Source organism: Aeromonas sp. MR16 (assembly GCF_022549315.1).
Taxonomy (GTDB): Bacteria; Pseudomonadota; Gammaproteobacteria; order Enterobacterales; family Aeromonadaceae; genus Aeromonas; species Aeromonas aquatica.
The window spans coordinates 1-56,709 of the sequence record NZ_JAKZFK010000021.1 but is presented as its reverse complement, the minus strand read 5'-3'; the positions used below and the strand labels follow the sequence as shown (position 1 = coordinate 56,709).

General features: G+C 61.3%; 55 protein-coding genes (1 of these 55 only partly in view). 28 read left to right on the top strand and 27 right to left on the bottom strand.

All coding sequences use genetic code 11. From position 1 onward, the window contains the following. The 5 genes from pepN to MM194_RS15175 form a co-directional block, all read right to left on the bottom strand. A protein-coding gene (gene pepN / locus MM194_RS15195) for an aminopeptidase N (protein ID WP_241344023.1) crosses the window boundary here: on the bottom strand, window positions 1-814 show its beginning. Its footprint begins 1,817 nt before the window's first position; 814 of the gene's 2,631 nt are visible here — the first part of the coding sequence; the start codon lies at window positions 812-814; its stop codon lies off the left edge, out of view. Window positions 815-962: 148 nt separating this feature from the next. Beyond that, window positions 963-2,978, bottom strand: coding sequence for a carboxy terminal-processing peptidase (gene prc, locus MM194_RS15190; protein WP_241344022.1), 2,016 nt, complete (start codon window positions 2,976-2,978; stop codon window positions 963-965). 8 nt (window positions 2,979-2,986) lie between these two features. Further along, entirely contained in the window at window positions 2,987-3,625 is a 639-nt protein-coding gene (gene proQ, locus MM194_RS15185) for an RNA chaperone ProQ (RefSeq protein WP_033131817.1), read from the bottom strand. 102 nt (window positions 3,626-3,727) lie between these two features. Then, a complete protein-coding gene (locus MM194_RS15180) occupies window positions 3,728-4,186 on the bottom strand; it encodes a GAF domain-containing protein (RefSeq protein ID WP_241344021.1) in 459 nt (152 codons plus the stop codon). 110 nt (window positions 4,187-4,296) lie between these two features. Then, on the bottom strand, window positions 4,297-4,755 hold the full coding sequence (locus tag MM194_RS15175) for a hypothetical protein (protein ID WP_241344020.1): 459 nt from the start codon (window positions 4,753-4,755) through the stop codon (window positions 4,297-4,299). Window positions 4,756-5,036: 281 nt separating this feature from the next. On the opposite strand from MM194_RS15175, the gene ccoN reads away from it, so the two are divergent. From ccoN to ttcA, 11 genes are all read left to right on the top strand, one after another. After that, window positions 5,037-6,461, top strand: a complete 1,425-nt coding sequence (gene ccoN / locus MM194_RS15170) for a cytochrome-c oxidase, cbb3-type subunit I (protein ID WP_033131820.1) — start codon at window positions 5,037-5,039, stop codon at window positions 6,459-6,461. Window positions 6,462-6,477: 16 nt separating this feature from the next. Further along, a complete protein-coding gene (ccoO, locus tag MM194_RS15165) occupies window positions 6,478-7,092 on the top strand; it encodes a cytochrome-c oxidase, cbb3-type subunit II (RefSeq protein ID WP_033131821.1) in 615 nt (204 codons plus the stop codon). Window positions 7,093-7,103: 11 nt separating this feature from the next. Continuing rightward, window positions 7,104-7,283 (top strand): CcoQ/FixQ family Cbb3-type cytochrome c oxidase assembly chaperone, encoded by a 180-nt coding sequence (locus MM194_RS15160; RefSeq protein WP_033131822.1) that lies wholly within the window; start codon window positions 7,104-7,106, stop codon window positions 7,281-7,283. Continuing rightward, a complete protein-coding gene (gene ccoP / locus MM194_RS15155; RefSeq protein WP_033131823.1) occupies window positions 7,283-8,272 on the top strand; it encodes a cytochrome-c oxidase, cbb3-type subunit III in 990 nt (329 codons plus the stop codon). Before MM194_RS15160 ends, ccoP begins: the two co-directional genes overlap by 1 nt. 113 nt (window positions 8,273-8,385) lie before the next feature. Further along, window positions 8,386-8,874 (top strand): FixH family protein, encoded by a 489-nt coding sequence (locus tag MM194_RS15150; RefSeq protein ID WP_241344019.1) that lies wholly within the window; start codon window positions 8,386-8,388, stop codon window positions 8,872-8,874. Between the two features lie 99 nt (window positions 8,875-8,973). Beyond that, complete coding sequence (locus tag MM194_RS15145) at window positions 8,974-11,379, top strand: heavy metal translocating P-type ATPase (protein ID WP_241344018.1); 2,406 nt, start codon at window positions 8,974-8,976, stop codon at window positions 11,377-11,379. Window positions 11,380-11,509: 130 nt separating this feature from the next. After that, complete coding sequence (ccoS, locus tag MM194_RS15140) at window positions 11,510-11,698, top strand: cbb3-type cytochrome oxidase assembly protein CcoS (protein ID WP_033131826.1); 189 nt, start codon at window positions 11,510-11,512, stop codon at window positions 11,696-11,698. Further along, entirely contained in the window at window positions 11,682-12,368 is a 687-nt protein-coding gene (locus tag MM194_RS15135) for a sulfite exporter TauE/SafE family protein (RefSeq protein WP_241344017.1), read from the top strand. The genes ccoS and MM194_RS15135 overlap by 17 nt, the downstream gene beginning before the upstream one ends. A 68-nt stretch (window positions 12,369-12,436) precedes the next feature. Then, entirely contained in the window at window positions 12,437-13,192 is a 756-nt protein-coding gene (locus tag MM194_RS15130) for an FNR family transcription factor (RefSeq protein ID WP_033131828.1), read from the top strand. Between the two features lie 141 nt (window positions 13,193-13,333). Beyond that, window positions 13,334-14,281 (top strand): universal stress protein UspE, encoded by a 948-nt coding sequence (gene uspE / locus MM194_RS15125; RefSeq protein WP_241344016.1) that lies wholly within the window; start codon window positions 13,334-13,336, stop codon window positions 14,279-14,281. A 67-nt stretch (window positions 14,282-14,348) separates the two neighbouring features. Then, complete coding sequence (gene ttcA / locus MM194_RS15120) at window positions 14,349-15,257, top strand: tRNA 2-thiocytidine(32) synthetase TtcA (RefSeq protein ID WP_033131830.1); 909 nt, start codon at window positions 14,349-14,351, stop codon at window positions 15,255-15,257. A gap of 76 nt (window positions 15,258-15,333) precedes the next feature. On the opposite strand, the gene MM194_RS15115 is transcribed toward ttcA, so the two are convergent. Together MM194_RS15115 and MM194_RS15110 are read right to left on the bottom strand one after the other, a co-directional pair. Next, window positions 15,334-15,999 carry a DUF2987 domain-containing protein gene (locus MM194_RS15115; protein WP_241344015.1) on the bottom strand — a complete coding sequence of 222 codons (666 nt, stop codon included), beginning with the start codon at window positions 15,997-15,999 and terminating at the stop codon, window positions 15,334-15,336. 27 nt (window positions 16,000-16,026) lie between these two features. Beyond that, window positions 16,027-16,779 (bottom strand): hypothetical protein, encoded by a 753-nt coding sequence (locus tag MM194_RS15110; RefSeq protein ID WP_241344014.1) that lies wholly within the window; start codon window positions 16,777-16,779, stop codon window positions 16,027-16,029. Between the two features lie 302 nt (window positions 16,780-17,081). Between MM194_RS15110 and MM194_RS15105 the strand changes: the two genes are divergently transcribed. The 7 genes from MM194_RS15105 (at window position 17,082) to MM194_RS15075 (ending at window position 23,826) form a co-directional block, all read left to right on the top strand. Next, on the top strand, window positions 17,082-17,699 hold the full coding sequence (locus MM194_RS15105; protein ID WP_033131833.1) for a glutathione S-transferase family protein: 618 nt from the start codon (window positions 17,082-17,084) through the stop codon (window positions 17,697-17,699). 209 nt (window positions 17,700-17,908) lie between these two features. Beyond that, entirely contained in the window at window positions 17,909-18,328 is a 420-nt protein-coding gene (gene rbsD / locus MM194_RS15100; RefSeq protein WP_033131834.1) for a D-ribose pyranase, read from the top strand. A 21-nt stretch (window positions 18,329-18,349) separates the two neighbouring features. After that, the gene (gene rbsA / locus MM194_RS15095) at window positions 18,350-19,915 is read left to right on the top strand and encodes a ribose ABC transporter ATP-binding protein RbsA (RefSeq protein WP_052101157.1); all 1,566 of its coding nucleotides are present in this window, start codon (window positions 18,350-18,352) and stop codon (window positions 19,913-19,915) included. After that, window positions 19,912-20,877, top strand: coding sequence for a ribose ABC transporter permease (gene rbsC / locus MM194_RS15090; RefSeq protein ID WP_241344013.1), 966 nt, complete (start codon window positions 19,912-19,914; stop codon window positions 20,875-20,877). Before rbsA ends, rbsC begins: the two co-directional genes overlap by 4 nt. A gap of 22 nt (window positions 20,878-20,899) precedes the next feature. Further along, window positions 20,900-21,775 carry a ribose ABC transporter substrate-binding protein RbsB gene (gene rbsB / locus MM194_RS15085; RefSeq protein WP_033131835.1) on the top strand — a complete coding sequence of 292 codons (876 nt, stop codon included), beginning with the start codon at window positions 20,900-20,902 and terminating at the stop codon, window positions 21,773-21,775. Between the two features lie 102 nt (window positions 21,776-21,877). Next, window positions 21,878-22,810: a ribokinase gene (rbsK, locus tag MM194_RS15080; protein WP_241344012.1), complete on the top strand. Its 933-nt coding sequence runs from the start codon at window positions 21,878-21,880 to the stop codon at window positions 22,808-22,810. Then, window positions 22,810-23,826 carry a substrate-binding domain-containing protein gene (locus tag MM194_RS15075; protein WP_033131837.1) on the top strand — a complete coding sequence of 339 codons (1,017 nt, stop codon included), beginning with the start codon at window positions 22,810-22,812 and terminating at the stop codon, window positions 23,824-23,826. The genes rbsK and MM194_RS15075 overlap by 1 nt, the downstream gene beginning before the upstream one ends. 74 nt (window positions 23,827-23,900) lie before the next feature. Here MM194_RS15075 and MM194_RS15070 read toward each other — a convergent pair whose 3' ends face one another. The 9 genes from MM194_RS15070 to pheS form a co-directional block, all read right to left on the bottom strand. After that, complete coding sequence (locus MM194_RS15070) at window positions 23,901-25,541, bottom strand: GGDEF domain-containing protein (RefSeq protein WP_033131838.1); 1,641 nt, start codon at window positions 25,539-25,541, stop codon at window positions 23,901-23,903. Continuing rightward, the gene (locus tag MM194_RS15065; RefSeq protein WP_241344011.1) at window positions 25,538-26,014 is read right to left on the bottom strand and encodes a hypothetical protein; all 477 of its coding nucleotides are present in this window, start codon (window positions 26,012-26,014) and stop codon (window positions 25,538-25,540) included. The genes MM194_RS15070 and MM194_RS15065 overlap by 4 nt, the downstream gene beginning before the upstream one ends. Window positions 26,015-26,100: 86 nt before the next feature. Further along, window positions 26,101-26,874 (bottom strand): Sir2 family NAD+-dependent deacetylase, encoded by a 774-nt coding sequence (gene cobB / locus MM194_RS15060; protein ID WP_033131839.1) that lies wholly within the window; start codon window positions 26,872-26,874, stop codon window positions 26,101-26,103. Window positions 26,875-26,946: 72 nt separating this feature from the next. Next, entirely contained in the window at window positions 26,947-27,561 is a 615-nt protein-coding gene (locus tag MM194_RS15055) for a GNAT family N-acetyltransferase (RefSeq protein ID WP_033131840.1), read from the bottom strand. Next, window positions 27,558-28,808 carry a response regulator gene (locus MM194_RS15050; RefSeq protein WP_033131841.1) on the bottom strand — a complete coding sequence of 417 codons (1,251 nt, stop codon included), beginning with the start codon at window positions 28,806-28,808 and terminating at the stop codon, window positions 27,558-27,560. The genes MM194_RS15055 and MM194_RS15050 overlap by 4 nt, the downstream gene beginning before the upstream one ends. Window position 28,809: 1 nt before the next feature. After that, entirely contained in the window at window positions 28,810-32,763 is a 3,954-nt protein-coding gene (locus MM194_RS15045; RefSeq protein WP_241344010.1) for a transporter substrate-binding domain-containing protein, read from the bottom strand. A gap of 36 nt (window positions 32,764-32,799) precedes the next feature. After that, window positions 32,800-33,096 (bottom strand): integration host factor subunit alpha, encoded by a 297-nt coding sequence (ihfA, locus tag MM194_RS15040; RefSeq protein WP_005300715.1) that lies wholly within the window; start codon window positions 33,094-33,096, stop codon window positions 32,800-32,802. A 3-nt stretch (window positions 33,097-33,099) separates the two neighbouring features. Then, window positions 33,100-35,487 (bottom strand): phenylalanine--tRNA ligase subunit beta, encoded by a 2,388-nt coding sequence (gene pheT / locus MM194_RS15035; RefSeq protein ID WP_241344009.1) that lies wholly within the window; start codon window positions 35,485-35,487, stop codon window positions 33,100-33,102. A gap of 12 nt (window positions 35,488-35,499) precedes the next feature. Further along, complete coding sequence (pheS, locus tag MM194_RS15030; RefSeq protein ID WP_033131843.1) at window positions 35,500-36,483, bottom strand: phenylalanine--tRNA ligase subunit alpha; 984 nt, start codon at window positions 36,481-36,483, stop codon at window positions 35,500-35,502. 569 nt (window positions 36,484-37,052) lie between these two features. Between pheS and MM194_RS15025 the strand changes: the two genes are divergently transcribed. Beyond that, on the top strand, window positions 37,053-37,904 hold the full coding sequence (locus tag MM194_RS15025) for an aldo/keto reductase (protein WP_241344008.1): 852 nt from the start codon (window positions 37,053-37,055) through the stop codon (window positions 37,902-37,904). 47 nt (window positions 37,905-37,951) lie between these two features. Further along, window positions 37,952-38,941 (top strand): aldo/keto reductase, encoded by a 990-nt coding sequence (locus MM194_RS15020; RefSeq protein WP_241344007.1) that lies wholly within the window; start codon window positions 37,952-37,954, stop codon window positions 38,939-38,941. A 59-nt stretch (window positions 38,942-39,000) separates the two neighbouring features. On the opposite strand, the gene MM194_RS15015 is transcribed toward MM194_RS15020, so the two are convergent. Further along, window positions 39,001-39,894, bottom strand: a complete 894-nt coding sequence (locus tag MM194_RS15015) for a LysR family transcriptional regulator (RefSeq protein WP_241344006.1) — start codon at window positions 39,892-39,894, stop codon at window positions 39,001-39,003. 341 nt (window positions 39,895-40,235) lie between these two features. Here MM194_RS15015 and MM194_RS15010 point away from each other — a divergent pair, with 341 nt between their 5' ends. After that, window positions 40,236-40,928 (top strand): alpha/beta hydrolase, encoded by a 693-nt coding sequence (locus MM194_RS15010; protein ID WP_241344005.1) that lies wholly within the window; start codon window positions 40,236-40,238, stop codon window positions 40,926-40,928. A 107-nt stretch (window positions 40,929-41,035) separates the two neighbouring features. Here the strand turns inward: MM194_RS15010 and MM194_RS15005 are convergent, their stop codons facing one another. The 6 genes from MM194_RS15005 to thrS form a co-directional block, all read right to left on the bottom strand. Then, window positions 41,036-41,290 (bottom strand): alkyl sulfatase C-terminal domain-containing protein, encoded by a 255-nt coding sequence (locus MM194_RS15005; protein WP_241344004.1) that lies wholly within the window; start codon window positions 41,288-41,290, stop codon window positions 41,036-41,038. Between the two features lie 24 nt (window positions 41,291-41,314). Further along, window positions 41,315-41,467 carry a hypothetical protein gene (locus MM194_RS15000; RefSeq protein WP_202963158.1) on the bottom strand — a complete coding sequence of 51 codons (153 nt, stop codon included), beginning with the start codon at window positions 41,465-41,467 and terminating at the stop codon, window positions 41,315-41,317. A gap of 170 nt (window positions 41,468-41,637) precedes the next feature. Beyond that, window positions 41,638-41,994, bottom strand: coding sequence for a 50S ribosomal protein L20 (rplT, locus tag MM194_RS14995; protein ID WP_005300683.1), 357 nt, complete (start codon window positions 41,992-41,994; stop codon window positions 41,638-41,640). 14 nt (window positions 41,995-42,008) lie between these two features. Further along, window positions 42,009-42,206, bottom strand: a complete 198-nt coding sequence (gene rpmI, locus MM194_RS14990) for a 50S ribosomal protein L35 (RefSeq protein ID WP_005315535.1) — start codon at window positions 42,204-42,206, stop codon at window positions 42,009-42,011. 85 nt (window positions 42,207-42,291) lie between these two features. Further along, entirely contained in the window at window positions 42,292-42,822 is a 531-nt protein-coding gene (infC, locus tag MM194_RS14985) for a translation initiation factor IF-3 (RefSeq protein ID WP_274518497.1), read from the bottom strand. 21 nt (window positions 42,823-42,843) lie between these two features. Continuing rightward, the gene (thrS, locus tag MM194_RS14980) at window positions 42,844-44,772 is read right to left on the bottom strand and encodes a threonine--tRNA ligase (protein WP_241344003.1); all 1,929 of its coding nucleotides are present in this window, start codon (window positions 44,770-44,772) and stop codon (window positions 42,844-42,846) included. A 319-nt stretch (window positions 44,773-45,091) separates the two neighbouring features. On the opposite strand from thrS, the gene MM194_RS14975 reads away from it, so the two are divergent. Further along, window positions 45,092-45,304 carry a hypothetical protein gene (locus MM194_RS14975; RefSeq protein ID WP_033130044.1) on the top strand — a complete coding sequence of 71 codons (213 nt, stop codon included), beginning with the start codon at window positions 45,092-45,094 and terminating at the stop codon, window positions 45,302-45,304. A 43-nt stretch (window positions 45,305-45,347) separates the two neighbouring features. On the opposite strand, the gene MM194_RS14970 is transcribed toward MM194_RS14975, so the two are convergent. Next, on the bottom strand, window positions 45,348-45,938 hold the full coding sequence (locus tag MM194_RS14970) for a tetratricopeptide repeat protein (protein WP_033130043.1): 591 nt from the start codon (window positions 45,936-45,938) through the stop codon (window positions 45,348-45,350). Window positions 45,939-46,110: 172 nt separating this feature from the next. On the opposite strand from MM194_RS14970, the gene MM194_RS14965 reads away from it, so the two are divergent. Beyond that, a complete protein-coding gene (locus tag MM194_RS14965) occupies window positions 46,111-47,166 on the top strand; it encodes a PA0069 family radical SAM protein (protein WP_241344002.1) in 1,056 nt (351 codons plus the stop codon). A 24-nt stretch (window positions 47,167-47,190) separates the two neighbouring features. On the opposite strand, the gene MM194_RS14960 is transcribed toward MM194_RS14965, so the two are convergent. Continuing rightward, the gene (locus MM194_RS14960) at window positions 47,191-47,355 is read right to left on the bottom strand and encodes a hypothetical protein (RefSeq protein ID WP_241344001.1); all 165 of its coding nucleotides are present in this window, start codon (window positions 47,353-47,355) and stop codon (window positions 47,191-47,193) included. 338 nt (window positions 47,356-47,693) lie between these two features. Then, window positions 47,694-50,465, bottom strand: coding sequence for a DNA topoisomerase (ATP-hydrolyzing) subunit A (gene gyrA / locus MM194_RS14955; RefSeq protein ID WP_241344000.1), 2,772 nt, complete (start codon window positions 50,463-50,465; stop codon window positions 47,694-47,696). A 187-nt stretch (window positions 50,466-50,652) separates the two neighbouring features. Between gyrA and ubiG the strand changes: the two genes are divergently transcribed. The 5 genes from ubiG (at window position 50,653) to yfaE (ending at window position 56,472) form a co-directional block, all read left to right on the top strand. Beyond that, the gene (gene ubiG, locus MM194_RS14950; protein ID WP_241343999.1) at window positions 50,653-51,369 is read left to right on the top strand and encodes a bifunctional 2-polyprenyl-6-hydroxyphenol methylase/3-demethylubiquinol 3-O-methyltransferase UbiG; all 717 of its coding nucleotides are present in this window, start codon (window positions 50,653-50,655) and stop codon (window positions 51,367-51,369) included. Further along, complete coding sequence (locus tag MM194_RS14945; RefSeq protein ID WP_241343998.1) at window positions 51,369-52,055, top strand: HAD-IA family hydrolase; 687 nt, start codon at window positions 51,369-51,371, stop codon at window positions 52,053-52,055. The genes ubiG and MM194_RS14945 overlap by 1 nt, the downstream gene beginning before the upstream one ends. A 555-nt stretch (window positions 52,056-52,610) precedes the next feature. Next, window positions 52,611-54,878, top strand: coding sequence for a class 1a ribonucleoside-diphosphate reductase subunit alpha (gene nrdA, locus MM194_RS14940; RefSeq protein ID WP_241343997.1), 2,268 nt, complete (start codon window positions 52,611-52,613; stop codon window positions 54,876-54,878). A gap of 66 nt (window positions 54,879-54,944) precedes the next feature. Continuing rightward, complete coding sequence (gene nrdB, locus MM194_RS14935; protein WP_241343996.1) at window positions 54,945-56,078, top strand: class Ia ribonucleoside-diphosphate reductase subunit beta; 1,134 nt, start codon at window positions 54,945-54,947, stop codon at window positions 56,076-56,078. Window positions 56,079-56,151: 73 nt separating this feature from the next. Beyond that, window positions 56,152-56,472 carry a class I ribonucleotide reductase maintenance protein YfaE gene (gene yfaE / locus MM194_RS14930; protein WP_033130036.1) on the top strand — a complete coding sequence of 107 codons (321 nt, stop codon included), beginning with the start codon at window positions 56,152-56,154 and terminating at the stop codon, window positions 56,470-56,472. A gap of 94 nt (window positions 56,473-56,566) precedes the next feature. On the opposite strand, the gene MM194_RS14925 is transcribed toward yfaE, so the two are convergent. Then, window positions 56,567-56,709 (bottom strand): transposase (locus MM194_RS14925; RefSeq protein WP_241344029.1); only part of this gene is annotated, 143 nt, incomplete at its 5' end.

Here is a 56,709-nt window from a genome sequence, read left to right as displayed (position 1 = left end):
TCAGCCCCTTGTTCTCCATGGCACCCATGTTGAAGAAGTCCACCGCGACGATCATATAGATGTCGAGATCGTACTCGAGGCCGAAGCGCTGCTCATCCCAGCGCATGGCGTTGATCAGGCTCTCCATGGCGAAGCCGGCGCGATCCAGGTTGCCTCTATCCACGAAGATCTCGAGGGCCACCTCGCGGCCGCTCTTGGTGTGGTAGCTGCTGCGCTCCACATCAAAGTCACCGGCCACCAGAGCAAAAAGATAGCTCGGCTTGGGGAAGGGATCCTGCCACTGCACGAAGTGGCGGCCGCCGTCCAGATCGCCGCTCGCCACCTTGTTGCCATTGGAGAGCAGGAAGGGATACTTGGCCTTGTCGGCGCAGATGCGGGTGCTGTAACGGGCCAGGATGTCGGGCCTGTCCAGGTAATAGGTGATGCGACGGAATCCTTCGGCCTCGCACTGGGTGCAGTAGGCGTCGCCGGACTTGTAGAGCCCCTCGAGCGCCGTGTTGGCGGCGGGATCCAGCAGGGTGACGACGGTCAGCACGCACTCGGCCGGCAGGTTGAACAGGGTCAGGCTGCTCTCCCCCTGCTCGTACTGGGTGAAGGGCACCCCATCCACGCTGATGCTGTGCAGGGAGAGTCCCTCGCCATCGAGCACCAGCGGCTCCTTGTGCTCGCCGTTGCGACGCAGGCGGGAGATGGCGGTGACCTGGGTCAGCGGCTCCTGCAGCTGGAAGTCGAGATCGATGCTGTCGATCCAGTAGAGCGGCGCCCGGTAATCCTGGCGATATTTGGCCGTCATGGCCTGGGAGTGATCGGTCATTATTATCTGCTTCCACGCGTTGTTATAGACGTGTCAGAGGCTGTCACAACGCTCCGGCAGGGTCAAATAGTTTGCATTCAGTGCCCGGCGCAGACAAAAAGAAAGGGCGACCCAAGTCGCCCTTTTCAACACAGATATCTGTGATATGTCAGCTTTTCTTGCTCAGACTGGCGAGATCCGCCGTGATGTTGGCAGCTTCGATCTGATACTCGTCCGGTGCCTCAAAATCGGTCGGTAAGGCATCCAGGCTCTTCACCGTCGGTTTGCCAAGACGAGTCAGTCGCTCGTTGGCTCGCGCCAGCGCCTTCTCGTCCTGCTTGGCCTGTTCGGCCAGCCGCTCGGCTTCGTTCAGGGAGACGGACTTCTTGTCCTTGTCCGCCTGATACTCCTTGATGTCCTGCATCACGTAGGCAAATTCCGGATCCTTGTTGATCCGCGCCTCGTGATCGGCTTTCAGCTTGGGCAACAGGCTGCTGAAGTCCCCGAGTTTGCCGTAGCTGGCCGAGGCGATTTGATCCCAGGGCAGCGCGTTGAACTCCTGACTCTCCCCTGTCTCTTCCGACGAGGCGGCCGTGGGGAAACCGATGTCCGGTGCCACGCCCTTGTTCTGGGTGCTGCCACCGTTGATCCGGTAGAACTTGGCGATGGTGTACTGCACGCTACCCAGCGGCTGCTCGTAGAAGTCGTACACCTTGGCGAGGCTGCGATGCTGCTGCACCGTGCCCTTGCCGAACGAGTTCTCGCCAAGGATCAGGGCGCGGCCGTAGTCTTGCATGGCGGCGGCGAAGATCTCTGAGGCCGAGGCACTGTATCTGTCGATCATCACCGACATGGGGCCGCCGTAGTAGACGTTGCCGTCATCGTCGCCATTGACCGTGATCCGGCCCATGTGATCACGAATTTGAACCACGGGACCGCTGGCGAAGAACAAACCGCTCAGGGCCGAGGCTTCGGTCAGGGCGCCGCCGCCGTTGCCGCGCAGATCGACGATGAGGCCATCGATCTTCTGCTTGTTGAGGCTGGAGAGCTCCTTGATGGCATCGTCGTGCAGATTGACGTAGAAGCTCGGGATCTCGAGTACCCCTATCTTCTTGCCTTCCGCATTGATCACCTTGGACTTGGCGGCCCTGTCTTCCAGACGTACCTTGTCACGGGTCAGCTCGATCAGCTCGGTCTTGGCGCTGGCACCCTTGCCGCGCTGGATCTCCAGCTTCACCTTGCTGCCTTTGGGACCCTTGATGAGTTCGACCACGTCATCCAGACGCCAGCCGATCACATCGACAATCTTGCCGTCGTCCTGCCCGACCCCGGTGATCTTGTCATCGGGTTTGAGGTGATTGGACTTGGCGGCCGGGCCACCGGGCACCAGGGATCGAATGACGGTGAAGTCATCCTCCGCCTGCAACACGGCACCAATCCCTTCCAGCGAGAGGTTCATCTCGGTGTTGAAGCGATCGGCACTGCGCGGCGACAGATAGCTGGTGTGCGGTTCGATGGCACGGGCGAAGGAGTTCATGAAGAGCTGGAACACGTCCTCGCTTTCGGTCTGGGACATCCGCTTGATGGCGTTGTTGTAACGCTTGCCAAGCAGCTCCTTGATCTCGGGCCACTCCTTGCCGCTGAGCTTGAGGCTCAGGGCGTCGAATTTGACCCGCTGGCGCCACAGCTCGTTGAGCTCGCCCTCGTCCTTGGGCCAGGCAGCCCCTTCCCGATCGAAGATGTAGTTATCTTTCTGGGTGAAATCGAAGGGAGTGTCGAGCAGTTTAAGGGCGTATTCGAACCGCTCGTAACGCCGCTGCTGACTCAGGTTGAACATCTCGTAGGCCGGCGCCAGCCGCCCTCTTTCGAGGTCGGTGTCAAAACCGGTACGGTATTTTTCAAAACGGCTGATGTCAGAGGCCAAAAACAGGTTACGGCTGAAGTCCAGGTTTTCCAGATACTTGTCGAAGATCACGGAAGAAAAGGCATCATCCAGCTTGAACTGTTTGTAATGAGAGCGGGTAAACAGATTGGCAATTCGCTTGCTGGCCGTAGCATGTTGGCTCTCTTGAGCCAACACAGGCAAATCACTTTCCTTGAGCACCGGCTCGATGGCCTGTGCAAGCCCGGCAAGCGCCAGGCTACAGGCAACGAGGGAAAAACGAATTACGCCATGCTTCAACATTTGTCTCCTTAGAGAACCAGATGCTCGAACTTGACCCGCAACATCATGCCGGTCTGCAATTGAACCTGTACGTCATCCTTGGTCACTTCCTTGATGGTCGCAGGCACAGGAGACTTGCCGAGCACCACGCGCACACCCTGATCCACTTTCAGCGTAGCGGCATCGACTTTCACCAGCGGGGCTTCGGCAACGGGGGCAGCCTTGGGAGCGGCTTTCGGTTTGTCGGAGCGGGCGGCATCAGCCTTGCGCGGCGCGGGACGGCGCGGCTGCTTTGGCTTGTCTTCCTTTTCCTTGGTATTGGTGCGGCGGCTGGCAAAGACACGTTCTTTGCTCTCTTTGAGCGCCTGCTTGGCATGTTCGATGTGCTCTTCGGTCAGCACTTCACCCGGATTGCCGTCCAGGTCGACACGGGCCTGGCCAGCCTTGAGGCCATGCAGGTAACGCCAGCTGGAGGTGTATTGACGCAGAGCAGAGCGCAGCATGGTCTTGGAGACTCTCTCGTCGTCAGCAAGACGCGCGGCCAGATCCTGGAAGATGCCAATCTTGAGTGGCTTGGCCTCTCCTTCAGCGATGAAGCAGGCCGGGAATTTCTCGACCAGGTAGGCAACGATCTCTTTACTGTTCTTCAGCTTTTCAGTGTTTTCCATGTATAACCTTGGCTTTCATATAGACGTACGGGGCAACCCCGAACACAACAAAGGCCCTATTATAGAGAGCTTGGGGCCTTTTGCGAACCATCTAGCAATGACTTAGAGCATGCTTTCCAAAATTTGCACCGTTTCTTCCAGACCAACGCGGTCTTCGGCGTCGAAACGGTTAAAAATCGGACTATCAATATCCAGCACCCCAATGATCTCGCCACCCCGGCGCAGCGGGATCACGATTTCCGAGTTGCTGGCACCGTCACAGGCGATGTGGCCCACGAACTGATGCACATCGTCCACCAGTTGGGTCTTGCCCTCGGCCACCGCGGTGCCGCAGACGCCCCGGCCCACCGGAATGCGCACGCAGGCCGGCTTGCCCTGGAAGGGGCCCAGCACCAGGGTGTCCCCTTGCAGCAGGTAAAAGCCGACCCAGTTGATGTCGGTCAGCTCCTGATTGAGCAAGGCAGAGAGGTTCGCCAGGGTGGCGATAAGATCCGGCTCCCCTTCCAGCAGCGCCTGGGCCTGCTGGTTGAGGGTGTGATAAAATGCTTGTTTTTCAATCATGATTAAATGAACTTCACTCCTTGATAATCACTGCAAGGTACCGTCCTGCCTGAAAAATTCAAATCAAATTTCACTTACTCCCCCCGCTTGGCTCCAAATAATACGCAGATTTAACGGGAGACGGAGAGCGCCAACTGCTGGCGCTGGCCATTGCTCCACTCGATGTTGAGCAGCCAGGTCATGGTCGCCGAGGTGCAGGAACCGACCTGAGCCTTTCCCTGCCAACCGCCGTCGCTGGCCTCAAATTGCACCGGGATCCGGCCCATGAACATCTCCTTGCCCTCCAGCCAGGCGTTGATCGGGGTGATGGCCGCCCCCCCCCCCTGAAGACGCAAAACAAAGTCATGTTCAGCCTTGACCGGCAGTGTCTCGACACCGGCCATCAGCGGCTTGTCGCCGACCAGCAGGGGGCACGGGCTGTGGGACAGATCACAAATCTGATCATTTGTTCCCGCGGCGACCGTCGTTTGCGGGCCCGAAAACCAGGTCCGATAGGCCACCAGGGAGAGCAAAATTGCCAAAACTATCGCCAAGTGTCCGATTTTGCGTGAAGTGAGTCTCTCTTTCATGAAAAAACAGCCCTGTAAGATACTTAAAAAATGCCATTTTCGTGATCTCGCGCAAGGTAAAAACTGACAAGCGCGGGACCCGCCGGAGCCAAATATATCACTGTTTGTACTGTTATTTTACCGGTCAGTTCAGTATCATTCCCAATGAATTTTCATTTAACCACCTTTTGCTTTTCCTTTTATTAACAGATGTTAACGAGAGAATTTCGCAAATATGGGGTGAAAATGGTCCAGGTCACCGGACAAAAAACAAACAACAGCATCGGAAGCGGAAAACAACGATGAGCCATACAACAAACCACCCTGAGTACAACTACACCGTTGTGCGCCAGTTCACCGTTATGACGATCGTCTGGGGAATTGTCGGCATGTCGGTAGGCGTACTGATCGCAGCCCAGTTGATCTGGCCTGCCCTCAACTTCGACACCCCCTGGCTGACTTACAGCCGCCTGCGTCCCCTGCACACCAACGCGGTCATTTTCGCATTTGGTTGCAGCGCCCTGATGGCTACTTCCTTCTACGTGGTGCAACGCACCTGCCAGACCCGACTGTTCGGCGGCAAACTCGCCTCCTTCGTGTTCTGGGGCTGGCAAGCCATCATCCTGTCTGCCGCCATCTCGCTGCCGATGGGATTCACCTCCGCCAAGGAGTACGCCGAGCTGGAGTGGCCCATCGACATCGCCATCACAGTGGTTTGGGTCGCTTACGCCGTGGTCTTCTTCGGTACCCTGGTCAAGCGCACCACCTCCCACATCTATGTGGCGAACTGGTTCTTTGGCGCCTTCATCATCACGGTCGCCGTGCTGCACATCGTCAATAACATGGAGGTGCCGCTCTCCGGCATGAAGTCCTACTCCATGTATTCCGGTGCCATGGATGCCATGGTGCAGTGGTGGTATGGTCACAACGCGGTAGGCTTCCTGTTGACCGCCGGCTTCCTTGGCATGATGTACTACTTCGTGCCCAAGCAAGCGGGACGTCCGGTTTACTCCTACCGCCTCTCCATCGTCCACTTCTGGGCGCTGATCTCCCTCTACATCTGGGCCGGTCCGCACCACCTGCACTACACCGCGCTGCCAGACTGGGCCCAGTCCCTGGGGATGGTGATGTCCCTCATCCTGTTCGTTCCCTCCTGGGGCGGCATGATCAACGGCATCATGACCCTGTCCGGCGCCTGGCACAAACTGCGCTATGACCCCATCCTGCGCTTCCTGATCGTGTCCCTGTCGTTCTACGGCATGTCCACCTTCGAAGGCCCCATGATGGCGATCAAGACGGTCAACGCCCTCTCCCACTACACCGACTGGACCGTAGGTCACGTTCACTCCGGTGCCCTGGGCTGGGTTGCCATGGTATCCATTGGCGCCGTGTACCACCTGATCCCGAACCTGTTCGAGCAGGGCCGCATGTACAGCATCCGTCTCATCAACATTCACTTCTGGCTGGCGACCGTGGGCACAGTGCTCTACATCGTCTCCATGTGGATTTCCGGTGTGATGCAGGGTCTGATGTGGCGCGCGGTCAACGACGACGGCACCCTGACCTACAGCTTCGTGGAAGCGCTGCAGGCCTCTTATCCCTTCTACTTCGTGCGCTTCCTGGGTGGCTGTTTCTTCGTCACCGGTATGTTGCTGATGGCCTACAACGCCTATCGCACCATCACTGCGCCCAAGGGTTCCCTGGAACCCGTCGCCCAGCCCGCATGATTGAAGAGGTCCAAGCATGAGCAACAATAACCGTCACGAGATCTTCGAAAAAAGCGTCCCCATGCTGGTGGTCGGCATCATCTTTGCCATCAGCCTGGGGGGCCTGGTCGAGATCACCCCGCTGTTCTTCCAGAAGCAGACCACTGAGCCGGTGGAGGGCCTCACCCCCTACACCGCGCTGCAGATGGAAGGCCGCGATATCTTCATCCGCGAAGGCTGCACCAACTGCCACAGCCAGATGATCCGTCCGTTCCGCGCCGAGACCGAGCGCTACGGCCACTACTCGGTCGCCGGCGAAAGCGTGTGGGAGCACCCCTTCCTGTGGGGCTCCAAGCGTACCGGTCCGGACTTGGCCCGGGTCGGCGGTCGTTACTCCGACGACTGGCACCGCGCTCACCTGATCAACCCGCGCGACGTGGTCCCCGAGTCCAACATGCCGGGCTACCCCTGGCTTGATCGCAACGTCCTGACCGGCGAGCTGACCGGCAAGAAGCTGGCGCTGTTCCGCGATAACTTCGGCGTGCCTTATACCGATGCCGACGTCGCAGGTGCGAGCGAAGCCGTCAAGGGCAAGACCGAGCTGGATGCCCTGGTGGCCTATCTGCAATCACTGGGTCATGCCCTGAAATAAGGAGTCGGGATATGGATTACGGCACATTTCGCGGCCTGTATACCCTGCTGTTGATGATCATCATGATCGCCATCATCGTCTGGGCTTACAGCAAGCGCCGCAAGGCCTCTTTCGACGAGGCTGCCAACCTGGTTTTTGCCGACGACGAGCAACCCAGTGCTGATAACAAGAACGCAGGAGCGAAGCAATAATGAGCACTTTGTTTAGCATTTTTGTGACCGTCATAAGTCTGGGCACCATCATCGGCTGCTTCTTGCTGCTGATGTGGTGCATGAAGGACAAGATGGGCACCGAAGAAGGTCAACCCATGGGGCACACCTTCGACGGCATCGAGGAGATCAACAACCCCTTGCCGAAGTGGTGGTCCTACATGTTCCTCTTCTTCATCGTGACCGGGCTCATCTACCTGCTGGCCTTCCCGGGTCTTGGCAACTTCAAGGGACTGCTGGGCTGGCAGAGCTCCAACCAGGACATTCGCTCCCTGGAAGAGTCCAAGGCAGCGGTTGCCTCCGCCAAGGCCGAGGGGCGCGCGGTCGAGTATGATCGCGAGCTCGCCAAGGCCGATGCCGTCTACGGCGCCAAGTTCCGCGAGCTGGCCTATCAGGCCGATGGCAAGACCTATCGCGCCATCGAGGAGATCGCCGCCGATCCGGAGGCCCGCAAGGTGGGTCAGCGTCTGTTCCTGCAGAACTGCTCCCAGTGCCATGGCTCCGATGCTCGTGGCGGGCGCGGCTTCCCGAACCTGACCGACAGCGAATGGCAATGGGGCGGTCAGCCAGACCAGATCAAGACCACCATCATGGGCGGTCGGCAAGGGGTCATGGCGGCCTGGGGCGAGATCCTGGGTCAGGACGGGGTGAAGGAGGTGGCCTCCTATGTGCTGAGCCTGTCCGGTCGCAAGGTCGATCTGGTGGAAGCCAAGAAGGGGGAAGCCCGTTTCGCCATGTGCGCCGCCTGTCATGGCCCGGATGCCAAGGGCGGCACCGCCTTCGGCGCCCCGGATCTCACCAACAACACCTGGTTGTACGGCGGCTCCCGTCAGGTGGTCGAACAGACTATCACCCACGGCCGTCATGGGGTCATGCCCGCCTGGAAGGATATTCTGGGGGAAGACAAGGTCCAACTGCTGGCATCCTACGTCTACAGCTTGTCCCACAATACAGAGCAAAGTAAGCAGTAACATGTGATAAGCACGTGATTACGCAGCAAAAAGCCTCGACTCTTCGAGGCTTTTTGTTATCTTGTCTTGGCTAAAACCCCTCCATTTTGTTAATCATAGGTTTCGGTAGCACTATGACCCAACCCTGGTATCGCCAATTCTGGCCCTGGTTCATCATCGCCCTCCCCTGCGCCGCCGTGGTCGCGAGCATCGCCACCGCCATCATCGCCAGCAAGGACGGTGTCAATCTGGTGGCCGAGGACTATTACAAACAGGGCAAGGAGATCAATCAGGATCTCAGCAAGTTCGATCGCGCCGAGGCTTTGGGCATCCGCATCGCCCTCGAGGTCAGCGACCGCGAACTCACCCTCAAGCCGCTGGCCGGCGAGATCCCCCCCGGTCAGGCGCTGCGCCTCTCCCTGTTCCACCCGACCCTGGCAGGCCATGACAGCGAGCACCTGATGACGGCCGACGGCAATGGCGTCTATCGCCTCATGCTGGACAAGCCCCTCACCGGCAAGTGGCACATTAGGGTCGATGCCTTCGACCACGACTGGCGCCTGCAAGAGACAGCCCAGTTGCCAACCAAGGCCCCCATCGAGCTGGATCCCAAGGGGCGATAAGCCCCCCATGGACGGCAGTGTTCACCGCGGTTAATCCATCCCACGCACGACAACCCCTTGCTCCGCTTCGGATCGCCATCTCAAGGAGGCATCAATACCATGACCGGCTGTTTTCACTGTGGTGAGTCGGTGCCCGATGGCAGTGCCGACTATGCCCTCGAGATCAAGGGCATAGTACAACCCATGTGCTGCCCCGGCTGCCGGGCCGTGGCCCAGACCATTCTCGAATGCGGCCTCGCCAGCTATTACGAACATCGCACCGCCCCTGGCATCAAGGGGGAGCTGGTACCCAGCGAGCTGGCCGCCCTCACCCACTACGATTTGGCCGAGGTGCAGCAGGATTTCGTGGTAGAAACCGGTTCTGGCAGTCAAACACTTCGCGAAATACAGCTCAGTGTGGAAGGTCTCACCTGCGCCGCCTGCGCCTGGCTTATCGAGCGCCACCTGACCAAACTGCCCGGCCTGCACTATGTCAACGTCAACACCACCACCCACAGGGCCCGCATCAAGTGGGATCCGGCCACCCTCTCGTTGAGCGACATCCTCAAGGGCTTCGCCAAGATTGGCTATCGCGCCTATCCGTTTCAGACCCACAGCCAGGAGGCACTCTACGCCCGCGAGGTGCGCAGCTACATGTTCCGCATGGCGTTGGCGGGTCTGGGCTCCATGCAGGTGATGATGTGCGCCGTGGCGCTCTACATGGATCTCTTCATCAGCGTCGAAGAGGAGTTCATGATCTACTTCAAGTGGATAAGCCTGCTGCTCTCGACCCCCATCATGATCTACTCCGCCCAGCCGTTTTACGTAGGGGCCTGGCGCAGCCTGAAACAGGGCCACCTCTCCATGGACGTGTCGGTGTCGCTGGCGCTGATCGGTGCCTTCGCCGCCTCCATCTGGGCCACGGTGTTCAACACAGGTGAGGTCTATTACGACTCCATCACCATGTTTGTCTTCTTCCTGTTGCTGGGCCGGTTGCTCGAGCTCAGGGCCAGGCGCAAGGCATCGGAATCGAGCTCCAACCTGGCGCGGCTGGTGCCCATCATGGCGACCCGCATCGACGAAGACGGCGAGCAGGAGGTGGCCGCCAAGACCCTGCGGGTCGGCGACCGGGTGCGGGTGCTGGCCGGTGCCACCCTGCCCGCCGACGGCATCATAGTGGCGGGGACCGCCAGCCTCGACGAATCCATGCTGACCGGCGAACAGTTGCCCCTGCTCAAGCAAGGGGGAGATCCCGTCTATGCCGGCACCATCAATACCGATGCGCCGCTGGAGATCCGGGTCAGCCACGCCATCGAGGAGTCGCGCCTCGCCCAGATCATGCGGCTGCAAGACAGCGCCCTCGATGACAAGCCCGCCATCGCCCAGCTGGCCGATGTGCTCTCCCGCCACTTCATTCTGGTGTTGCTCCTCATCGCGGCCGCGGTCTGGACCTTCTGGCACTTCCACGAGCCACAGCGGGCCTTCTGGGTCACCCTGGCGGTGCTGGTAGCCACCTGCCCCTGCGCCCTGTCGCTCGCGACCCCGACCGCGCTCACCTCGGCCACCGCCAACCTCACTCGCAACGGCATCTTGCTGCGCCGTGGCCATGTGCTGGACGTGCTGACCCGCGCCAACCGGGTGGTGATGGACAAGACCGGCACCCTGACCACGGGCAATATCAGCCTGGTGAGCACCCAACTGCTGGCCGAACTGAGTGAGGCAGACTGTCTCGCCATCGCCTGCGCCCTGGAGAGCCATTCCGAGCACCCCATCGCCCGCGCCTTCAAGCACCTGGATTCCACCGATGCCCTGCTGACGGCCAGCGAGGTCACCCCCGTGATTGGATACGGCATTCAGGGTCTGGTAGCAGGCACCCAATACCGGATCGGCAGTGCCCGCTGGTTGGGGTTGGCAGGCGATAAGGGGCAGGATAACCAGGAGAGCGGCCTCGCCATCTACCTGGCCGACGACCGCCGGCTGCTGGCCCGTTTCACCCTGGCCGACACAGTGAGAGCGGATGCCAAGGCGCTCATTGCGGCCTTCCAGGCCGCTGGCCTCAAGACCACCATACTCACCGGCGACGGCTCTACCGAGGCCGATGCGGTGGCCCGCGAGCTCGGGGTGGATGAGCTGGTGAAGGGCATGACCCCCGATGGCAAGCTCGCCTACCTCAAGGCGCGGGAGGCCGCGGGGGACATCAGCATCATGGTGGGGGATGGCATCAACGACGCCCCCGTGCTGGCGGGTGCCCACGCCTCCTTTGCCATGGCGGGGGGCACGGATCTGGCCAAGAACAGTGCCGATGCCATCTTGCTGGCGGACGATCTCTCCCGCCTGCTGACGGCCCGTACCCTGGCGCTGCGCACCCGCAAGATCATCAAGGAGAACTTCGCCTGGTCCATCGGTTATAACCTGCTGGTGCTGCCGCTGGCGGCCAGCGGCTGGTTGCCCCCCTATCTGGCGGCGGCGGGCATGTCCCTGAGCTCCCTCATCGTGGTCACCAACTCCATGCGCCTGAACCGCTGACTCCCATCGCTACATTCATGGCCTGCCTGCGTCGCAGGCCACATTTCTGGCCGATGGCGGCTGGCCCCGGGCCCGAACAGGGTTACCATGGGGCTTCGCCGCCAAAGGCACCACTGCCAAGGTAGAGACCATGAACATCATCTTCGTCCTCATCCCCATCGCCATCCTGTTCGTCATCATCGCCGGGGTCGTCTTCTTCTGGGCCATTCGCTCCGAACAATTCGAGGATCTCGACCGCCAGGGCTCCAACATACTGTTCGACGAGGAAGAGCGCATGACCAAGCCGCAGGACAAGCAGCGCGATGACCAGCAGTCTTGATCTGATGGGCGCCCTGCTGGTAGGGCTGGCAGGCTCTGGCCACTGCATCGCCATGTGCGGCGGGGTCTCCGCCGCCCTCTCCATGGCCATTCCTCCCGAGAAACAGCACTTCTGGGGCAGGTTGAGTTACCTGCTCAACTACAACCTTGGCCGGATCCTGAGCTACGTGATCGCGGGCGCCCTGGTGGGAGGCTTGCTGGCCACCGCCGGCGAGCTGGGGGCCGGCAAACACGCCATCGCCGGCCTGAGGCTGGTGGCGGCCCTGCTGATGATCGCCCTTGGCCTCTATCTGGCGGGCTGGTGGCAGGGCGTTCTGCTACTGGAGCGTGTTGGTGCGAAATTTTGGCCCTATATCAAGCCGCTGGCAGGTAGATTCATCCCCTTCCACTCGGCCCTGCAGGCCCTCCCCTTTGGCATGGTGTGGGGCTGGCTGCCCTGCGGTCTGGTCTACTCCATGCTGACCTGGAGTGCGGCGGCCGGCTCCGCCAGCGGCGGGGCCTTGCTCATGTTCTGCTTCGGCATCGGCACCCTGCCGACCCTGTTTGCATTGGGCGGTCTGGCGGACAGGTTGCGTTACTGGCTGACCCTGCGCAGCCTGCGCGTCGGAGGGGCTCTGCTGCTCATCCTGTATGGACTGCATACCCTCTGGATCAGCATTGCATCCTTTTGAAACCCTATCCAAAACGGATGAGTTAATGGTAAACTTGTTTGATATAAATCAATTATTCATATGAGCCTATGATCCCGGACAAGAAACCTGGCAGACGTATTCAGAGCGGTGGCTGTGCAATTCATTGCCAGGATTGCAGCATCAGCCAGCTCTGCATTCCCTTCACGCTGAACGACAGCGAGCTCGATCAGCTGGACAGCATCATCGAGCGCAAGAAGCCGATCCAGAAGGGTGAGGAACTGTTCAAGGCCGGCGATGAGCTGAAGTCGCTCTATGCCATTCGCTCCGGGACCATCAAGTCATACACCATCACCGAACAGGGTGACGAGCAGATCACCGCCTTCCATCTCGCTGGCGATCTGGTCGGCTTCGACGCCATCCACAAACAGGCACACCCCTCCTTCGCCCAGGCGCTGGAAACTGCCATGGTGTGTGAAATTCCGTTCGATGTGCTCGACGATCTCTCCGGCAAGATGCCCAAGCTCCGTCAACAGATCATGCGGTTGATGAGCAGCGAGATCATGGGGGATCAGGAGATGATCCTGCTGCTCTCCAAGAAGAATGCCGAAGAGCGTCTCGCGGCCTTCCTGCACAATCTGTCGGTGCGCTTCTCCGAGCGCGGCTTCTCCGCCAAGGAGTTCCGTCTCTCCATGACCCGCGGTGACATCGGCAACTACCTCGGCCTCACCGTCGAGACCATCAGTCGTCTGCTCGGTCGCTTCCAGAAGTCCGGCCTCATCAGCGTCAAGGGCAAGTACATCACAGTGCTGGATCACGTGGCCCTCGGCGTCATGGCCGGTGCAACCCGCCCCTCCTGCGGCTGATCTGCTGCCCCGCACAATTTATCCCCAGCCGGATCGGTTTGACCCGAAATTTGATCCGGCACACCTTCTCGTGCCCCCCCTTGGACTAAGCTGTAAAAGCTAAAGAACTGCCATCATTGGCTTTTTGCCAAGGAGGAGAACATGGTCAAGTACCGAAACATTCTGGTGGTGATCAACCCGGAAGAGGAGCGCCAGATCGCGCTCGAACGCGCGGTCAAGGTCGCCGAGCTGGACGAGGGCGCCCAGCTGACCCTGCTGCTGACCATCTACGACTTCTCGTACGAGATGACCGCCATGCTGTCGGTGGATGAGCGCGAAGAGATGCGTCACGGCGTCATCTCCCAGCGCCGGGAATGGCTCGACGAGATCTTGCGGCCCTATCGCGCCAGGGGGCTGGAGTGCGAGATCAAGGTGCTCTGGCACAATCGTCCCTTCGAGTGCGTGATCCAGGAGGTGCTGACCCAGCGCCATGATCTGGTGGTCAAGGCGACCCACAAACACTCCTTCCTGCAGACCTTCATTTTCACCCCGACCGACTGGCACCTGCTGCGCAAGTGCCCCTGCCCCGTCCTGCTGGTCAAGGAGGGTCACTGGCAGCGCGGTGGCAACACCATCGCCGCCATCAACTGCTCGAGCGACGATCTGGAGCAGAAGGTGCTCAACGAGCGCATCACCCGCGAGGGTATAGCCATCGCCGACTTGCTCGGCTCCAACCTCTATCTGGTCAACACCTACCCGGGTACCCCGGTCAATGTGGCCATCGAGTTGCCCGAGTTCGACCCCAACGCCTACAACGACGCCATCCGCAAACACCACGAGGATCTGCTGCGCGAGCATGCCGATCAGTTCGGTATCGGCCATATGTGGACCCGGGTCGCCGAAGGGTTGCCGGAAGAGGTGCTGCCCGACATGGCGGACGATCTCAAGGCCACTCTGATGATCATGGGCTGCGTCGGTCGCACCGGCCTCTCCGCCGCCCTGCTCGGCAATACCGCGGAGCATGTGGTGGATCGGCTCAACTGCGACATCCTGATCCTCAAACCGGACGATTACAGCTGCCCGGTGGATGACAGGCGCCATCCGGCATAAGCGTTTCTTGCCCTCCCCCGGGACATGGCTATAATAAGCCGCTTATTTTTGTCCCGGGTTTGAGGCCATGCACGAAGAGCTTAACGCCAAAGAGAAATACAGTTTCAACAAGCTGCAGAAACGCCTGCGGCGCAACGTGGGTCAGGCCATCGCCGACTTCAACATGATTGAAGAGGGTGACAAGATCATGGTGTGCCTGTCTGGCGGCAAAGACAGCTTCGCCATGCTCGACATCCTGATGAGCCTCAAGGCGAGCGCCCCCATCCATTTCGATCTGGTGGCCGTCAACTTGGATCAGAAACAACCCGGCTTCCCCGAGCACGTGCTGCCAGAGTACCTGGCCACCCTCGGCATCGACTTCAAGATCGTCGAGGAGGACACCTACTCCATCGTCAAGGACAAGGTACCGGAAGGCAAGACCACCTGTGCCCTCTGCTCCCGCCTGCGTCGCGGTATTCTCTACCGCAGCGCCCTGGAGCTGGGTTGCACCAAGATTGCCCTGGGTCACCACCGCGACGACATTCTTGAGACCCTGTTCCTCAACATGTTCTACGGCGGCAAGCTCAAGTCCATGCCCCCCAAGCTGGTGAGTGACGATGGCAAGAACGTGGTGATCCGCCCGCTGGCCTACTGCAAGGAGAAGGACCTAGTGCGTTACGCCGAGGTCAAGGCCTTCCCCATCATCCCCTGCAACCTGTGCGGCTCCCAGGAGAACCTGCAGCGCCAGGCCATCAAGCAGATGATGCAGGATTGGGATCGCCGCTTCCCCGGCCGCATCGAGACCATGTTCACCGCCATTCAGGACGTGATCCCGAGCCACCTGCTCGATCACAAGCTGTTTGACTTCAAGAGCATCAATCGCGACTCCGGCATCATAGATGGCGGTGACAAGGCCTTCGATCCGCCCGAGCTGCCGACCGCGCCCCTGCTCAACATCGACGAGATGGACGTGCTGGATGTGATCGAGGTGCGGTAAACCCGCGTTAGCCCCATCATGCAACCATGAAAAAGGAGCGCCCGGCGCTCCTTTTTCATTCATCGGTCTGACGCCCTCACTCCTTGTGCAGCCAGGGCGTGAGGCGCAGGATCTCCCCCTGCACTTGCAATGAACCCGCAGCAAACTCGGTGAGCTGCTCGTTGCCGAGCAGCAGTTGGCCCCCTTGCCAGGGCAAGGCCTGCTGGCGGGCGCCGTCGATGAGATAGGCGGTGCCGCTCGGCTGCGCCAGGCTTATCCGCACCCCTTCCATGCTGGGCAGGAAGTATTTGCCGATCATGCCCGCCAACTTGTCCAACAGCCTCTGCATGTCCTGCTGGCCCGCCTGCAATGCGCTCACCTCAAGCGCCCCCTTGGGCACATCCGCCATCACCTGCACCGACAGATCGCAGCGCTCGTGGGGCTCCCCCAATTCGACCAGCACACTGGCCTTGTCGAGGTTGAGATCGTCGTCATAGGGCAGGCGCAGCTCGCTGTCCATGGTGACCTCGGCGGCCACCTCCCGCTCCGCTGTCGTCACCCGCGCCGAGGTCAGGGTACAGCGCTGACCGTTTTGTGGATCGGTCAGATAAAACCCCAGCCGGGCCTGACCAAACTCGCCCTTGGCAAAGGTCTTCATCTGGCTGTAGAAGGTGCCGTATTGCAGCTCAAGGGAGGGCTGCGCCAGCACCAGGGCCGGCAGCATCAGCAAGCTTGCCGCCGCGCCGTATCGAAACCGCTTCATGTGCCATCCTTTTGCGTCACGCATGGTTCATGCATTGAAATGATCGGGGCCGGCCTCGGGGTTGTTATCACCCACCTCGGTCACCTCGACGGCGATCCCGCACAAGTCCCGATAGAGGATCCCCTTGCAGTTGAAATAGAGGGGGGCCAGCCAGATAAGTCCCAACCCCATGGGGATCAAGGCCAGGAAGAACAGCGCCATCATGACGCCATGCAGCAGCACTATGCTGGGCCAGCCGCGGGCAAACAGCTTGAGGGAGACCAGAATGGCCTGGGCGGGCGACAGGCCGCGCTCCAGCACCAGCGGCACGGTGAACACCAGCCCCATGCCCACCAGCGCGGAGGGAATGAAGGCCAGCACCACCGGCAGCCCCACCAGCTCGAACAGCGGGCCAAACAGACTGGTGATGAGGCTGCCCAGCAGACTCAGGCTGCCCAGGCGCAGGAAGTGGCGGAAGAAGTCGAACACCTGATTTGGACGGGCCCGAACCCCCACCGATTGCTGCAATCCCAGCATGTCGAGGGAGGAGGTCATGGGGGACATGATAACGGTGATGAGCAGGCTGATCACCAGCGCCATGTCCATGTCACCCTCCTGGCTGACATAGGGCGCCAACAGCTGGTTGCTCAGCAGGATCCAGATCGCCATGACCCCACCGATGGCCAGCGCCAGGCCGAAACCGGTGCGGCGGGTCTGTTGCCAGCCCTCTTTCAACACCTCTTGCAGGTCCAGACGGTATCCCTGGCTGAGGGACTGTTCGAGGGTTCCACCGATCCGCATTTTATTACTCAATTGACTATCCAACATCGAAAGCGACTGATCCAAGGTGGCACATTATAGCGATTTGACCGGGCATGCGTAGCCGTTTTTCCTGTTATCTTCTGTTCAGAAAGCCATTGATTTCACTGAGGGGTGTTCAGTTTTTCCATACAACTATGAGGCCCTGACGCGACCACAGCAGCGACTCGAACAAGCCTCCCTTGGCCCGGGCGGCACATGGGGGTAGGATGCCGAAGGCTCGCCCGGTTACCCGCCGGGCGAAACCTGACTCGCTGCATAACCCGTACACAAGGAGATCTGCCATGTCTGACCTGACGCTCTATCTCGCCCCCGGCACCTGCGCCATGGCGGTCCGCATCGCCCTGGTGGAGGCCGACGCCCCGCACCAGCTGAAGTTGCTCGACTTCGCCGCCGGTGAGCAGCGCTCCCCCGCCTATCTCGCCATCAACCCCAAGGGGCGAGTGCCGGCGCTGGTCACCGAGCGCGGCGTGCTGACCGAAACCCCGGCCCTGCTGCTCTATGTGGCTCAGCGCTTCCCGGCAGCACGGCTCGCCCCGCTTGAGGATCCCTTCCTGCTGGCCCGCATGCAGGAGGTCAACAGCTTCCTCGCCTCCACTGTGCACGTCTCTCATGCCCACGGCCGGCGCGCCAGTCGCTGGGCCGACGACGAACAGGCCATCGCCGCCATGCAGGCCAAGATGCCGCAAAACATGCGTGACGGCTTTGCCGAGATAGAGCACCACTACCTTGCCGGCCCCTGGGTGCTGGGTGAGCAGTTCAGCCTGGCCGACATCTATCTGTTCGTGGTCGCCAGCTGGCTTGCGAACGACGGCGTCGCTATCGACGAATTCCCCAAGGTGGCGGCGCACAGTCGCCGGATGCTGGCCCGCCCCGCCGTGCAGCAGGCCCTCTCCCTCTGAATTTTTCGCATGATCGGGTGCCAGTGCTCTTCTGGCACCCGCTTTGCCCCACTGTCCCACCCGCATTGAGATCGTTTTCACACTTTCATCATCTGTCGCTAGACCCGTTAACGGTTAGCGCCTATCTTTCGCCTCAAGACGCAACCGGTTGCGTAACCGGTTGCCTGGCAGGATAACAGAGATGCGGGGTCCACCCGCCGAGGTGCTGTATGAAACGAGGCAAGCTGCTCAATGCCCCCCTGAGTGCCCTGGTGGCACAGATGGGTCACACCGACGAGATCACCGTTTGCGATGCCGGTCTGCCGATCCCGGCGGGCCCGGAGCGCATCGATCTGGCGCTGATGGCGGGCACCCCCAGCCTTGAGGCAGTGCTGACCGCACTCTTTACCGATCTGGTGGTGGAGAAGGTGATCATGGCGAGCGAGCTCAAGCTGATCAGTCCGCTCGCTCACCAGGCACTGCTCGATCAGATTGCGTCGCACGCGCTCGATCAGGGCAAGCCCATCGCCGTCGAATATTGCCTGCACGAAACGTTCAAGAGCCGTACCCGGCAGAGCAAGGCCATAGTGCGCACCGGCGAGGTGACGCCCTACGCCAACCTCATCCTCTGCGCCGGCGTGGCGTTTTAAGGCCATCCTAAGGAAACTGCCATGAGCACCCTCTCCTCGCCTTCCCCCGACCTCACCGGGAACGCCAAGGCCCTCCCCTCGCCCATTCTGGAGCTCACCGGGATCGTCAAGACCTTCCCCGGGGTGCGCGCCCTCGATGAGGCCGGCCTGCGAGTCTACCCGGGCCAGGTAATGGCCCTGCTCGGTGAAAACGGCGCCGGCAAATCCACCTTGATGAAGGTGCTGACCGGCATCTATCAGGCCGACAGCGGCGCTGTCAGCTATCGCGGCCAGCCGGTCCACTTCAAGGGGCCGCGAGACTCTCAGGATCAGGGCATCAGCATCATCCACCAGGAGCTGAACCTGCTGCCGGAGCTCTCCATTGCCGCCAACATCTTCCTCGGCCGCGAACCGCGCACCCGCTTTGGCAACATCGATCACCCGCAGTTGCGCGCGCGGGCCGGCACCCTGCTGGCTCGACTCGGGGTCAAGCATGGCCCGGACACCCGGCTCGGGGATCTCTCCATCGGTGAACAGCAGATGGTGGAGATCGCCAAGGCGCTGTCGTTCGATGCCAGCGTCATCATCATGGATGAGCCCACCGATGCGCTGACCGACACCGAGACCGAGCAGCTGTTTGTTGTCATCCGCGAACTGCGTGAGCAGGGCTGCGGCATCGTCTACATCTCCCATCGCCTGAAGGAGATCTTCCAGATCTGCGACCGCGTCACCGTGCTGCGGGACGGCAAGTGGATTGGCGAGCAGGCGGTGAGCGAGCTGGACGAGGACAGGATCATCGAGATGATGGTCGGCCGCCGGCTGGAGGAGCAGTACCCGCGCCTCGCCCGCGAGCTCGGCCCCGTCAGCCTGCAGGTGAAAGATCTGAGCGGCCCCGGCGTGCGCGGGGTGAGCTTCTCCCTGCGCCAGGGAGAGATCCTGGGCTTCAGCGGCCTGATGGGCTCGGGGCGCACCGAGCTGATGAAGCTCATCTACGGCGCCAACCTCATCAGCGCCGGTGAGATTGCCGTGGATGGTCACGCCCTGCGGCCCCGCAGCCCCGCCGATGGCCTCAAGGCCGGCATCGCCTACATCTCCGAGGATCGCAAGGGGGATGGCCTGGTGCTGGAGCTGTCGGTGCGGGAGAACATGAGCCTCTGTGCCCTTAACGAATTCAACAAGGGTGGCCGGATCGACGGCAAGGCGGAGCGCCAGGCGGTGGCCGACTACGTGCGGCTGTTCAACATCAAGACCCCGAGCGGCGAACAGCTGATCAAGCTGCTCTCCGGCGGCAACCAGCAGAAGGTCGCCATCGCCAAGGGACTGTTGACTCGTCCCAAGGTGCTGATCCTCGACGAGCCTACCCGCGGCGTCGACGTGGGGGCAAAAAAAGAGATCTACCAGCTCATCAACCAGTTCAAGAAGGAGGGGATGAGCATCATCCTGGTCTCCTCCGAGATGCCGGAGGTGCTCGGCATGAGCGACCGCATCCTGGTGATGCACGAGGGACGCATCAGCGCAGAATTCATGTCCCGTGACGCCAATCAGGAGAAACTGATGGCCGCGGCAGTCGGTAAACAGTGGCAAGCAGAGCAAGAGGCACAGCAATGACAACCCAAACCCTTCCCCGCCGTGGCGTCATGAGCAAGGCCTGGTGGATCGAGAACAAATCCCTGGTAGCCCTCTTGGTGCTGATCGGCGTGGTCTCCTTCCTGAGCCCGAACTTCTTCACCGCCGACAACCTGCTCAACATACTGCGCCAGACCTCGGTCAACGCCATCATCGCCGTCGGCATGACGCTGGTCATCCTCACCGCCGGCATTGATCTCTCGGTCGGCTCCGTGCTGGCCCTGTGCGGCGCCTTGGCCGCCACCATGGTGGCCATGGAGCTGCCGATCTGGCTGGTGGTGCCGCTCACCCTGGGCGCCGGCGCCCTGCTCGGCGGCGTCAGCGGGCTCATCATCGCCAAGGGCAAGGTGCAGGCCTTCATCGCCACCCTGGTGACCATGACAGCCCTGCGCGGCGTGACCATGGTCTACACCGAGGGGCGCCCCATCTCCACCGGCTTCAGCGACGGTGCCGATCACTTCGCCTGGCTGGGTACCGGTTACCTGTTCGGCCTGCCGGTGCCCATCTGGCTGATGGCCATCGTCTTCCTGCTGGCCTGGTACCTGCTCAATCACACCCGTCTCGGCCGTTACATCTATGCCCTCGGCGGCAACGAGTCGGCCACCCGCCTCTCCGGCATCAACGTGGCCCGGGTCAAGCTCGCGGTCTACGGTCTGTGCGGCATGCTATCGGCCCTGGCCGGCCTCATCGTCACCTCCCGCCTGTCGTCGGCCCAGCCGACCGCCGGCATGGGCTACGAGCTGGATGCCATCGCCGCCGTGGTGCTGGGTGGCACCAGCCTGATGGGGGGCAAGGGCCGCATCATGGGGACCCTGATCGGGGCACTCATCATCGGCTTCCTCAACAACGCCCTCAACCTGCTCGACGTCTCGTCCTATTACCAGATGATTGCCAAGGCCAGCGTGATCCTGCTCGCCGTGATGATCGATAACAAAAGCAAGTAATGCACACACAAGGAATGAAACGATGAAAAAGCTCAATACCCTGCTCGCCGCCGCCATCATGTCCGTGCTGGGCACTGCCCAGGCTGCCGATCACACCCTGGCCATGGTGGTGTCCACCCTCAACAACCCCTTCTTCGTCACCATGAAGGAAGGGGCCGAAGCCAAGGCCAAGGAGCTTGGCTACGAGCTGGTGGTGCTGGATTCCCAGAACGATCCGGCCAAGGAGCTCTCCAACGTGGAAGATCTCACCGTGCGCAAGGTCGACGCCATCCTGATCAACCCGACCGACTCCGAGGCCGTGGGCAACGCCATTCGTCTGGCCAACAAGGCCAACATTCCGGTGCTGACCCTGGACAGAGGCGCGGCCCAGGGTGAGGTCAAGGCCCATATCGCCTCCGACAACGTGGCCGGTGGCAAGCTGGCCGGTGACTTCATCACCGAGAAGCTGGGGACCGGCACCAAGGTGATCCAGCTCGAAGGGATCGCCGGCACCTCCGCCGCCCGTGACCGTGGTGAGGGCTTCGCCCTGGCGGTGGCCGCCAACAAGCTGCAGGTGCTGGCTTCCCAGCCCGCCGACTTCGATCGCACCAAGGGTCTGAACGTCATGGAGAACCTGCTGGCCGCCCACCCGACAGTGCAGGCCGTGTTCGCCCAGAACGACGAGATGGCGCTGGGTGCCATCCGCGCCGTACAGGCGGCCGGCAAAGAGGTGATGATCGTCGGCTTCGACGGCACGGACGATGGCAAGGCGGCGGTGGCCAAGGGTAAACTGGCCGCCACCGTGGCCCAACAGCCTGCCCTGATCGGTGCCATCGGTGTGGAAACCGCCGACAAGGTGCTCAAGGGCCAACCGGTGGAGCAATCCATCCCGGTGCCGCTGCAAATCGTCAGCAAATAAGTCTGATACAGGGGGAGGTTCGCCTCCCCCTTGCTCGTTCCGACAGAGCCGCTCGGCTTGGGCCCACTCAAGCCAAGATGTTCTCAATCAAGGGTGATCGATATGAATCGTCTCGTAGTTCTCGGCAGCGTCAATGCGGATCATGTGCTGCGCGTCCCCCACTTTCCCCGTCCCGGTGAAACCCTGACCGGCCACGGCTACCAGGTCGTCCCCGGTGGCAAGGGGGCGAACCAGGCGGTCGCCGCCGCCCGTCTCGGTGCGGCCGTCTCCTTTATCGCCCGCATCGGCGATGATGCCATCGGCCATCAGATGAAGGCAGGTTTTGCCCAGGACGGCATCGACGTCAGCGCGGTGGAGCAGGATGAGCGGCTGCCCACCGGCATCGCCATCATCTATGTGAGCGATGAGGGAGAGAACAGCATCGGCATCTCCGCCGAAGCCAATGGCGCCCTCTCCCCCGCCATGGTCAAGCGCCATGAGACCCTGATTGCCAACGCCCATACCCTGCTGCTGCAGCTGGAGGTGCCGCTGGAGAGCGTGTTCGAAGCCGCCAGGCTGGCTCGCACCCAGGGCACCCGGGTGGTGCTCAATCCGGCGCCCGCCCAACCGCTGTCAGCCGATCTGCTGGCGCTGGTGGATCTCATCACCCCCAACCAGACCGAGGCCGAGTTGCTGACCGGGGTCAAGGTGACCGACGAGGCCAGCGCCGCAGAGGCAGCCGCCCGCTTCCACCAGATGGGCATCGCGGAGGTGATGATCACCCTTGGCTCCCAGGGGGTCTATTGCAGCAACGGTTCCCGACAGATGCTTGCACCTGGATTTAAGGTAGAAGCAGTGGATACCACTGCCGCAGGGGACACTTTCAATGGCGCCCTGCTGGCGGCTGAGCTTGCGGGAGCCGATTTTAACGCTGCGGTGCGCTTCGCTCACGGGGCGGCGGCGCTGTCGGTCACCCGACTCGGTGCCCAGAGCTCCATCCCGGCCAAGGCCGAAGTCGACACATTCCTGCTCGCGCAAGCCGCGCAGGGACACTGATGGCCAACATCAAGGAGGTCGCGGCGCGGGCGGGAGTCTCCACCACCACGGTGTCCCACGTCATCAACGAGACCCGCGTCGTGGCGCAGGAGACCCGGGAGCGGGTGTTCGCGGCCATGCAGGCGCTCAACTACGCCCCCAGTCTGGTGGCCCGCAGCCTCAAGGTGAAGGAGACCAACAGCATCGGCATGCTGGTCACCACCTCCAGCAACCCCTTCTTCGCCGAGGTGGTGCGCGGGGTGGAGCGTTACTGTTTCGAGCAAGGCTACAACCTGATGCTGGGCAACACCGAGGGCCAGGCCGAGACCGCCCTCTCCTACCTCAAGATGATGCTCAGGAAACGGGTGGATGGCCTGCTCATCATGTGCAGCGAGGGGCAACAGGAGGTGTTCAACCAGCTCGACTGGCTCAAGAGCCTGCCGGTGGTGGTGATGGACTGGGGCATGGAGAGCCGCGAGGTGGATCTCATCGCCGACAACTCCCATCAGGGGGGCTATCTTGCCACCCGCCATCTGATCGAGCTCGGTCACCGCGATATCGGCTGCATCACGGGCCCCCAGAGCCGGGCCCCTGCCGATCAGCGCCTGGCGGGCTTCGAGCAGGCGATGCGGGAGGCTGGCCTGGCCATCAACCCGTCCTGGATCCTGGAGGGGGATTTCGACTGTGCCAGTGGTCACGACGCCATGCTCCACCTGCTGGCTCTGCCGACACGACCGAGTGCGCTCTTCGTGTGCAACGACATGATGGCCATGGGGGTCATCAGCGCAGCGCACCGCGCAGGCCTCGCCATCCCGCGGGATCTCTCCCTGGTCGGCTACGACAACGTGGCCCTGGCCCAATACATGTCGCCCCCGTTGACCACGGTCAATCAGCCGAAAGAGGAGCTGGGTCGCCTCGCCGTCACCCGCCTGCTGGCCAGGATCAACGGCGAGACCATCGATAATCACATGATCACCGTCGACCCTGACCTGGTGATCAGAGACTCCTGCGCTCCCTTCCTTCCCCTGCTCGACTGAACCGACGCGAGCAAGAGATAATGAGAAGGGCAGCCCATTGGCTGCCCTTCTCTTTTTCCATTCACAGCGCGAACTCAGGCCACGCCAACCTCGCCTTGCGCCGGCGCGGTCCTGACCAGGCGCCGCAATGCCAGCCTGGTCGCCAGGGGTTGCAGCAAGGCCTCGAACTCGGAAGGGGCTGGCAGCCAGTAGCGAATTGGCCAACCGGCCTGCAGCAGCTCAGGCGCCTGGCTGCCAAGCTCACGCAGCGCCAGCAGGCAGCCGCTCTGGCGTACCTGCGCCAGCAAGACGGCATCCGGCACCAGGGTCGGCAACGCCAGGATCAACCTCCCCTCGGGCAGTGCAGGCAAATAGGCCAGCACATGGGCCAATTGCGCCTGTTGCTGCAGCCTGAAAAGTTGCGGTAACGAACCGGTTGCGTCAGCCAGCAGCCGAGCCACCACTGGGCCCAGGATGCCATGCGCCTGCAGCCAGCTCATTTCGCACTCCTGGCCTGCTCGCCAGCGCAGGCTGATGGCCACGACCCGCTCACCCTGCTCGTCTTCCAGCTCATCCCGCACGGCCTCCAGTGGGGATGTTGCCACCCCCTCCAGCCAGCCCCGCAGCTGATGCAGCTGGCGTTGATGCACGTTCAGGGCGGCTCGCATCCCGGGCTGGAACCAGACCAAGGCAGCATTGTCCCGCTTGGCCTGATTGAGCGCCAATATGGCCTGCTCCAGCAACAGATTGCCATCCGTCCCCCGCTCGGCCCGTGCCACCCCGAAGCGGCAGGCAAGATCGAAGCTGCTCTCCCGGGTCACAAACTCGAACTGCAACAGGCTTTGCAAGGCGGTCATCTGCTCATCTGTCTGCGCCTGATCGCCGGCCAGGAACACCGCAAATTCATCGCCACCCAGGCGATAGGCTCGCCCGGGATGGGCCTGCCGCAGCTTGGCGGCAACCGTCTGCAGCAGGCGATCGCCGACCTGGTAGCCGAGCAGATCATTGACCTGCTTGAAACGCTTCAGATCCAGCACCACCAGGCTTGAGGTCGGGCTCTTCAACAAGGCTTGTCTCAACTGCGCCTGCAGGGCACGGCGATTACCCAGCCGCGTCATGGGGTCGATCAGGGAGAGGCGACGGTTTTGCAGGTTCGCCCTAATCAGGGCAAGCACCAGGATTCCCCCCGTCAGCAGCAGGATAAGCTGCCAGATCTGGAGCCAGAACAGGCTCTGGCGCATCTGGTTGACCGAGGCCTCCCGCTCCTGGCCGGAGAGGATATGCTCCCCGATCTGCTCCACCTGGCGGGTCAGCTCGGCAAGATTGGTCTGGATCCGGTCCAGCGCCTCCCCCTCCTGCAGTGCGCCGGCCTGCATCTGGGGCTCCAGCAGTTTTATCTGGTAAAACATCTTGGCCAGCACCTCCCCCAGTCCGTGCCGGGCACGCGCATCGGCGGTTTCGCTGCTGACCAAAAAGATGTCCAGCCGGTTCCACAACAGATCGTAATCCAGGCTCAGGGTGGCCATGTCCAGCTCGCCCACCCGATAGAGTCGCAGATCGTAGAGGAAGCGCTGGGACTCCAGCATGGCCTGGCTGATATTCCAGTGGGTGTTGCGATAGAAGATATCGACCAGCTGTTCGTGCCGGCTCTGCAGGTAGAGACCCCAGACGGAGGAGAACAGGAAGGAGAGCGAGATGAGGGCGAGCAGCAGATTGTGGCGTTGACGACGGGTCACTTGATGACCTCGATGCGGATCACCTGCCACACCATGCCGCTGTGAATGGTGGGCACATCCAGCTCGGGATATGCCGAGAAGGGCATCAACAGCCAGAGCGGCCCCTTGTTGCGGCGCGTCAGCGGCTTGTCATCCTGATAACGCACCAGCGCCAGCGGCACCTGCTCGAACAGGGAGAGATCCAGCTGCTGTTGATAGCCGTTGAGGGCAGAGGCCTCGATAAGACTCGCGTGCTCGACCCCCTGCGCCGCCAGCACGGATGCCAGGGTCGGGCCACGGTAACTGTGGGTGCCCGTGGTCCAGGGAGTCTGGGTCTTGAACTCGGTCTGGGGCAAGGCGGCCAGCGCCGCCTCATCCAGATTGACGACCCGCTTGTCAGCCAGCACCAGCTGCAGCAGGGGGGAATAGGCCTGGGCGCCGAAGGTGATCAGCGCCAGCAATAAACAAGAAAACCAGTGCTTGGAGATACGCATCTTGGGTCGCGCCAGCTGCATTCGGGATTTTATGGGCCAGTGTGGCGACTTCATTAACCCATTGCAACTGTGTTGTTACGCAATAGTTATTGGCCGCGCATCTCCATCCAGTTGTGCCCCGGGATGGCCTTGGGCTGATGCACGCCCAGCTGCAGCAGCAGCTCATCCACGAAGGCCGGTACCAGCACGGACGCCGGACCGTAGCGCTTCTCGTCAAACTGGCTGCCCACCTCGCTCGGTTCCAGATTGAGCTCTATGGTGTGGGCACCGTTGAGACCGGCCTCGTGCACGAAGCCAGCCGCTGGATAGACGGCCCCGGAGGTGCCGATGGAGATGAAGAGATCGCATTGCGCCAAGGCGCTATAGATCCTGTCCAGCCCGAGCGGCATCTCGCCAAACCAGACCACATGAGGTCGCAGCGGCTGGGGTAGCTGACAGCAAGAGCAGAGCTCATCCTGATGCAGATCGCCGCGCCACTCGATCACCTGGCCCGACACAGGACAGCGTGCCTTGAGCAGCTCCCCGTGCATGTGGATCAGGCTCTTGCTGCCCGCCTCGGCGTGCAGGTTGTCGATGTTCTGGGTCACCAGGGTCACCCGCCCCGGCAACAAACGCTCCAGCCTGGCCAGAGCGTAGTGGGCCGGATTGGGGTGGATCTCGGCTCTTTGCAGTTGTTCACGGCGCGCGTTGTAGAAGCGCTGCACCAGCACGGGGTCCCGGGCATAGCCCTCCGGCGTCGCCACATCCTCAACCCTGTGCTCTTCCCACAGGCCGTCGCTGGCCCGAAATGTCTTGATGCCGGACTCTGCCGAGATGCCGGCACCGGTGAGGATCACGATATGTTTGGCTGACTGCACCATGGTGGATTTCCTCCGACGAATGACAGCCTGACCTTAGCACAGGGGGCGAAGCAGGCACATTCGCCCTTGGTCTTATGAGCGATCCTGATCCAGGCCGTCGAGCACGCTCAAGTCCAGCCTGACGAATATCATCTCCCGCCCCGTCACCAGGGTCAGCGGCAACCCCAACCCCTTGAGCAGGGCCAGCATGGGGCGATTCTGGCTCAGCACCTCCGCCGTCCACTCCCGGATCCCCTCCGCCCGCGCCAGCAGGGCCAGCGCCAGCAAGATGCGCCGCCCGGCCCCGCGATGCTGAAAGTGGTCTGCGACTATGCAGGAGAACTCGGCCCGATCCGGGTGCAACCGGCGTTGGATGGACTGGGCCATGGCCAGAGGCACGCCGTCCGCATCGGTCAGTAGCAGGCCAATCTGGGGAGCACGAGGATAATCGATAAAAAAGGCGACCTGCTCGGCACTGGGGGGCAATTTGGGGCGCATGAAGCGCAGATAAATACTCTGCTCGCTCTGGGCGGCGTAGGCAGTCTCAAGCAGGGCGCTGTCGTAGCCCGCCAGCTCCCGCAACCAGCAATCTCGCCCACCCACCACCATCATGATGGGCAGCGCGCTCCGGCCGGCGGGATGCAGCCAGCCCGCCAGCCCCGCGCGCAGACGCGCCTCGTCGGCCGGCCAGCACAGATAGCGCGTCACCAGCGCCCCGAGATGCCGCGATCCTGCCAGAGGGCGACATCCTGCACGTTGAAGGGATCGTCAAGATAGAGGGCGATGCCTAACTCTCTGGCACGGCCGATGAAGCGGCCAAGCAGGGAGTCCACCGCCATCGCCTCCAGCTCCTGCAACAGTTGCTGTCCCAGCAACAGGTACTGGAACGGCAACCGCTCCAGCTCATCGAATGGCAGATGCTGGGCGTTGTCGAGCAGCAGCGCCAGGCGTCCCCCCGCCATGCTCGCCTGCAACGCCAAGGCGAAGCGATCCGCCTGACTCAGCACCTGATCCCGCTTGTGAACCACCAGGGTCAACTCGACCGCCTGCCGGCCGTGCTGCTCCAGCCACGCCTTGAGCTTATCCCAGTAGGGAGGCAGCCCGCTCACAGCCAGCCAGATGGGCAAATTCGATGAGGCGGCATCCGCCAGCAAGCCGAACTGGCCGAGGGGATCCCCCTGCCAGCTGCGGATGGTCCGCTTCAAGCCGCCGAGCCTCAGCGGGTATTGTGGCCCCAGATACAGCGCCTTGAGCAGACGCAGCAGATCGTTGTTCTTGAGCGGCTTGGCCAGTGCCGCCAGCACATTGAAACCGGCATCGTGCAGCAGGCGACGGGCACCGTCGATCAGAGTCTGATCGTGGGCGGAGAGCAAAATGATGGGCAGACCATTGCGGCAGGACTGGGGGTGGCCCATCAGCAAGCTGATGGCATCCTGTTCCGCCAGGCTGAGATCGCAAATCAGCAGCCCCACCTCGCCCCCTTCCAGGGCCTGGAGGCAGGCGTCACCATTCTGTACCCAGTGGCAGGGCAAACCCAGCCCTTGAACCTCCTGCGCAATGCAGGCGCCCTGGAAGGGGTGATCCTCCAGTAACAGCACCCGCAATCCCGCCAGCCAAGTGCGCCAGCGCTGCTCTCGCTCCTGCAGTCCCGCAAGCCAGGGGTCCGTCATCTGGAAGATCCCCCGTCCCGGGGTCATCAACTGCTCGGCATAGGCCTTTCCCACATGGGCCGCCGGATCGAACAGGGCGATGTCACTGGCGGTGAATCCCCCTTCCCAGCGCCAGTCGGCATCGGGTTGAGTGCGATGCAAGCTGGCATAGGCAGGTACTCCCACCGCTTTTACCGCCTGATAGGAGACCGCATCCAGGGCATAGATGCTGACAGGGTGGAACAGGGACTCCAGGCTCACGTCCTCCTCCAGCAGCGCTAACAACTCTTCCTCTGTGATGATCATCTCATGTTCTCTTGTTCAGTTGCCGACAGACCTCATCCACGGCCTCTGTCAGCGGCTCAATCAAGGGGTGTTCAGGATCCTGCTGCCAGGTTTCGATGACCTGTACCAGCTGGCTGGCCCCCACCATTTTGGCGGCCCCCTTCATCTTGTGTAAAGCCGTCTTGAGGGCTGTCCCATCCCCTTGTGTGACACAGCGCTCAATGTCGGCCAAATCCTGCCTGGTCGATGCCAGATAGAGGCTGACAAGCTCGGGGCTGAGCGGGATCAACGTGCTATCGGACCGGCCTACGGCATCTTCCTCCTGCGCGATCGCAAGCTCTCCCCCCTGGCCGGAGACGCTACGCAGCAAGATGGCCAGATCATTCAACAGGACCGGCTTGTCCAGATGACCGTGACAACCGCAGTCGGCCAGCCGCTCTGCCGCCTGCTCGCTCAAGTCGGCGGTGATCACATAGACCGGCAGATGCTGCCAGGCCGCAGAGCCCCGCAACTGCTTGCACAGCTCGGCGCCGTCCATTACCGGCATCTGCAGGTCGGTCAGCACCAGATCGACCGACTCGTGCTGCAGGATCTCGAGCGCCAGACGACCGTTGGCGGCGCTCAGCACCCGGGCGCCCAGCTGACTGAGCTGCATGCTGATCAATACCCGATTCACCTCGTGATCTTCCACCAGCAAGACGCGCATGCCTGCACCCGGCAGGCTGGTCATCTCCTCGGGCCCCTGGCTGAGCCTGGGTTGCAACAGGGTGACCACGGAGCCCGGGATCCAGGGTTCGTCCTGCCAGTACCAGTGGCGCAGGCCCCGCTCATCCACCGTGGCGCTCAGGCAGGGCCCGGTCGGTGTTTCCGTCACCCCTACCTCGCGCAGCCAGCTGCGCATGTAGTCAAGCTCCTCACCCACCAGTTGCAGGCAGATCTCGCGCACCCTTGGCTGCCAGGGAGATCCCTCCTGCAGGGGGCGCAGGGGCAAGGTGCAGCGGAAGCGGCTGCCGCCATGGGCCAGTGACTCGACCCCGATGGTGCCTCCCATCTGCTCCATCAGCTGACGGCAGATGGCAAGCCCGAGCCCGGTGCCCTGCGCCCTCGTCTGACCCGGCGCCTCCCCCTGTTCGAAGGGCAGGAACAACCGGGGCAACAACTCGGCACTGATGCCGGGCCCCTCGTCATCCACCCCGCACGCGATCCACTCTCCCTGGCGCCGCGCCCATATCACCACCTCGCCAACCGAGCTGAACTTGATGGCATTGGAAATCAGGTTATGCAGCACCTGCTGCACTCGATGGGGATCGAGCTCCATCAGTGCCGGCAGCGCGGGATCGAGTGCGAGGCGCAGTTGCAACCCCTTGGAGCGCGCCTTGGACCAGTGCACCGCCGCCACGTGCTCGCACAGCTCCACCAGATCGGTTGGCTGGGGCGAGAGCCGCAGCTGGCGCGTCTCGTTGCGGCTAAAATCGAGCACGTCGTTGAGCAGCCCCAGCAACTCGTTACCCGCTTGCCTGACGTGGGTCAGCGCCGATGCCTGCTCCGGCGAGAGTTCGGTCTGATCGAGCCACTCCAGCAACCCCAGAATGGCGTTCATGGGGGTGCGGATCTCGTGGCTCACGGCAGCGAGGAAGCGTCCCTTGGCGAGCACGGCCTGCTGGGCCTGCTCGTGTGAAATCTGCAGCGCCTTCTCCTGCTCGACCCGGATGGTCACATCCTGTACCACCCCATAGATGCGCCATCCCTCCCCCTGACGACGGCCCCGACCGGAGAACTGCAGCCAGCAGGTGCCCTTGGTCGGATGGCGATAGCGCAGCAGATGGGCAAAGGGGCGCCCCATCTGCAACATGGTCAGCATGGGCGCCCGCATCTCCCGCCTGTCCTGGTGTGCCAGCCGGGTGAGGGTCTCGTTGGGATTGAGCCGGATCTGCTGGCTGGCCAGCCCCAGCAGCTCATAGCTGCCGCGACTGACAAACTCCACCCGGGAGATGGCGCCCCTGTGCAGGGTGAACTGGAGCACCACCCCGGGCACCGTATTGGTGAGGGCGCGCAGACGGCGCTCCGCCTGGCGCAGCAAGCGGGTGCGTTCGCGCAGGGCGCTGATGTCGGACAGGGCGATGAGATCGCCGGCCGGTGCCTGCTCCCCCAACCGCAGCGGGATCTGGGCATAGGAGAAGATCTGCTCGCGCAGGGCAAACTCCCCTTCCGCCCCTTGCAACTGGGGCGCAGGCAGGACCAGGGCGGCGGAGTAGCGCGCCTCCAGCCGCTTGGCCCGCTTGTTGCGCTTGATGATTTCCCCCTGCGCATTGCGCAGGAACACCGGCACGGGCAGCGCCTGGAACAGGGACTCCCGGAACTTGCTCTCCAGCGCCAGCGCCTGTTCGGCCTTGCGCCGCTCCCTTGCCTCCTGGGCCAGTTGCTGACGGGAGCGCCAGACCGACCAGATCACGGCCGCGCTGACCAGCAGCGCCAGCAACACCGAGCCGAGCCAGAAGCCGTAACTGACCCCCTCCTGCTGGGTGAGGATCAGCCGGCGCCAACGTTGGACCAGTTCATCCACCTGCCGATCGTTGATGGTCATCAGGCTCTGCTCGATCACCCCCGCCAGCCTGGGTTGATCAGATCGGATGGCAAACCCCAGCCCGAAGGTCTGGGGCAGCTCCTTGATGGTCAGCTCGCTCAGCTGGTTGTTGCGCAGCGGATACTGCAACTGATAGAGCTCGGCCAGCATGGCCTCCGCCTTGCCGTCCTGCACCGCCGCCAGCCCCTGCACCAGATCGTCGGCCTCCACCCATTCATGTTGCCCGAAGAGGGCGAGCAGGCTGGTGTCATACAGCATCTTGGGCACCACCACCTTGCCCTTGACCTCGGCAAGGGACTGATGAGCGATGCGCTTGCGGCTGATCAGGGCGTAACGACTCATGGCCACGGTACGGGTGAAGTCGAACTCCGCCTCCAGCGCCGGAGACTCCAGCAGGCCGGCCATCATGACAGCCTCCCCGCTGCGCAGCTTGGCCAGCGCCTCCTCCTTGCTGGCCACCGGAATGAGCTCGAAATCCAGCCCGGTCTGCCGGCTCACCCGCCGCAGCACGTCGCCGCTCCAGCCGACGAGATCTCCTTGCTGATTGACGCCGCTGTAGGGCATGAACCCGGGATCCGCCACCAGCTTGATGGTGCGGGCGTTGCCGATAAGCCAGGCCTGCTCCTTGTCGTTGAAGTGCAGCGGATTGATGTCCTGCTCGCTCTGGGGCAGATAGCGCCCCAGATCCCGATAGAGACTGCCCGGCGGCAGGAAACGGATCGCCGTGTCCAGCAGTTGCTGCAACTCGGGTCGATCGCGCATCATCAGCCGGTAGCCGATCACCAGATCGTCGCTGCGCAGGCGCCGCAGGCGTAGCCCCTCGTCCGGGTATTCGCGCATCAGGTAGCGCAGTTGCAGATAATCCCCCAGATAGGCGCTGCCCCTGCCTGCGATCAGCGCCCCATACCAGTTATCGGCATCGGTCAGCTCCTGCTGGGATGAAAGGGGATAGAGCCGCTTGAGGGTCTCCTGTGCCTGCCAGATGGGCGATACCAGAAAGGTGGCGTGCTCGAGCTCCCCCTGATAGAGGATGGCGGACTCCGCTTCCAGCATGGCCCGGCTCAGCGCCATGCCCGGCAGCGTCTGCAAGGAGGGGCCGACATGGGGGATGAGATCGCAACGCCCGTCGAGCAGCCCCTGCTCCACCGCCGACCAGTTGGGCAGCTTCTCGAAGCGCAGGGGTACCGGCAGTTGCTGTGCCAGCCGCTTCATCTGATCGATGAGCAATCCCCCCTGTTTTTCCAGATAGGGAGGGCGCTGCAGGGCGGGATAGCAGAAGGTCAGTTCGCTGAGTGAATCGACATACGCCTGGGTCTCAGACGACAGGGGAAGCACGGCGGCGCGCAGTGGCAAGGCCAGCAGCGCACCCAACAGGAGGAGTATTTTTCTCATCGAAACGCAAAAGCCAGGCGGTTGCCTGGCTTTCTATTACTCGTTGGGTTCAACATTTTCTACCCTGGCCTTGAGCTTCTGGCCAGGCCGGAAGGTCACCACCCGCCGGGCGCTGATGGGAATATCCTCGCCCGTCTTGGGGTTACGTCCGGGACGCTGGTTCTTCTCGCGAAGATCGAAGTTACCGAAGCCTGAAATCTTGACTTGTTCACCGCGCTCAAGCGCCTGTCTGATTTCCTCAAAGAAGGCTTCCACCATATCTTTGGCTTCACGCTTGCTCATCCCGAGTTGGGTGAACAGGTGCTCTGCAATGTCGGCTTTGGTAAGCGCCATAGATCAATCCCTCAAGGATGCATTCAACTCTTCACCGAGGGCCCGCACGACATTGTCTACGGTCTCGGCAATCTCTTTCTCCTCCAGGGTGCGCTGGTTGTCTTGTAAAACTAGACTGATGGCCAGGCTCTTCTTGTCCTCTGCCATACCAGCACCCTGGTATACGTCGAACAAGTTTATTCCAACTAACTGATTTCCGCCAACTTTTTTAATTACTGCGAGCACATCACCGGCCAGAACCTGGTGGTCAACCACCACGGCGATGTCGCGGCGGTTGGCCGGGAAGCGGGAAACTTCGGCCGCAACCGGCACCTTGGCGGGGATCAGCTTGTTCAACTCCAGCTCGAACATGATGGCACGGGTCTTGAGACCCAGCTTCTTCTCGAGGCTCGGGTGGATCACGCCGATATGGCCGATCACGGCGCCGTTGCGCAGGATGACCGCGCTCTGGCCCGGGTGCAGGGCACTGTGCTCGGTGCGCTCGAAGCTGAAGGTTGCCCCTTCGGCGGTGAGATCCAGCACGGCTTCCAGATCCCCTTTCAAATCAAAGAAGTCGCTGCCACGGCTCTTGATGTCCCAGTGCTCATCGCTCTGGTTGCCGGTGATGATGCCGGCCAGCATGGGCTCCTGACGGATGCCGTTCTCGGCGCTCTCGTCTTTGATGAAGCGCAGGCCCTGCTCGAACAGACGCACACGACCTTGCTGACGGTTCTGGTTGTAGACCACCGCCTGCACCAGCCCCGGGAACAGGGAGACGCGCATGGCGGACATCTCGACCGAGATGGGGTTCGGCAGCACTATGGCGTCGCTCTGCGGGAACAGGGTCTGCTGGGCCTTGGGATCCACGAAGCTGTAGGTGATGGCTTCCTGGAAGCCACGGTCCACCAGCAAGTCGCGCACCCGCTTGAGGGTCACCTGACCTTCCGCCTGCTCGACCATGGCCAGAGAGGCCGCCGGTTTCAGGTTCGGGATGTTGTTGTAGCCGTAGATACGGGCCACTTCCTCGATGAGGTCTTCCTCGATGGCGATGTCGAAACGCCAGGACGGCGCCAGCGCGGTCCAGCCATCGGCTTCTACCGTCACCTGCATGCCGAGGCGAGTCAGGATCTCGAGTACCTGGGCATCGCCCACGCTGATGCCGATCACCTTGTCGAGCTTGGTGCGGCGCAGCTTGATGGGGGCAGCCTTCGGCAGATGAGCGTCAGACTTGACCTCGACCACCGGGCCCGCTTCGCCGCCGCAGATGTCCAGCAGCAGACGGGTGGCGCGGTCCATGACCTTGGCTTGCAGTTGTGGATCTACACCGCGCTCGAAGCGGTGGGAAGAGTCGGTGTGCAGGCCATAGGCACGGGCGCGGCCGGTGATGGAGAGCGGCGCGAAGAAGGCACACTCCAGCAGCACATCTGTGGTCTCGGTGGACACGCCGGTACGCTCGCCGCCGAAGATACCGGCCATGCAGGCGGGGCCTTTGCTATCTGCGATTACGAGCGTGGTCTCTTTGAGCTTGACCTCGTTACCGTCCAGCAGGGTCATGGGCTCGTCGGCCTTGGCACGACGTACCACCAGCTCCCCGTCCAGCTTGGCCAGATCGAAGGCATGCATCGGCTGACCATATTCCAGCAGCAGGAAGTTGGTGATGTCGACGATGGCATCGATGGAGCGAATGCCGCCACGGCGCAGCTTCTCTTGCATCCAGAGCGGGCTCTGGGCGTGCAGATTCAGCCCCTTGATGACACGGCCGAGGTAACGGGGGCAGTCTGCCGGCGCATCGACCCGGATCGGGAAGCTGGCGTCTATGGTGGCAGGCGCCGGAGTCCAGCTCGGCTCGACCACGTCGACGCTGTTGAGCACGCCGATCTCGCGGGCAAGCCCTGCAATCCCGAGGCAATCGGCCCGGTTCGGGGTCAGATCCACGTCGATCGCCACGTCATTGAGATTGAGGTAGTCGCGAATGTCGGTGCCGATGGGGGCATCAAGTGGCAGCTCTATGATGCCGTCCGCTTCAACGTCAATACCCAGCTCGCTGAAGGAGCAGAGCATGCCGTGGGACGGCTGGCCGCGCAGCTTGGCCTTCTTGATGGTGAAATCGCCCGGCAGGGTCGCACCCACTTTGGCCACGCAGACCTTGAGGCCGGTGCGGCAGTTCGGCGCGCCGCAGACGATGTCCAGCAGATCGCTCTCGCCCACGTTGACCTTGGTCACCCGCAGCTTGTCGGCGTCCGGGTGCTGAGCGCACTCGACCACTTCACCGACCACGACATTGTTGAACTGACCGGCCACCGCCTCGATGGCGTCCACTTCCAGACCGGCCATGGTGATCTGTTCGGCCAGTGCGTTATCACTCAACTCGGTGCGGACCCACTCCATCACCCAGGATTTACTGAATTTCATGTTCTCTCGCCCTTACTTGAACTGCTTGAGGAAGCGCAGGTCGTTTTCGAAGAAGGCACGCAGGTCGTTGACCCCGTAACGCAGCATGGTCAGGCGCTCAACGCCCATGCCGAAGGCAAAGCCGGAGTATTTTTCCGGATCGATGCCGACCGAACGCAGCACGTTCGGGTGCACCATGCCGCAGCCCAGCACTTCCAGCCACTTGCCGTTCTTGCCCATCACGTCCACTTCGGCGCTCGGCTCGGTGAACGGGAAATAGGAGGGACGGAAACGGATGGTGAGATCTTCCTCGAAGTAGTTGCGCAGGAAGTCGTGCAAGATCCCTTTCAGCTCGGTAAAGCTGGCATGTTCGTCTACCAGCAGGCCTTCGACCTGGTGGAACATAGGGGTGTGGGTCATGTCGTAGTCGTTACGATAGACGCGGCCCGGCGCGATTATGCGGATCGGCGGCTGTTGCTGCTGCATGGTGCGGATCTGCACACCTGAGGTGTGGGTACGCAGCATCAGGTCCGGGTTGAAGTAGAAGGTGTCGTGATCGGTCCGGGCCGGGTGATGGGCCGGGATGTTCAGGGCATCGAAGTTGTGGAAGCCATCTTCGATCTCGGGACCGCGCTCCACTTTGAAACCCATCTCGCCAAACAGGCGCTCGATGCGCTCGACGGTGCGAGTCACCGGGTGCAGACCACCGTTCTCGATGCGACGGCCCGGCAGGCTGATGTCGATGGTCTCGGCAGCCAGCTTCTGGTTCAGCTCCTGGGCGGCCAGCTCATCGCGGCGCGCGTTCAGGGCATCCTGAACCTGCTGCTTTGCCTGGTTGATCACGGCGCCCGCAGCGGGACGCTCTTCGGCGGACAAGGCCCCGAGGGTCTTCATCTGCTCGGTAAAAAAGCCTTTTTTACCCAGATATTTGACCCGGATCTCGTCGAGGGTCGCAACGTCGTTGACGCCCTCAATTTCGGCCTTGGCCTGGCCGACTACTTCTTCAAGCTGTTGCATGTCTTCCTCGTCACCACTCCCGGAACAGGAGCCTGTTAGGCTAAATAAGGTCAAGAGGGGGATAATACAAAAAAAGCCCCTCGGCTGACCATAGTTAAGGTGGGCTTTTCTCCCGAGAAATCATTTTGTTATGACAAGCGGAGTCAGTGGCGACCAGGCCCCTGTACCTGACGGCTATTTTTGCAACGGCCATGCCCTGCCCGATCACGCTCTAGAATATAGTGCCAAATCAATATGATGGATTTTTTCTCCCCGGATTCCTGCCGCCAGCTTGCCGCTTTCCCCGCCAAGTCCCGTGTCTACCGGGCATTTCGTCTGCTCAAGAGCCGCGTCTGACGCTGGCGATGACCAACCGGGGCTGAGATAAGAGGGAGCATCCCCACCGCGAAGAGACCTCCTCGTGGAAACGACAGCGAAAACCTTGATGTTTGCCTGGTGGTCGACAGCATGGCGCGAGTGGCGGCACGCCGATTGATGAGCCCGGTCGATAGGCCCTAGCGGATACCGCTATCTAATCCGATGAATGCTGCCGCGTTATGCTACCTGCACCGCACAGAGAGGATAACGTCATGCAAACAGTCCGATTGAACAACGGAAACGCCATGCCCCAGCTGGGTTTCGGGGTCTTTCAGATGACGGAGGCAGCCGAGTGCGAGCGGGCCGTCATCGATGCCATCGAGAGCGGCTATCACCTCATCGACACCGCCGCCTCCTACCAGAATGAAACCCAGGTGGGCAACGGCATCCGCCGCAGCGGGATCGCACGGGGTGAGTTGTTCGTCACTACCAAGCTGTGGCTGCAGGATGCCAGTTACGAGGGGGCCAAGGCTCAGTTCGAGCGATCCTTGAACCGGTTGCAACTGGACTATGTGGATCTCTACCTCATCCACCAACCCTACGGGGATGTGCACGGCGCCTGGCGCGCCATGGAGGAGCTCCATCGGGCGGGCAAGTGCCGCGCCATCGGGGTCAGCAACTTCCACCCGGATCGACTGGCGGATCTCGTCGCCTTCAACCAGATCCCCCCTGCCGTCAATCAGATAGAGGTAAACCCCTTCCATCAGCAGTTGCACCCCGTGCCCTGGATGCAGAGCCGCGGCATAGTGCCCCAGGCCTGGGCCCCCTTTGCCGAGGGACGCAACGGCCTGTTCCAGCAGCCGCAGCTCGCGGCCATCGGCGAGCGCCATGGCAAGAGCGTGGGCCAGGTGGTGCTGCGCTGGCTGTTGCAGCGCGGCATCCCCTCCCTCGCCAAGACGGTACGCAAGGCGCGCATGGTCGAGAACCTGGATCTGTTCGACTTTGCCTTGAGCGACGACGAGATGTTGCAGGTCACCGCCCTGGATACCGGCACCAGCGCCTTCTTCTCTCACCGGGATCCGGCCAGGGTGGAGTGGCTGACCGGCCGCCGGCTCGACGTTTAACCCCGCGAACCCGACTCGAACACCAATAACCAGTGAGGAATTTGATGATGCAGACCCGTCTTCTTGGTCAATCCGGCCTGAGTGTCAGCGCACTCGGCCTTGGCTGCATGGGGCTGAGCCAGGGCTATGGCCCGGCCACCGATCGCCACCAGGCGATCGCCCTTATTCGCGCCGCCGTGGAGCGTGGCGTGACCTTCTTTGACACCGCCGAGGTGTATGGCCCCTATCTCAACGAAGAGGTGGTGGGTGAGGCCTTGAAACCGCTGCGGGATCGGGTGGTGATCGCCACCAAGTTCGGCTTCAACCTTGGCGATGACAGCCAACAACGGCCCCTCGACAGTCGCCCAGAGCATATCCGGGCGGCGGTCGAAGGCTCCTTGCGCCGCCTGCAGACGGAAGTGATCGATCTGCTCTATCAGCATCGCGTCGATCCCGAGGTGCCGATTGAAGAGGTCGCTGGCACGGTGAAAGATCTGATAGCCGAGGGCAAGGTCAAGCACTTTGGCCTGTCGGAGGCCGGTGCCCAGACCATTCGGCGAGCCCACGCGGTCCAACCGGTGACGGCGCTGCAGAGTGAATATTCCCTCTGGTGGCGGGAGCCCGAGCGGGAAATCTTGCCGCTGCTGGAAGAGCTGGGAATAGGTTTTGTGGCGTTCAGCCCGCTGGGCAGAGGCTTCCTGACTGGCGCCATCAAGACGGGTACGACCTTCGCGGCGGACGATTTTCGCAGCAAGGTGCCCCGCTTCGCCGCCGATGCGCTGGCGGCCAATGAGCGACTGGTGGCGTTGCTCCGTGCGCTGGCCGCACAAAGAGGGGTCACCCCGGCCCAGATCGCCCTCGCCTGGCTGTTGGCACAGAAACCCTGGATAGTGCCCATTCCCGGCACCACCAAGTTGCCGCGCCTCGATGAGAATCTGGGGGCGGCGCAGCTGGGGCTGACACCGGCGGAGCTTGCTCAGATAGCCGGCCTGCTCGAGCAGGTGCAGATCGTCGGGGATCGTTATCCGGCCGCGCTGCAGGCCCACGTCGGGCGTTGATGGCAAGATGGGCCTTGCTCGGGTCTGGTGATTATCGTCAATCCTTGCTGGCAAGGCCCTCATTGCCCATGACGCAGCGCCTCAATCAGGAGTGCAAAGGCGGGGGTGTGCTGCTTGCGACTCGGGTAGTAGAGATGATAACCCGCGAAGGTGGGGCACCAATCGGCCAGCACCTGCACCAGGGTCCCCGCCCCCAAGGCCCCTTGCACCATGTCTTCCGGCACACAGGCAAGCCCCAGTCCCTCCTCGGCGGCCTCGATCCGCTCGCCCAGCAGATTGAGGATCAGCTGGCCCTCCACTCTTACCCGCAATGCCTTGCCGCCTTGTTCGAACTCCCAGTGATAGAGGCCGCCGGCGGTGGGCAGGCGCATGTTGATGCAGCAATGATGCGACAGCTCATGGGGGGTCTGCGGCGTGCCCCGGCTCGCCAGATAGGCGGGAGCGCCGACCACCACCATGCGCATGTCAGGCCCTATCCGCACCGCCACCATGTCCTTGTCGACGCTCTCCCCCAACCGGACACCCCCATCGAAGCGCCCGGCAACGATATCGACGAAGCCGTTGTCGACCACCAGCTCTACCTTGATCTGCGGGTGGGCCTTGAGAAAGGGTTTAAGCTTCGGCCACAGCAGGCTGCGCACCGCATGCTCACCGGCGGAGAGGCGCAGGTTGCCGGTGGCGGTACCGTTGATCTGAACGATGGCCCCCAGCGCCAGCTCGAGATCCGCCAGGCGGGGCTCCAGGCAGGCGATGATCCTCTCTCCCACCTCTGTAGGCGCCACACTGCGGGTGGTACGTGTCAGCAGACGCATATTCAACCGCTCTTCCAGCGCCTTGATGGCATGGCTCAGAGCGGATTGGGAGACCCCCAGTTTGCTCGCCGCCCGGGTGAAGCTTCGCTCTCTCGCCACGGCCAGAAAGAGCTGGAGTTCATTGAAGTTTTCTTTCAGCACGCACTTTTCCTTGAGTGATCACCGAGTGAGCCCGCAATAAACAACATGGCTGTGGATGCCACGTCATCCCTTCCCTCTTGAAAGGTGAGAACAGGCATCGCCGAACCTTGTCGTCGTCGACCTGATGATTGAGCATGAGCTGGGACGTCAATCTCCGGCACCATGCCACCCATGACCTTTTGCCGGTGTGGATGCGGGGTGGCTGGCATGTTAGCAAGCTTGCCACCAGATCAAAAACCGCGTGCAGGCCAGCCGCGACTCACTGGATTGGCCGTCACTATACTGGTGTACTGTCAGCGACCCACAAGTGGCCGCCTGGTTACCACGAGGAGAACGGCACCATGAACGAACAACCCACCATCATTCTGGTTCACGGCTTTTGGGGCGGTGCCATGCACTGGCGCAGAGTCATCACCCAATTGTTTCGACACGGTTTTACCCAGTTGCATGCGGTTGAGCTGCCCCTGACCTCGTTGGCTGAGGATGCCGAGCGAACCCGCAAGATGGTGGCGCAGCAGGCCGGTCCCGTGCTGCTGGTCGGTCACTCCTACGGCGGCGCCGTGATCACCGAGATGGGCGACATGCCCAACGTCATCGGCCTGGTCTATATCGCCGCCTTCGCTCCCGATGCGGGTGAGAGCCCAGGCACCATTACTCATGCCAGCCCACCGGTAGCCATGGCCAACATAGTCCCCGACAGTGACGGTTATCTCTGGCTAAAGCAAAGCGAGTTTCACGCCAGTTTCTGCCAGGATCTCACCCCGGAAGAGGCGCAGGTGATGGCCGTCACCCAGAAGGCGCCGCTGGGTTCCACCTTCGGCAACAACATCCAGGCGCCGGCCTGGCAGCAGAAGCCGAGCTGGTACCAGATCTCCAGCGAAGACCGCATGATAAGCCCGGATAACCAGCAACGGATGGCGGCGCGGATCCAGCCACGCAAATGCATCACGCTCACGGCCAGCCATGCGTCTCTGGTCTCAAGGGCCGACGAGGTGACAGCCCTCATCATTGAAGCCGCCACCCAGACGAAATGAACCCTCTTTCGCGGCGCCTCCCCCGATGGCGGGCGGTAGCGCCGCTGCTCATTCAGACATACAGGGGCGTGGCCAATGGCCACGCCCTTAACCTTGGGTGTGACGGGTCAGGGGTCAGGGGTCACCATATTGAACCAGAACTCGAAGTTGTCCATGTAACCCAGCACTTCCTTGAGCTTATCGCCGTTACCCGTCACCTTCACCTCCCCCGCCGCGATGGCCTTGTCCAGGGTGGTCTGCTTCAGGATCAGGTTGTTCAGGGTATCCCGCGACAGCGCGATCGTGGTGTCGGCGTTGCTGGCCTCGGCATTCGCCGTGTGGTTCAGCGCCCCCGTTCTCCAACTCCACCTTGTACTTGCCATCGGTATCGCCGAAGTCAAAGTTCATCACCGCCTTGGCATCCCGGACTTGGGCTCGTTCAGGCGCACCGCCGGGTAGTCGAAGAACATATCCAGCGACATGGCGCGCACGCCACCATAGTGATGGACGTAGCGGTAGACATGGATGACGGTCAGAAAAACCAGAAGGGGCGAAATCACATTCGTGCCAGCCTGCGGACAGCACGCCAAGAACATGAGAGGGACAAACAGGGAGTGATAAGTGCTTAAGATGTGTGCAGCGACAAGCGGTGGAAGACTTGCTTGGCGTGCCAATCCAGAAACAAAAAAGGAGGCCTAAGCCTCCTTTTATCTTTCATAACAGAACCGGATTAAACCAGAGCTGCTTTAGCTTTTTCAACCAGGGCGGTGAAAGCCAGCTTGTCGTGAACGGCGATATCGGACAGGATCTTGCGATCGATCTCGATGGAAGCCTTCTTCAGACCGTTGATCAGACGGCTGTAGGACAGACCGTTCTGACGGGCAGCAGCGTTGATACGCGCGATCCACAGTTGACGGAACTGACGTTTCTTCTGACGACGGTCACGGTAGGCATACTGACCGGCTTTGGTTACCGCTTGTACCGCTACGCGGTAGACACGGGAACGGGCGCCGTAGTAACCCTTGGCGGCTTTCATTACTTTCTTGTGACGAGCGCGAGCAGTCACACCACGTTTAACTCTTGGCATTTTTCACATCCCCCTTATGCGTACGGCAGACAAGCGACAACACGTTTGTGGTCGGCAGCAGAAACCATGAACTTCGGCCCCAGCTTACGCTTACGCTTACTGCTCTTCTTGGTCAGGATGTGACGCAGGTGGTTGTGCTTGCACTTGAAGCGACCTGAGCCAGTCTTCTTGAAGCGCTTTGCGGCGCCCCGGTTGGTTTTCATCTTCGGCATTTCATACTCCGCATTGTGAGTGACAACAAAATCGCAAGGCGAACCGACTCATGGGACATGCCCATGAGTCAATTTCTTGTGGGCCTTAAGATTTCTTCTTAGGTGCGAGAACCATCACTGCTTGACGGCCTTCGACTTTCGGGAACGACTCTACTACGGCCAACTCTTCCAGATCGTTTTTGACTCGCTCCAGAACCTTGATACCAAGATCCTGGTGGGCCATTTCACGACCACGGAAGCGCAGGGTGACCTTAGCCTTGTCCCCGTCTTCCAGAAAGCGAACCAGGTTGCGTAGTTTTACCTGATAGTCGCCTTCGTCAGTGCCAGGACGGAATTTGATTTCCTTGACCTGGACGACTTTCTGCTTTTTCTTCTGTTCTTTGGTGGTCTTGCTCTTTTCGTAGAGGAATTTGCCGTAATCCATGATCCGGCAAACGGGCGGCTCAGCGTTAGGACTGATCTCGACCAGATCCACTCCAGCCTCAAGGGCCAAGTTCAGAGCATCTTGAATGGTGGTGACGCCAATGGCCTCACCATCCAAACCGGTCAGACGAACTTCTTTCAGACGGATCTCTTCATTGATCCGGTGAGCGCGGGCTTGCGGTTGCTTGCCCAGTTTTTTTCCGCCTTTTATAGCTTATTCCTCCACTTTCTTTTGTCCGCGGGTCTGAACTTCCTGGGTCAACAGAGCGATTAGCTCTTCAACAGGATAAGTGCCCAGGTCAGCCCCTTTACGAGTTCGCACTGCAATCTTGCCGGCTTCAACTTCTTTATCGCCGCAGACCAACATGAAAGGAACTCGTTTCAAAGTATGCTCGCGGATTTTAAAGCCAATCTTCTCATTTCTCAAGTCCGCTTTTGCGCGAAGGCCCGCATCATTCAATGCTTTGGCAACTTTCACCGCATAATCGGCCTGATTGTCCGTGATATTCATGACCACGGCCTGAGTCGGTGCCAACCAGGTCGGGAACAGTCCCGCGTACTCTTCGGTCAGAATACCGATGAAGCGCTCGATGGAACCCAGGATGGCGCGGTGGATCATGACGGGCACATGGCGCTCGTTATCTTCCCCCACATAAGTGGCACCCAGACGACCCGGCAAGGCAAAGTCGAGCTGCACGGTACCACACTGCCACGCACGATCAAGGCAATCATGCAGAGTGAATTCGATCTTGGGACCGTAGAAGGCGCCCTCACCCGGCTGCAGATCGTACTTCAGACCGTTCAGCACCAGCGCCTCGGCCAAGGCGGCCTCGGCACGATCCCAGGCCTCGTCGGAGCCGATACGCTGCTCGGGACGGGTGGAGAGCTTGACCACGATGTTCTCGAAGCCAAAGGTGCCGTAGACGTCATAGACCATACGGATACAGGCGGACACCTCTTCCATGATCTGCGCTTCGGTACAGAAGATGTGGGCGTCATCCTGAGTGAAACCCCGTACCCGCATCAAGCCGTGCAGGGAGCCTGACGGCTCGTTGCGGTGGCAGGAGCCAAACTCGGCCATGCGCAGCGGCAGATCGCGATAGGACTTGAGGCCCTGATTGAAGATCTGGACGTGACCCGGGCAGTTCATCGGCTTGATGGCGTACTCGCGGTTCTCGGACTGGGTGGTGAACATGCCCTGAGCATACTTATCCCAGTGGCCGGAGCGCTCCCACAGCACGCGATCCATCATGGCGGGGCCTTTCACCTCCTGATAGTCATACTCACGCAGCTTGGTACGCATGAAGGTTTCCAGTTCACGGAAGATGGTCCAGCCGTCGTTGTGCCAGAACACCATGCCGGGCGCTTCTTCCTGCATGTGATACAGGTCGAGCTGCTTGCCGATCTTGCGGTGGTCGCGCTTGGCGGCCTCTTCGAGGCGCTGCAGGTAAGCCTTGAGCTGCTTCTTGTCGGCCCAGGCGGTACCGTAGATCCGCTGCAACATTTTGTTGTTGGAGTCGCCACGCCAGTAGGCGCCGGACATCTTCTGCAGCTTGAAATGGTGGCAGTGACGCATGTTCGGCACGTGGGGGCCGCGACACATGTCGACGTACTCTTCGTGATGATACAGACCGGGCTGGTCATCACGGGCAATGTTCTGATCCAGGATCTCGACTTTGTAAGTCTCGCCACGGGCTTCGAACACGTTGCGTGCCTCCTGCCAGGAGACTTTCTGCTTGATGACGTCGTAATCCTTGGCGGCCAGCGTCAGCATGCGCTCTTCCAGGGCAGCCAGATCTTCGTCGGTCAGGGTACGATCGAGATCGACGTCGTAGTAGAAACCATTGTCGATGACCGGACCTATGGCCATCTTGGTCTGGGGCCAGAGTTGCTTGATGGCATGACCCAGCAGGTGAGCGCAGGAGTGGCGCAGGATGTCCAGACCTTCTTCGTCTTTGGCGGTGATGATGGCCAGGGAGGCATCGGCTTCGATCAGCTCGCAGGCATCCACCAGTTCACCGTTTACCCGACCGGCAATGCATGCCTTGGCGAGGCCCGGACCTATGTCCGCGGCGACGTCCATGACGGAAACGGCGTGGGCAAATTGACGTTGGCTGCCGTCAGGCAGAGTAATGATTGGCATTATGTATTTCCTTAACAGTGGTGACCCCTACCAAAGGCCACATGCAGATTGAAGAAGTCCTTTAAAATCAAGCCATTCACTTTGATGTTTCACCGTTCACAATACGGTTTGTACACGCCGTGATACACACTTTGATGTCCGTGCGAGGCTATTCATTGACAGGAACAGTGGGGATTGTATCAGACGTCACGACTCAGACAAGTTGCCAGGGCGATTTTACATACAGCAATGGCTGGGTCTTTGCCGCTGTTGGGAGCAGCGGTAATGGCGACCGGGTGCTAGGTTTCGAGATAGGCGTTCGTCTGAGAGGAAGAGAAAGATGTACAGCTATGAGATTTCGTTTCCGGAGCACGCGGAGAAGATCATCCATCCGGATCACATACTGACGACCCACTGTCCCGTCCATCTTGGCGAGCTGGTGATCCTGAGCGACGGCAGCAAGCGCGAGGTGTGCAGCATAGTGCACAGCAGCGAACGCAGCACCCTCTATGTCACCGACATCAGCCCGGGCAAAGTGACCGCCAGTGCCTGAAAAAACTGATACTCAATGAGGGAAGGGGGCCGGCCACCAACGGCTAGCCCTCTCCAAGCAGCGACTGCCCGTTGAAATCGAAGGTGCTGTTCCCCTCCTCGGCCAACGCCAGCTCCTGCAAGACCCGAAGGGCCAGCTTGTTGCCTTTCTGCGAGGCCTGATAGAGCCACTGTTTCGCCTGCGCCATGTCGACCCGACCGTTCACCCCCATCAGGTGCAGCACCCCCACTTTCAGCATGGCGGGCACATCGCCGTTGCGGGCCGCCAGCTCCATCCAGTGAAAGGCCGCGCGCAGATCCCGCGGCACCCCGACCCCACGCAAGTAAAGATCCGCCAGTCGATATTGACCAAAGGCATCCCCCGCCTCGGCGGAGCGACGATAGAGCGCGATGGCGCGGGCCAGATCCTGTTCACTCCCCTGCCCCAACTCGTGGCTCCAGCCCATCAGGGCCTGGGCCCTGGGCTGCCCCTGCTCCGCCAGCGGCAGCCAGATATGGGTCGCCTGCTCGAAGTGGCCCACACGCCAGGCCCGGCTGGCCGTCGCCAGCGCCTGCTCGGTAGAGAGCGGGATGAGGCGCCAGATGACCAGGCAGATCACTCCGATAAACAGCCAGCGTGAGGTGGTGGGCTTCATGATGATTTCCGTGATCCAGTTCGCATTTCGTCTATGTAAACGAAATGTAGCAGCAGATCAAGCGGGAGATTCATTTGCGATGCAGTTTTACATAAGGCGGGCGGCCGGGCTTGCAGTTTGCCGGAACCCTCGCCACAATAACTGTATATATAAACAGTATCGGTATGGTGAGATGGCAGGACGAGGCAGCAGTCACAATGTCGAACACCGCTTCAGTGGTCCACAAGTCGAGGCCATCGACGATGGCTGGCAAGCACAGGAGTGGGAAACCGCGTTTCAACCTCAGGCGCCTCAGACACAAGTGCGCGAGATAGAGGCCAAGAGCATCATCAGCCACAATCTGTCGCCGGATGTCCCCTTCGGCCGCTCCATCAACCCCTACCAGGGCTGCGAGCACGGTTGCATCTATTGCTACGCCAGACCCAGCCACGCCTATCTGGAGCTCTCACCCGGCCTGGACTTCGAGACCCGGCTGTTCGCCAAGCGCAATGCCGCCGCGCTGCTGCGCCGGGAATTCGCCAAGCCGAGCTACCAGCCCCAGACCATAGTGCTCGGCGCCAATACCGATCCCTATCAGCCTATCGAGCAGCACTACCGGCTCACCCGTGAGCTGCTGGAGGTGATGCTGGCTCACCGCCACCCGGTGGGGATCATCACCAAGAGCGCCATGATCTTGCGGGATATTGACCTGCTGACCGAGTTGGCCCGGGAAGGCTTGTGTCAGGTGATGGTGTCGGTCACCACCCTCAACGAGACGCTGAGGCGGCAGCTGGAGCCTCGTGCCAGCACGGGCGCCGGGCGACTCAAGGTGATCGAGAAGCTGGCCGGGGCCGGGGTGCCGGTCGGGGTGTTGGCCGCTCCCATGATCCCGCGCCTGAATGAGCCCGAACTCGAGCAGATCATCAAGTCGGCGGTCGAATCCGGTGCCAGCTGCGCCGATTACATACTGCTGCGCCTGCCCCACGAGCTGACGACCCTGTTCAGCGACTGGCTGGACGAGCATTACCCCGGCCAGAAGGAAGCCATTCTGAACCAGCTGCGGGCCAGCCGGGGCGGCAACCTCAACAGCCCCGCCTTTGGCACTCGCATGCGCGGCGAGGGTCAATTTGCAGACTTGCTCGCCCAGCGCTTTCGACTGATCAGCAAACGGCTACAGCTTGGCAAACGCCACGTTCAGCTGAACCTGACCCGCTTCATTCGCCCCAACGAACAGCTACGGTTGTTCTGAAGGCCGGAGCTGCGCTTGATCCGCTCAGCCTCTGGGTCGCGAAGGCCGGGCCGGCTTGGGCCGTGCAATCAACTCCGCTGGCAGGCGCGATGGCTCATGGGCCACCTCCTCTTCCTCAGTGGAGGCGGCCTTGGCCTCCGCCCCCCACATCCGGCTCCACCAGATCTCCCACATTATCCAGCTGGTCATGGCATGCTCCTCTTGGATGGCATCGATGGATTTGCCGAGTTCACCTTTGGCGCTCGGACAGTGGTAGCTTGCCCCGGCCCCGTGACAACGGGATGACGGCCTTATGATCCTTTGAGTAACCGCTGTGCCCATGCCGGCGCCGACCCTGCCAGCCAACCGCGACCGGGGCGACAACAGCAGTATAAAAATCTAATAAATATATGAATTTCGACATAAATAAATTGCTGGATAGGGAGCAGCAGCGGAGAACTGAGGCGGCATCGCCAGGATGGCGGTAAAAATAGCGCAATAAAAAGAGCGACCCTGGGGTCGCTCTTTTTGTCGGGGTAGACGGGCGATTATTCGTCGCCAGCCACACCCTCTTCGCTGGCACCTGCGTCGGCGGCACCGGCGTCTGGCGCAGTATCTGCACCTTCCACCTGCTCACCGTCGATGGCCACGACGTCGGTCTCTTCCTCGTCGCTCTCGGCGATGCGCTGCAGGCCGACCACGGTCTCGTCTTCACCGGTCCGGATCAGACGCACACCGCCGGTGTTACGACCTATGATGCTCACCTCGCTGACACGAGTACGCACCAGGGTGCCGCCGTTGGTGATCAGCATGATCTGGTCGGTATCCTCGACCTGGATGGCGTCGATCACCTTGCCGTTGCGATCATCCACCTTGATGGAGATGACGCCCTGGGTACCACGGCTCTTGGTCGGGTACTCGGTCAGCGCGGTGCGCTTGCCATAGCCGTTCTCGGTGGCGGTCAGGATAGCACCCTCGCCACGGGGGACGATCAGGGAGACGACCTTGTTGCCATTGGGCAGACGGATGCCGCGCACACCGGAGGCTGTACGACCCATGGGACGCACGCCCTTGAAGGTGCCCTTGCTCTCGGTGCTGTCGGCACCTTCTACGCTGTCGCTGCCTTCATCGTCGTTGCCGGCGTCGTCGTCGGTTTCGACGTCGTCGCTGGCATCCGCATCCGCGCGACCGCTGCCTTCCGCGAAGCGAACTACCTTGCCCGCGTCGGAGAACAGCATGATCTCGTTGCTGCCGTCGGTGATATCCACCCCGATCAGCTCATCACCCTCTTTGAGGTTGATGGCACGAATACCGGAGGAGAGCGGACGGCTGAACGCAGACAGGCTGGTCTTCTTCACGGTACCGTCGGCGGTGGCGAAGAAGACGTACTTGTCGTCGCTGTACTCGTTGACCGGCAGGATGGCGGTGATGCGCTCACCCTCTTCCAGTGGCAACAGGTTGATGATCGGACGGCCGCGGGCGCCACGGGACGCCTCCGGCAGCTGATACACCTCGAGCCAGTAGACCTTGCCACGGGTGGAGAAGCACAGGATGGTGTCGTGGGTGTTGGCCACCAACAGACGCTCCACGAAGTCCTCTTCCTTGATCCGGGTAGCCGACTTGCCCTTGCCACCACGACGCTGCGCCTCGTAGTCAGTCAGCGGCTGGTACTTCACATAGCCCTGGTGAGACAAGGTGACGACCACGTCTTCCGGAGTGATCAGATCCTTGGTATTGAGCTCGATGCTGGAGAAGTTGATCTCGGTGCGGCGCGCGTCGCCATACTGCTCGCGCACGGCCACCAGCTCATCGCGGATCACTTCCATCAGGCGTTCCGGGCTTGCCAGGATGAACAGCAGCTCGGCGATGAGATCCAGCAGAGATTGGTACTCTTCCAGGATCTTCTCGTGCTCGAGGCCGGTCAGCTTGTGCAGACGCAGGTCAAGGATGGCCTGGGCTTGCTGCTCGGTCAGGAAGTACTGGCCTTCACGGATACCGAACTGGGGCTCCAGCCACTCGGGACGGGCCGCGTCGTCGCCGGCTTTTTCCAGCATGGCGGCCACGTTGCCGAGCTCCCAGCCGTTCGCCACAAGCTTGGCCTTGGCGTCCGCCGGGGTGTCGGAGTGACGGATCAGCGCGATGATGGGGTCGATGTTGGCCAGCGCCACCGCCAGGCCTTCCAGGATGTGGGCCCGATCCCGCGCCTTGCGCAGTTCGAACACGGTCCGGCGGGTCACTACCTCACGGCGGTGCAGCAGGAAGGCATCCAGGATCTCTTTAAGGTTCATCACCTTGGGCTGGTTGTTATCGAGCGCCACCATGTTGATGCCGAACGTGGTCTGCATCTGGGTGTGCTTGTAGAGATTGTTCAGCACAATCTCGCCGGACTCGCCGCGCTTGATCTCGATAACGATGCGCATGCCGTCTTTATCAGACTCATCGCGCAGGGCACTGATGCCCTCAACCTTTTTCTCTTTGACCAGCTCGGCGATCTTCTCGATCAGCCGCGCCTTGTTCACCTGATAAGGCAGCTCGTGAACGATGATGGTCTCGCGACTCGTCTTGTCGTCCACTTCCACTTCGGCCTTGGCACGCACATAGATGGAGCCACGACCGGTGCGGTACGCCTGCACGATGCCGGAGCGACCGTTGATGATGGCGCCGGTGGGGAAGTCAGGGCCGCTGATATAGGTCATCAGCTCATCGATGGTGAGATTGCCATTCTCGATCAACGCCAGACAGCCGTTGACGATCTCGGTGAGGTTGTGGGGCGGAATGTTGGTCGCCATGCCCACCGCGATACCGGAGGAGCCGTTGACCAGCAGGTTGGGCACTTTGGTGGGCATGACAGCCGGGATCATCTCGGTGCCGTCGTAGTTCGGCACCCAGTCCACGGTCTCTTTGTCCAGATCGGCCAGCAGCTCGTGGGAGATGCGCGCCATCCGCACTTCGGTGTAACGCATGGCGGCGGCGCTGTCGCCGTCGACCGAACCGAAGTTGCCCTGACCGTCGACCAGCATGTAACGCATGGAGAAATCCTGCGCCAAGCGGACGATGGTGTCATACACGGCGCTATCGCCATGCGGGTGATATTTACCTATTACGTCACCGACCACACGGGCCGATTTCTTGTAGGGCTTGTTCCAGTCGTTCCCCAACTCGTTCATTGCAAACAGAACGCGGCGGTGAACCGGTTTCAAGCCATCACGCACATCCGGCAGAGCTCGTCCTACGATCACGCTCATGGCGTAATCCAGATAGGAACTCTTGAGCTCTTCTTCGATGTTGATCGGCGTGATCTCTCTGGCCAGATCGCTCATAGAAAGCCTTAATCCCTAATTAGTTGTTCTTTGGCTTAAACAGCGCGCAATAGTAACACAGGACGCGACATACCTTAAGCCACAAATCGGGCTGGTTTGACAAAGTACGTCCGTTATAATGCCCGCCAGGACAATAGATTGCGCGCCTGTCACCAGGCTTGTGCGCCCTGCCACAGGATCCACGAAAATGAATACTGATGCCAATGTCGATCTGACAGAAATCGCCAAATTTGAAGCCATCGCCTCCCGCTGGTGGGACATGGAAGGTGAGTTCAAGCCGTTGCATCAAATCAACCCGGTGCGCCTTGACTGGATCACCGACAAGAGCGGTGGCCTGTTTGGCAAGCGCGTGCTCGACATCGGCTGCGGCGGCGGCATCCTCTCCGAGAGCATGGCGCGCCGTGGCGCCAAGGTGACCGGCATCGACATGGGCAAGGAGCCGCTCGGCGTCGCCCGTCTCCACGCGCTGGAGGCCGGGGTGGAGCTCGACTATCAGCAGATGACCGCCGAGCAGCATGCCAGCGAGGCGCCAGGCCAATATGACGTGGTGACCTGCATGGAGATGCTGGAACACGTGCCGGACCCAGCCTCGGTGCTGCGCGCCATCGCCACTCTGGTGCGCCCGGGCGGCAAGGTGTTCGTCTCCACCATCAACCGCAACCCCAAGGCCTATCTGATGATGATCCTGGGGGCCGAGCACCTGCTCAAAATGGTCCCTAAAGGCACTCACGATCACAAGAAGTTCATCACCCCGGCCGAGCTGTGCCGCATGGGGGAAGCGGCGGGCCTGCTGGTGAAAGACATGAGTGGGGTGCACTACGCGCCGCTGTCCAACCGCTTCAAACTCGGCGCCAACGTCGACGTCAACTACATGGTGGCCTTCGTGCGCCCGGAGCAAGGCTGATGAACACCACTGACAAGGCGCCCCTGCGTTGCGTGCTGTTCGATCTGGACGGCACCCTGCTCGACACGGCCCCGGATCTCGGCGCCGCCGTCAACCACGTGCTGGTGAGCGAAGGCTTCGCGCCGCTCTCTGACGACATCATCCGCCAGACCACTTCCCACGGTGCGCTCGGGCTGCTCAGGGCGGGCCTTGGCGACGAGTTGCTGGAAGAGCTGGGTGCCGGGCGCCTGCGCGCTGCCCTGCTCGACCATTACGCGGCCAACCTCTGTGTCGGCACCCGCCCCTATGAGGGCATGACTGATCTCATCGAGTGGCTGGACGAGCGCGCCCTGCCCTGGGGCATCGTCACCAACAAGCCGGGCTTTCTGACCGAGCCGCTGCTGGCTGCCCTGCCGGCACTCGCCAACTGTGGCGTGACCGTGAGTGCCGACACTCTGCCGGTGCGCAAACCCGATCCCGCTCCCATGTACTATGCCTGCGAGCGGCTCGGCGTAGAGGCGGCCCACTGCCTCTATGTCGGCGATCACGTGCGCGACATCGAGGCGGGTCGCAACGCGGGCATGCGCACCGCGGTGGCAGGCTGGGGTTATCTGCACGACGACGAGGATCCCGCCGACTGGGGCGCGGACCTGCAGTTCGATACGGTGCAGGCGCTGCACCACTGGCTGCGCTACGAGCTGAGCTGAGTTCGCCTCGACCGGGACCATGCCGTTCATTGATGGATCCCGCGGGCAGCTTTATCCCCCTAGACAGAGGTCCAGGGGATGTCTGGGGGACAAGGATCCCGACCAGCCCCCGCCAGCGGGAGCCAACACCGGCTCCCTTTTCCTTTTCATGGAGGCTGCGCCGCCGCCCCGTTCGGACAGCTTTTGACCCTTGCTGCACAAGGGATAACCAGCCTGAATTTGCTAGTAAAAACGTCCCGTTTTCGCAAGCAAAAAAAGTTATTTAAATTTTCCATGTTCGATCATCGGACTTGCATTTAGCGGAGCGGACGCATGAAAACCCACTCACTGTGAGCGTCCACTAACATCGGTCATGACACCCACAATTTATCCACAGCAATCGGGTTATCCACACGTTGCAATGCGGGGACGACCTCACTATCTTGTAGTTCGAATTTAAAATAACACTATATCTTGTGATTCATGGCGCACTTCGCCCCCAGGCCACCCTAGAGAAGGGAACCCTGGATGCGTGGCGCCATGGTTTTTCGGGAATCAACTAAAGGTCATCAGCCAATGAACTTGTTTGTGACGAAGCGTAACGGCCACAAAGAACCCATCGATCTGGATAAAATTCACCGCGTGCTCGACTGGGCCGCCGAGAAGCTCGACAACGTGTCGGTCTCCCAGGTGGAGCTCAAGTCCCACATCCAGTTCTATGACGGTATCCGTACCGCCGACATCCACGAAACCGTCATCAAGGCTGCCGCCGATCTGATTTCCGAACAGAGCCCGGACTACCAGTACATGGCCGCCCGTCTGGCCATCTTCCACCTGCGCAAGAAGGCCTACGGTCAGTTCGAGCCGCCCCACCTCTACCAGCACGTCGCCCGTCTGGTAGACATGGGCAAGTACGACAAGCACCTGCTGACCGACTATAGCCAGGCCGAATTCGAGGAGCTGAACGAGCACCTGGATCACTGGCGTGACATGGACTTCTCCTACGCCGCAGTCAAGCAGCTGGAAGGCAAGTACCTGGTGCAGAACCGCGTCACCGGCGAGATTTACGAGAGCCCGCAGTTCCTCTACATCCTGGTGGCGGCCTGCCTCTTCTCCAAGTATCCGAAAGATACCCGTCTGGACTACATCAAGCGTTTCTACGATGCGGTGTCGACCTTCAAGATCTCCCTGCCGACCCCCATCATGAGCGGCGTGCGCACCCCGACCCGTCAGTTCAGCTCCTGCGTGCTGATCGAGTGTGATGACAGCCTGGATTCCATCAACGCCACCGCCAGCGCCATAGTGCGTTACGTCTCCCAGCGCGCGGGCATCGGCATCAACGCCGGCCGCATTCGCGGTCTGGGCAGCCCCATCCGTGGCGGTGAGGCCTTCCACACCGGCTGCATCCCCTTCTACAAATACTTCCAGACCGCGGTCAAGTGCTGCTCCCAGGGCGGCGTGCGCGGCGGTGCGGCCACCCTGTTCTACCCGCTGTGGCACACCGAGGTGGAGAGCCTGCTGGTACTCAAAAACAACCGCGGCGTGGAAGAGAACCGGGTCCGTCACATGGACTATGGCGTGCAGATCAACAAGCTGATGTACCAGCGCCTGATCAAGGGCGGTGACATCACATTGTTCTCCCCCTCCGATGCGCCGGGTCTGTACGACGCCTTCTTCGCGGATCAGGACAAGTTCGAGCAGCTCTACGTCAAGTACGAGCAAGACCCGGCCATTCGCAAGAAGACCATCAAGGCGGTGGATCTCTTCTCCCTGATGATGCAGGAGCGCGCCGGTACCGGTCGCATCTACATCCAGAACGTGGATCACTGCAACACCCACAGCCCCTTCGATCCGAGCGTGGCCCCGGTGCGCCAGTCCAACCTCTGCCTCGAGATTGCGCTGCCCACCAAGCCGCTCAACAACGTGGATGACGAAGAGGGCGAGATCGCCCTGTGCACCCTGTCCGCCTTCAACCTCGGCGCCATCGAGAAGCTGGAAGATCTGGAAGAGATGGCGGACCTGGCCGTGCGCGCCCTGGATGCGCTGCTGGATTATCAGGATTACCCGCTGAAAGCCGCGATGAAGGGCAGCATGAACCGCCGCACCCTGGGGATCGGGGTCATCAACTATGCCTATTATCTGGCGAAAAATGGTGCTCGCTACTCCGACGGCTCCGGTCTGGCTCTGACCCACCGCACCTTCGAGGCGATCCAGTACTACCTGCTGAAGGCCTCGGTGCAGCTGGCCCGCGAGTTTGGCCCCTGCCCGGCCTTCAACGAGACCACCTATGCCCAGGGGATCCTGCCCATCGATACCTACAAGAAGGATCTCGATGTGCTGTGCAACGAACCCCTGCACCTGGATTGGGAATCCTTGCGTGAAGAGATCAAGACAGTGGGTCTGCGCAACTCCACCCTGACCGCCCTGATGCCGAGCGAGACCTCCAGCCAGATCTCCAATGCCACCAACGGCATCGAGCCGCCCCGCGGCCTGGTCTCGGTCAAGGCCTCCAAGGACGGCATCCTCAAGCAGGTGGTGCCCGAGTACCACCGCCTGAAGGATCAGTACGAACTGCTGTGGAAGCAGCCGAGCGTCGACGGTTATCTGCAGCTGGTCGGAGTGATGCAGAAGTTTGTGGATCAGGCGATCTCCGCCAACACCAACTACGACCCGGCCCGTTTCGAAGGCAACAAGGTCCCGATGAAGCAGCTGCTCAAGGACTTGCTGACCGCCTACAAGTACGGCCTCAAGACCCTCTACTATCACAACACCCGTGATGGTGCGGACGATGCCCAGACCGATCTGCAAGACGACGGTTGCGCTGGCGGCGCCTGTAAGATCTGATGAACCGGGCGGGAGCAACAAGCTCCCGCCCTCCTGTCTCCTCTCATTCAAGACATTCAAATCACCATGGCTTATTCAACTTTCTGCCAGACCCAGAACGACCAGCTCAAGGAGCCGATGTTCTTCGGCCAGCCGGTCAACGTGGCCCGTTACGATCAACAAAAACACGACATCTTCGAGCGGTTGATCGAGAAGCAGCTCTCCTTCTTCTGGCGCCCGGAAGAGGTGGATGTCTCCCACGATCGCATCGACTACCAGGCCCTGCCGCCCCACGAGCAGCACATCTTCATCTCCAACCTGAAGTACCAGACCCTGCTGGATTCCATCCAGGGCCGCAGCCCGAACGTGGCGCTGCTGCCGCTGGTCTCCATCCCGGAGCTGGAGACCTGGATCGAGACCTGGGCCTTCTCCGAGACCATCCACTCTCGCTCCTATACCCACATCATCCGCAACATCGTCAACAACCCGGGTCAGGTGTTCGACGACATCATCACCAACGAGCAGATCTTGAAGCGTGCCGGCTCCATCAGCCACTACTACGACGATCTGATCGAGGCGACCGCCCTCTACCATCTGCACGGGGAAGGCACCCACAGGGTGGGTGAGCGCGAGCTGACCATCACCCTGCGGGGGCTGAAGAAGAAGCTCTATCTGTGCCTGATGAGCGTCAACGCCCTGGAGGCGATCCGCTTCTACGTCAGCTTCGCCTGTTCGTTTGCCTTCGCCGAGCGCGAGCTGATGGAAGGCAACGCCAAGATCATCAAGATGATCGCCCGCGACGAGGCGCTGCACCTGACCGGCACCCAGCATATGCTGAACCTGATGCGCAATGGCCTGGACGATCCCGAAATGGCCGAGATTGCCGCCGAGTGCGAGCAAGCCTGCTTCGAGATCTTCAAGGAAGCCGCCATTCAGGAGAAGGAGTGGGCCGAGTACCTGTTCCAGGACGGCTCCATGATAGGCCTGAACAAGGACATCCTCTGCCAGTACGTGGAGTACATCACCAACCTGCGCATGAGTGCGGTCGGTCTGCAGCCAGCCTTCGCCGGCGCCAAGCAAAACCCCATCCCCTGGATCAACACCTGGCTGTCGTCTGACAACGTGCAGGTCGCCCCGCAGGAAGTGGAAGTCAGCTCCTACCTGGTCGGCCAGATCGACAGCGAAGTGCACGCAGACGATCTCGGTGACTTCGAGCTGTGAGTCAGCTGCCCGACCTGCTGGACGGCCAGATCGACAGTGAAGTGCACTCAGACGGCCTGGGTGACTTCGCACCGTGAGTGACGCCACCAACATGCTACCCCCTGCCCCCTGCTCTGCCTCCGCGCAGAGCGAGGCCGGTTCGCCACGGGTGCATACCCAGGATGGCGTCCTGCACGCCCATCCCGGCGAGAGCCTGTTGGAGACCCTGGAGCGCCACGGTCACAGGCTGGAGTTCCAGTGCCGCAGCGGCTATTGCGGTGCCTGCCGCACGCCGCTGCTGGCTGGCAAGGTGCATTACCCCCATGTGCCGCTGGCATTTGTCTCCCAGGGTGAGTGCCTGCCCTGCTGCTGCAAGCCGGTGGGCGCCATCCACCTGGATCTGAAGAAGGACTGAGACGCCCGCCTCAGCACGACATTTATCGTGCCTATGTGATGACCGTGTCTAGTCCTGAAATAGGTTTACACATTTTCGTCTAGCTTCACGTGACTCAGAACCCCCGATGCACCGCATCGGGGGTTCTGTATTTCAATGCCAAGTGAGGTCGCTCCAGGTTGTAAATATCCACCGCCTCACGCACCATCTCCCGCGCTTGCGCCAGGTCCTGCGGGCTTTGCAACAGCAACTCACCTT

What these genes read in the sequence shown, in the direction of transcription:
- MM194_RS15150 (WP_241344019.1), top strand. Translation starts at nt 8,386, where the DNA reads ATGACCCAACCCTGGTATCGCCAATTCTGGCCCTGGTTCATCATCGCC.
- MM194_RS15130 (WP_033131828.1), top strand. Translation starts at nt 12,437, where the DNA reads ATGATCCCGGACAAGAAACCTGGCAGACGTATTCAGAGCGGTGGCTGT.
- ccoO (WP_033131821.1), top strand. Translation starts at nt 6,478, where the DNA reads ATGAGCAACAATAACCGTCACGAGATCTTCGAAAAAAGCGTCCCCATG.
- MM194_RS15005 (WP_241344004.1), bottom strand. Translation starts at nt 41,290, where the DNA reads ATGGCAAGTACAAGGTGGAGTTGGAGAACGGGGGCGCTGAACCACACG.
- prc (WP_241344022.1), bottom strand. Translation starts at nt 2,978, where the DNA reads ATGTTGAAGCATGGCGTAATTCGTTTTTCCCTCGTTGCCTGTAGCCTG.
- pheT (WP_241344009.1), bottom strand. Translation starts at nt 35,487, where the DNA reads ATGAAATTCAGTAAATCCTGGGTGATGGAGTGGGTCCGCACCGAGTTG.
- rplT (WP_005300683.1), bottom strand. Translation starts at nt 41,994, where the DNA reads ATGCCAAGAGTTAAACGTGGTGTGACTGCTCGCGCTCGTCACAAGAAA.
- ihfA (WP_005300715.1), bottom strand. Translation starts at nt 33,096, where the DNA reads ATGGCGCTTACCAAAGCCGACATTGCAGAGCACCTGTTCACCCAACTC.
- rbsB (WP_033131835.1), top strand. Translation starts at nt 20,900, where the DNA reads ATGAAAAAGCTCAATACCCTGCTCGCCGCCGCCATCATGTCCGTGCTG.
- rbsK (WP_241344012.1), top strand. Translation starts at nt 21,878, where the DNA reads ATGAATCGTCTCGTAGTTCTCGGCAGCGTCAATGCGGATCATGTGCTG.
- pheS (WP_033131843.1), bottom strand. Translation starts at nt 36,483, where the DNA reads ATGCAACAGCTTGAAGAAGTAGTCGGCCAGGCCAAGGCCGAAATTGAG.
- MM194_RS15115 (WP_241344015.1), bottom strand. Translation starts at nt 15,999, where the DNA reads ATGAAGCGGTTTCGATACGGCGCGGCGGCAAGCTTGCTGATGCTGCCG.
- MM194_RS15135 (WP_241344017.1), top strand. Translation starts at nt 11,682, where the DNA reads ATGACCAGCAGTCTTGATCTGATGGGCGCCCTGCTGGTAGGGCTGGCA.
- MM194_RS15180 (WP_241344021.1), bottom strand. Translation starts at nt 4,186, where the DNA reads ATGATTGAAAAACAAGCATTTTATCACACCCTCAACCAGCAGGCCCAG.
- ubiG (WP_241343999.1), top strand. Translation starts at nt 50,653, where the DNA reads ATGAATACTGATGCCAATGTCGATCTGACAGAAATCGCCAAATTTGAA.
- MM194_RS15045 (WP_241344010.1), bottom strand. Translation starts at nt 32,763, where the DNA reads ATGAGAAAAATACTCCTCCTGTTGGGTGCGCTGCTGGCCTTGCCACTG.
- rbsC (WP_241344013.1), top strand. Translation starts at nt 19,912, where the DNA reads ATGACAACCCAAACCCTTCCCCGCCGTGGCGTCATGAGCAAGGCCTGG.
- proQ (WP_033131817.1), bottom strand. Translation starts at nt 3,625, where the DNA reads ATGGAAAACACTGAAAAGCTGAAGAACAGTAAAGAGATCGTTGCCTAC.
- MM194_RS15145 (WP_241344018.1), top strand. Translation starts at nt 8,974, where the DNA reads ATGACCGGCTGTTTTCACTGTGGTGAGTCGGTGCCCGATGGCAGTGCC.
- nrdB (WP_241343996.1), top strand. Translation starts at nt 54,945, where the DNA reads ATGGCTTATTCAACTTTCTGCCAGACCCAGAACGACCAGCTCAAGGAG.
- gyrA (WP_241344000.1), bottom strand. Translation starts at nt 50,465, where the DNA reads ATGAGCGATCTGGCCAGAGAGATCACGCCGATCAACATCGAAGAAGAG.
- MM194_RS15050 (WP_033131841.1), bottom strand. Translation starts at nt 28,808, where the DNA reads ATGATCATCACAGAGGAAGAGTTGTTAGCGCTGCTGGAGGAGGACGTG.
- cobB (WP_033131839.1), bottom strand. Translation starts at nt 26,874, where the DNA reads ATGGTGCAGTCAGCCAAACATATCGTGATCCTCACCGGTGCCGGCATC.
- rbsD (WP_033131834.1), top strand. Translation starts at nt 17,909, where the DNA reads ATGAAACGAGGCAAGCTGCTCAATGCCCCCCTGAGTGCCCTGGTGGCA.
- uspE (WP_241344016.1), top strand. Translation starts at nt 13,334, where the DNA reads ATGGTCAAGTACCGAAACATTCTGGTGGTGATCAACCCGGAAGAGGAG.
- rbsA (WP_052101157.1), top strand. Translation starts at nt 18,350, where the DNA reads ATGAGCACCCTCTCCTCGCCTTCCCCCGACCTCACCGGGAACGCCAAG.
- ccoP (WP_033131823.1), top strand. Translation starts at nt 7,283, where the DNA reads ATGAGCACTTTGTTTAGCATTTTTGTGACCGTCATAAGTCTGGGCACC.
- MM194_RS14945 (WP_241343998.1), top strand. Translation starts at nt 51,369, where the DNA reads ATGAACACCACTGACAAGGCGCCCCTGCGTTGCGTGCTGTTCGATCTG.
- MM194_RS14960 (WP_241344001.1), bottom strand. Translation starts at nt 47,355, where the DNA reads ATGACCAGCTGGATAATGTGGGAGATCTGGTGGAGCCGGATGTGGGGG.
- MM194_RS15175 (WP_241344020.1), bottom strand. Translation starts at nt 4,755, where the DNA reads ATGAAAGAGAGACTCACTTCACGCAAAATCGGACACTTGGCGATAGTT.
- ccoS (WP_033131826.1), top strand. Translation starts at nt 11,510, where the DNA reads ATGAACATCATCTTCGTCCTCATCCCCATCGCCATCCTGTTCGTCATC.
- MM194_RS15065 (WP_241344011.1), bottom strand. Translation starts at nt 26,014, where the DNA reads ATGCGTATCTCCAAGCACTGGTTTTCTTGTTTATTGCTGGCGCTGATC.
- MM194_RS14965 (WP_241344002.1), top strand. Translation starts at nt 46,111, where the DNA reads ATGGCAGGACGAGGCAGCAGTCACAATGTCGAACACCGCTTCAGTGGT.
- thrS (WP_241344003.1), bottom strand. Translation starts at nt 44,772, where the DNA reads ATGCCAATCATTACTCTGCCTGACGGCAGCCAACGTCAATTTGCCCAC.
- MM194_RS15110 (WP_241344014.1), bottom strand. Translation starts at nt 16,779, where the DNA reads ATGCGGATCGGTGGAACCCTCGAACAGTCCCTCAGCCAGGGATACCGT.
- rpmI (WP_005315535.1), bottom strand. Translation starts at nt 42,206, where the DNA reads ATGCCGAAGATGAAAACCAACCGGGGCGCCGCAAAGCGCTTCAAGAAG.
- MM194_RS14975 (WP_033130044.1), top strand. Translation starts at nt 45,092, where the DNA reads ATGTACAGCTATGAGATTTCGTTTCCGGAGCACGCGGAGAAGATCATC.
- MM194_RS15025 (WP_241344008.1), top strand. Translation starts at nt 37,053, where the DNA reads ATGCAAACAGTCCGATTGAACAACGGAAACGCCATGCCCCAGCTGGGT.
- MM194_RS15020 (WP_241344007.1), top strand. Translation starts at nt 37,952, where the DNA reads ATGCAGACCCGTCTTCTTGGTCAATCCGGCCTGAGTGTCAGCGCACTC.
- MM194_RS15010 (WP_241344005.1), top strand. Translation starts at nt 40,236, where the DNA reads ATGAACGAACAACCCACCATCATTCTGGTTCACGGCTTTTGGGGCGGT.
- MM194_RS15160 (WP_033131822.1), top strand. Translation starts at nt 7,104, where the DNA reads ATGGATTACGGCACATTTCGCGGCCTGTATACCCTGCTGTTGATGATC.
- ttcA (WP_033131830.1), top strand. Translation starts at nt 14,349, where the DNA reads ATGCACGAAGAGCTTAACGCCAAAGAGAAATACAGTTTCAACAAGCTG.
- MM194_RS14970 (WP_033130043.1), bottom strand. Translation starts at nt 45,938, where the DNA reads ATGAAGCCCACCACCTCACGCTGGCTGTTTATCGGAGTGATCTGCCTG.
- nrdA (WP_241343997.1), top strand. Translation starts at nt 52,611, where the DNA reads ATGAACTTGTTTGTGACGAAGCGTAACGGCCACAAAGAACCCATCGAT.
- MM194_RS15075 (WP_033131837.1), top strand. Translation starts at nt 22,810, where the DNA reads ATGGCCAACATCAAGGAGGTCGCGGCGCGGGCGGGAGTCTCCACCACC.
- MM194_RS15105 (WP_033131833.1), top strand. Translation starts at nt 17,082, where the DNA reads ATGTCTGACCTGACGCTCTATCTCGCCCCCGGCACCTGCGCCATGGCG.
- ccoN (WP_033131820.1), top strand. Translation starts at nt 5,037, where the DNA reads ATGAGCCATACAACAAACCACCCTGAGTACAACTACACCGTTGTGCGC.